Origin of the sequence: Halomonas sp. DP8Y7-1 (genome assembly GCF_019801685.1) — a bacterium.
In the GTDB taxonomy this organism is placed as follows: domain Bacteria; phylum Pseudomonadota; class Gammaproteobacteria; order Pseudomonadales; family Halomonadaceae; genus Halomonas; species Halomonas litopenaei_A.
Genome location: NZ_JAHVIN010000005.1, coordinates 1 through 57671 on the forward strand (window position 1 = coordinate 1; position 57671 = coordinate 57671).

Sequence of the window (57671 nt, forward strand, 5' to 3'; positions counted from 1 at the left end):
CAGGGCTCGCTGACGTTGACCGCGGCGGAACTCGACAACCAGGGCGGCAAGGCCGTTGCCCGAGAGGCGCTGACGGCCAGCGTGAGCGGTGTCGTGGGCAACCAGGACGGAGGGCGGCTCAGCGCCCGCCAGCTTAGCCTCAGCGCCCAGGACCTCGACAATCGGGGAGGCGAGGTCGACGCCGCCGGCACGCTGAATGTGAGCCTGAGCGAAAGCCTGGATAACGCGGACGGTCGCATCAGTGCGGCGCAACTCGCCATCGTCGCCCGGCATCTCGATAACCCAGGGGGCCAGGTGGTGGCCGACGGCGACCTGACGGCCACCCTGAGCGGCCACCTGGCCAACCGCGACGGCGGCACCCTGGGCGCCGAGCGGCTCGTGCTCACCACAGGGCAGTTCGATAACCGCGATGGCGCACTGCTGGCAGGCGATGTGCGGATCCACAGCCAGACCCTGGACAACGCCCGGGGCATGATCAGTGCCGATGATGCTCTGGCGCTGACGGTGACCCAGGCGCTGGCCAATCGGCAGGGCCAGATTCAGGTGGTCGAGGGAGGCCTCGAGGCGCGCCTGGGCAGCCTCGACAATCAGCAAGGCACTCTGGTCGCCAGGCGGCTCAGCGTGGCCTCGCAAGGCGCCGTCGACAATCGTCAGGGGCAGCTGGTCGGCGACGAGCTGCGCCTGGATGCAGGGAGCCTGGACAATCGTCAGGACGGTCGCCTGACCGCCTCCTATCTGACGCTGGCCATCGATGACGCCCTCGATAACCAGGGCGGGGTCCTCGACGCCGACCAGGGCGAGCTACAGGTCGCGGCCCGGCGTCTGGACAATCGTGGTGGCACCCTAAGTGCCAGCCAGCTGGGCCTGGGCCTGGACCAGGGCATCGACAACCGCGACGGCGGCCTGCTGCTGGCCGATGACCTGCGCCTGACGGCTGGGTCGCTGTCCAACACCCAGGGGCGGGTGCTGGGGCAGTCGCTGGTGCTGACCTTGGCGGCACTTTATAACGCCGGGGGGCTGATCAGTGCTGCGCAGGCGCTGGGTCTGGCGCTGAACGGCGCGCTCGACAACCAGGGAGGACGGCTGCAGGTCACCGACGGACAGCTGCAGTTGAGCGACGCCACCCAGGTGGATAACCGCCAGGGCGTGCTGGTAGGCCAGCAGTTGTCCCTCGTCGATATCGGTCGGCTGGACAATCGTCAGGGCCAGCTCGTCGCCGATGGGATCCGCGTGGCGGCGACCACCGTCGATAACACGCAGCAAGGGCTGATCAGCGCCGCCGAGACGCTGGACCTGACCGTTCAGGAGGACCTGGTCAACGCCTCGGGCACGCTGGAGGCCGCTCGGCTGAATGTCGCGGCCACCCGCGTCGACAACACCCAGGGCAGGCTGCTGGCGGACCGGATCGGGCTGAGGGCAACGACCCTGGGCAACCAGGGCGGCGCCATTCTGGCCGAGAGCGACGGCGCGGTGATCACCCTCACCGGTCAGGACGCTGAGCTTAATAACGCCGACGGCGTGATCGACGTGGCCGATGGCACGCTCGCCATCACCGCGGCCGAGGGGGCGATCCACAATCAGGCCGGGTCGATCAGCGCCGACCGGCTCACCCTGGACGCCGCCAGCCTTGATAACCACAGCGGTCAGCTGGCGGCGGTGCAGGGCAATGCCGCCATCACGGCAGACCGGCTCGACAACCAGGCCGGCCTGCTGGCCGCCCAGGGCGGCGAGCTGACGCTGGACATCTCCACCGTCGACAATCGCGCAGGCCGTCTGCAGGGTGACGGCGTCCGCCTGACCGGGGCGAGCCTCGATAACCGTCAGGGCACGCTGACCGCGGTGGAGCGTGACCTGGAGGTGCAGCTCAGCGGAGCGCTGGATAACGGCGACGGACGAATGCTGGCCAATGGCGTGCTGGGGGTGGACAGCGCGACCCTGACCAACCTGGGCGGTCAGCTGGCCGGTCGTGGCCTCAGCCTGACCACCGGCATGCTCGACAACCAGCAAGGTCTGGTCGAGTCCAGCGCCGCGCTGAGCGTTGACGTCGATGGCCTGGCCAATGGCGGCGGCACGCTAAGAAGCCTGTCTGGTCAGACGACGACCCTTAGCGCGCGTCAGCGCCTGGACAACCGTGGCGGCGTGATCGAGCTGGGGAGCCGCGACGCCCGTGTGAACGCTGCGGATATCGATAACCGCGATGGAACGCTACGCCATGATGGTGACGGGGTGGTGCAGCTGGTGGCCGAGCAGTTGGCCAACCTCAACGGCCGCCTTCAGGGAACCGGTGGCGTCAGCGCCGAGCTTGGCCGTGTCGAGGGGGTAGGGCAGTGGCAGGCCAATGGCCCGCTGGTCCTCGCCAGTGAGGCCGCGCTGAGCGTTGGTAGCAACGAGCGGCTGTCCAGCGCCATGGCCTTGAGCCTGCGGGCGGCGGGGCTGGTCAATGCCGGTCTGGTGGCGGCCAACGACAGCCTGACCCTGACGCTGGACGGCGCGCTGAACAATACCGGGCAGCTGTCGAGCCAGGGCCGTCTGGCGGTGACCGCCACCGGCCTGACCCAAGACGGCGGGCGCATCGCCAGTGCCGGCGACGCTTCCTTCCGCTTGAGCGGTGATGTGACCAACCTGGGACGCCTGACCAGCCAGGGCGACATGACCCTGAGCGCGGCCTCGCTCGATAACCAGGGCACCCTGGGCAGCCTGGGCGACCTGCGCCTGGATAGCGCCAGCATCACCAACGCCCCCGATACCCTGCTGTTCGCCGGTGGCGACATGACGCTGCATACGCAGCAGCTGTTCAACCGCTATGGGGACATCTATAGCCGGGGCGACCTGACCCTGGCACGCAACAGCGCCTTGGCCAAGGCGGACCGGCTGGAAAACCGCTCCGGGACCATCGAGGCCGAGGGGGATATGACCCTGCGCGCGGGGGACATTCTTAACACCAAGGACCGGATCGAGACGGACTCGTCGCTGGTGCAGCAACAGGTGTCAGGGACGAGCTATACCGTTAGCGAGCGCCACTATGAGTATTACAGCGATGGGCGCGACGGGGATAAGGGATACAAATATACCGGCAGTACCGTCGTTCGTGAATTCTCCACCTACCAGTTGGAGGAAACGTACCGGACCCAGGTTGTTGACGACTCCCCCACCGCAACGCTGTTAGCGGGCGGCTATCTCGATATCGTCACCAATGCGCTGACCAATCGTGCCAGTGTGCTGGCGGCCAATGGTGATGTGACGATCACGACCGGCACCTTGATCAATCAAGGTGCCGGGAATGAGCGAATCGTGCGGACCACGACCTATCGTGATGAGGATCCGCTCGACGGTATCGATCTTAACAGTCGAGGCCCGTCGCTGAGGCCTAGATACAGCGTTGCTGAAAATGACCTCTCCGTCACACTGGCCGCATGGAATGCCCAGGGCGGCGTCGACGAAGAGGGCAATCCGCTAGCATTGCCGGCGTCGGTTCATGTCGCGCCAAAGAATAGCGAGGCCGAAACCCGCACCATTCTCCCAGGTGGTGCTCCCGCAGTGATTTCCGCCGGTGGCCGTGTCTCCATTACCGCCACCGAGCAGCTCCACAACGGAGATATCCAGGAACATACCCTGGCCCAGTTGCAGGGGCGTCTTGGCGATGCGGCGACCCAGGGGCCGGTTTCCACGCTGTCCATGACCCTGGGACGTGACGCTGACCAGGCCAGTGCCCAGGGGCTGAGCGCGCCATCGCGAGTGGACCGCAGTGGTGCCAGCCGCGATGCGTCGCTGGCGGATATCGGCGCAACGCCCAGCACCGCTGGCGGGGGGCTTGACGGTGCACTGGACGCCAGCGTGGGCGCTGGCTTTGACGCGGGAGGGGGCGTCTGGGTCTTCGACGACGCGCCCTTCCTGCGGGTCGATATCGCGCAGACGCCGTCCTTCCGGCTGCCGGAAGGTGACTATGGCCTGTTCGTGCACGCCCCCGAGGCCCAGGGGCGCTATCTGGTCGAGACCAACCCGGAATTCACCAACCTCGAGCAGTGGCGCGGTTCCGACTACCTGCTCGACAAGCTCGGCTACACCGACGACGAGGCCTATCGGCTGCTCGGCGATGGTCGCTATGAATCCCGGCTGATCCGCCAGGCGGTGCTGGCCACCACCGGCCAACGCTATCTCAGTGAGGGGCTGGGCGATGACTACGCCCAGTATCGCTACCTGATGGATAACGCTTTGGCCTCGAAGGACCGTTTGTCCCTGGCGTTGGGGGTGGGCTTGAGCCCCGAGCAGGTGGCGGCGCTGACCCACGACATCGTCTGGCTGGAGGAGCGTCAGATCGATGGCCAGACGGTGCTCGCGCCGGTGCTGTACCTGGCCAACCTGGACAGCCGAGACGTGCGCGGTGGTGGGGTGATCCAGGGTCGTGACATCGACCTGATCAGCGGCGGTGACTTGGTCAACGTCGGCACCCTTCGCGCCACCCACGACCTCAATGCCTACGCCGCAGGGTCGGTGTTGCAGGGCGGCCTGGTCGAGGCCGGAGACGCCCTGAACCTCACCGCCCGCGACGATATCCGCAACGCCATGGGTGGGCAGATTCGCGGCGATCGGGTCAGCCTGACCGCCCTTGAGGGGGACGTGGTCAACGACCGCCTAAGCGTGGCCGCTGGCACCTCACGGGACTATCGCAGTTATCTCGACCAGGGCGGCAGCATCAGCGCCCGTGATCAACTCGACATCCGGGCCGGGCGTGACGTGGTCAACCGTGGCCGCCTGGCAAGCGACGGTGACCTGTCCGTGACCGCCGGCCGTGACATCGTGGCCGGGGCCGTGGTGGACGTTAGCCACTGGCAGGATGCCCGCGGTCATGATCGTCATCACAGCCATCAGGACAGCGCCACCACGCTCGGCTCAACCACCACCGCCGGGGGCGATCTTACCTGGCAGGCCGGACGGGATATCGCGAGCGACGCCAGTCAGGTCTTAAGCGGTGATGACCTGGTGCTGGCCGCCGGACGCGACATGGCCATTGTCTCTGGCGAGGACAGCGAGGCCAGTCGCGACGTCAGTCGTCGCCAGATCACCACCACCGACAGCGTGACCCAGGTGGGCAGCACCCTTGAGGCGGGAGGCAGTGCGAGCCTTAGCGCCGGAGGCGATATCGGCCTGCTCGCCAGCCGCGTCGAAGCCGGCGAGGGGCTGGGCCTGGTCGCCGGCGGCGACATCACCCTGGCGTCTGCGGCCAACTCCAGCGAGAGCCACACCCGCAAGCCCAACAAGGCCTACGACACCCGCACGGTGCGTCAGCAGGGCAGCGAGCTGGCGGCCGGCACCGACCTGACGGTGGCCGCCGGGGGCGATCTCACCCTGGTGGCAAGCACCGTCAGTGCCGGCGATGAGGCGTATCTGTATGCCGGTGGCGACGTGGCCCTGCTGGCCGCCAACGACGAGGACTACAGCCGCTACGAGAAGAACGAGAGCGGTGGCCTGTTCGGCGGTGACAAGCATCGTCTCGATGAGGTGCAGGACCTGCGCGCCCAGGGCAGCCAGATTGAAAGCGGCGGTGACCTGATCATCGTCAGCGACGGCGACCAGACCTATGAAGGCGCCCGACTCGAGGCTGGCAACGACCTGGTGCTGGACAGCGGCGGCGAGATCACCTTCGCCCATGCCCGTGACCTGCATAGCGAGACCCATGAGAAGAGCTCGAGCAATGCCGTCTGGCAGTCGGCCAAGGGCGAAGGCGAGACCGTCGAGACCCTGCGCCAGAGTGAGCTGGTGGCCCAGGGGGAGCGGATCATCCGCGCCGCCCAGGGCGTCAACGTCGACATCGAGCAGGTCGATGAGCAGAGCATCCACCAGACCATCACCGCCATGGTCGAGGCCGACCCGAGCCTTGCCTGGCTGGCCGAGATGGAAGCCCGTGGCGACGTCGACTGGCGCGAGGTCAAGGCCCTTCATGACCAGTGGGACTATGACCACTCGGGCATGAGCGCCGCCGCGCAGCTGGTGGTGGCGATTGTGGTGGCCTACTTCACCGCAGGAGCGGCCAGTGGATTGGTGGCGACCGCTGCCGGCACCGGGGGAGCCACTGCCGCCGCAGGCACTGCCTGGGCCGCAGCCACGACCACCACCGCGGCGGGCTGGGCCAATATGGCCGCTACCGCCGCCTTGACGGGCATGGCCAGCAACGCCGCTGTCAGCACCATCAATCAACAGGGGGACCTGGGCGAGGTCTGGGGCGACGTGACCTCCAGTGATGCCCTGCGCGGCTACGCCGTGGCGGGCGTGACCGCCGGGCTGACCAGCGGCCTGTACGACGGCTGGACCGGCACTCAGACCGGCACCACCACCGGCCTGCCCAATAGCGGGACGGTCACAGGGGCCCCCCTTGGCACCTGGCAAGGGGCGGGCCAGTTCGGCGCCAATCAGCTGTTGCAGAACACCACCTCCGCGCTGCTGGACCGGGCCCTGGGCGGTGACGCCGAGCTGGGTGACGCATTTCAAGCGAGTCTGGCCAACACCTTCGCCGCCGCTGGCTTCAACGCCATCGGCAATACCTCCCTTGAAAACGGCAGCCTGAACAAGGCTGCCCTGCATGCCGTTATGGGCGGCCTAGCTGCCGAAGCCGCAGGCGGCGACTTCACCACCGGTGCACTGGCCGCCGGGGCCAATGAGCTGTTAGTCGACAAGCTTGCTGGAGAGTACAGCGACCTGGATCAGGCCGAAAAAGGCCGGCTGCTGGTAATGAACTCCCAGATCATCGGCGTCATCGCCGCCGAGATCGCCAGCAATGACGACAGCGAACTGCAGATCGGCGCCCAGGTGGCAGGTAGTGCGACGCAGTATAACTACCTGTCGCATCAGCAAATCGACGAGTACGTCGACGAGGTGGACGGCTGTGAGGCGAGAGGGGATTGCGGAGAGATCGAGGCGCGTTACCACGAGCTGTCTGATCGTCAGCAGCAAGAGCTGATCAACTTATGTCAAACCGATGTAGCGGCCTGTGCGGCAAGGTACGACCAGGACCTTGGTGATGAGGAGCTGTTTAAAGACGCACTTGATCGTCTAATGGGGCGGGGTCCTGAAGATATCCCCTTCAGTGCGGCAGACGATGCTATGGTGTTGCGTGAGCAGAAAGACGCGGCACTGGACCTAGTGGTCGATGCTGACAGAGTGGAACAGTTCCGGGGATTCTCGAACTTAAGCATTGAAGAGGCCGCCGCGTTGGCCACTGTGGTGGCGGCGATGGGCGGGCCAAGGAGGCCAACAGGGAGTGGTGCCTCAAACCGTCGGGTTACTGACTTTGTTGACGGTGTGACGGTTGTTGATCGCAAAACCGGAACTGTATTTACCGGTACGGTCAATCTTAGGCCGACGCTTGATCGAATTGAGAGTGGGATGGCATCTTCGGTGGGAAGAAATGATGGGACAACCTTCCAGAACAAACCCCTTCGTGGAAAAAATGACCCAGAACTTCCGGTCCGGTCAGAGGGATATTATGTCGAATATGTTCATCCCACGCCTGGAATATCTGGACCTGGCCCTCAGAGAATCGTAACCGGGCAGGGTGGTGAGATCTACTATACGCCGGATCACTACAAAACATTTATAAGGCTGAACTAGTTATGGAAATACCAACTTCGTTTTATTTTAAATCTCCTGAACTAGATGAGTTGTGCCAGCGTGGTTGTGTTGCTTGTATTAGAGGGGGTGATATTAGTGATCAAACTAATGTTTTCGAGACTTATGGGCGTGAATTGAAAGCTCCAAATGGATATTTCGGTGAAAATTGGAATGCCTTTAATGACTGTCTGTTGGATCTCGACTGGATAAGTGAATTTGATGTTTATATTGTTCATTTTGACCTTCCATGCTTAGAGAGGTCTGAAATGGTAGATTATCTTGAAATTCTTGAGCATGCGGTAAAAACATGGATGGATGAAAAGACTAAAGAGCTTTGCCAGCTCCATTCAGATTTTGTTCCACATCGTTTGGTTGTTTTTTTTCCTGAGGAAGCGGAACAAGAGGTTTTGTCATATTTAAGCTCATAGATGGTTTAATTTTTTCAGTAGGTATGTCTTGGATGCTCAGTTGAACAGAAACCCGTGGCAGTCCGGAGTGGGCTATGCCTCTCAGTCCTTTACCTGCCTAGACATACTTCTTTGCTGTTTGATTTTCTTGTAGTAGACTGCTTACCGAGTTCTTTGAGGCCGGATGAAGCTTCTCAGTGCAACACGATCGATGGGTCAACTGAGATCCCTTTAGTACTTCGCTTTCTGCTCGCTTATTATTATAAATCCATAGAATAATTACGAGACGTTGGGTAGCAGATATATGCAGGTGGTCCCGAAGAAACTTTTTCCTCACGCGCTGAGGAGGAGCCTGAAGCATTTGGCGACGCTCTTCGCGCCACCAACGGCCTCAATGCCTGTGCGGCTGAGACAGGGATGCTTGGTTTAGACCGGCGACGCCCTGAACCATACCGTCAGCGACGATGTTTGCATTAATTAGCGGCCTTGCGCTTCACAGTCTAGCGTTTCACGGTAGTTTTTTTTCTTATGTCATCCTCTTGATGGCTGCACTATAGCCTGTGCAGCGCGGGAGGGGGCACTTCAAGATAGTGTGATAGTTATCCTTTTTTTCGCCCACCAAAGGGCGAGCTAGGATATCGGTTTAAATGACTCTGGCCTGCTTTTTCTTTTAGTGCTCGATAGTGACTAACGTTGTTCGTTCGAATGCTGGATTCAGGATAGTTCTGCCTGGTAACCCCTCGGTTAATTGTCGTACTTTGAGCTTGCTGTAGACAGGGTGTGTTCAGGGCGCGACCGCCTCAGCTCTATGATGGCGGAGGCAGTGATGTTGCTCGATCGATAGGACGCCAGCTGCTAATGCTAATGGCGGATGGCTGTGTCTCTATCATCGTATCGGCATGAAAAAAGCAGGTGTAGCATCACATTGTGCGTGCCACAGGCGGAGTCTTTGTGCGCAGGTGTTGACCTTAGAACCTGCGGCTAAGCTCTTTCGGTAGTAGCTCTGCCTTGATCAACGCTTAGGTTATCTTTTGTTGAAAATAACAATGTTCTGGAGTGTGAAGATGCGATGTATGGTTTGGTTGATGTTGGCCTTGGCGCTTGTGGGGTGCTCCGCCAGTCCGATGAAAATGGATGTACATAATTTGCATGAATCGGAGTCGGTGATTATTCATGATTCTAGGCCGGCTTCAGAGTCAGAGTTGGAAACCTTCAGTTATCTAGTGACAAGCGATGCCTACGGTATATACCGTGTGAATCATGATGCGACAGACCCGTCTCCGTTAAGGCTGTTTCAGCATATGGCATTTGATGCTATTTCGCCTGACGAGGATGCTGTTGAAATCAAGGTTCATCATTTTGTTATCTATTCGAATATGCGAAAGGCGCTAAAAGCTCAGGCAGCAGGTAGTGTTTTCGGGCTTATCGGTGCTGCCGTAGCGACATCGATGATGAACCATGAGGCGGATTTTAGCTTCACGGTCATGGACCAGAATGAGTTTGAAGAATATTTCTCAGGTGAGGAGTATTTAAGGGGCGTGTACTCGGAGGAGGAAAACCCCAACGATGCATCGATATTTATTATTTATATTGATGCTGAGGTGAATGGAGTGAGGCGTTTTATCAGGAGTGTCTATCCACTAGTAGCAACAGACGAAAGCCAGCCCCTGGAGATGGCGCTAAAAGATACGATCAAGGCGTTTCTTGCCCTTTACTAAGTGAAGGTGTGAGCAGAAGCCGAAGAACCTCTCCACCCTCTTGAAGTGCCCCCCTCCCAGCTCGCTGCCACGCCGTGACGTTCGGGAGGGGGCTATGCTCCTCCCCCAGCCTTGCCAGTCTGTCTTGCTGTTTAACCCTCTGATGGAAGAGGGTTGTTTTGCCTGGTCGCTGTCTTTTTAAGGATTTTTCCGTTTTTGATGGGGCGCTTCCACCGCAAAAAAATCTTGTGCTTCACTGGTGATGAAGAGAAAAGCACTACAGGTGCTCGCTATCGTTATCACGTGTGGAGAACGCCATCATGCAGATCGCCGTACCCAAGGAAATCAAGAACCATGAGTACCGTGTCGCGCTGACGCCTAGTGGTGCGCGGGAATTGAGCGAGCGTGGTCATCAGGTGGTGGTCCAGTCCGGTGCCGGTGACGGTGCTGGCTATAGCGATGATGCCTACATCGCCGCCGGTGCCTCCATCGAGGCCGACGTCGAGGCCTTGTTTCAGGCGGCGGAGCTGATTCTCAAGGTCAAGGAACCGCAGCCGGAAGAGGTGGCTCGGCTAGGACCCCAGCATACCCTGTTTACCTATCTGCATCTGGCTGCCGAGGAAACCCTGACCAAGGGTCTGCTGGACAGCGGAGCTACTTGCATCGCCTATGAAACCATTACCGCTGCCCAAGGAGGGCTCCCGCTGCTGGCCCCGATGAGCACTGTTGCAGGTCGTATGGCGGTACAGGCGGGTGCCCATAGTCTGGAGAAGGCGCAGGGTGGAGCTGGCGTGCTATTGCCAGGCGTGCCAGGCGTCGCTCCGGCCCGGGTCACCGTGATTGGTGGTGGTGTCGTCGGCGAAAACGCGGCCCGTATGGCACTGGGTCTAGGCGCCGAGGTGACTGTGCTGGACAAGTCGATTCCTCGCCTGGAAGCACTGGATGACCGCTATCAAGGGCGCATGAAAACGGTGTTCTCCTGCGCCGATGCGCTGGATGAAGCGGTGCGCGAGTCCGATCTGATCATTGGTGCGGTGCTGGTGCCTGGGGCGGCAGCTCCGAAGCTGATTACCCGGGCCATGCTGGCCGACATGAAGCCTGGTGCGGTGCTGGTCGACGTGGCCATTGACCAGGGGGGATGCTTCGAGACCTCGCGGCCGACCACCCACGCGGAACCCACCTATATCGTCGATGGCGTCGTGCACTACTGCGTGGCCAATATGCCGGGTGCGGTCGCGCGCACTTCGACCCAGGCATTGACCAATGCCACGCAACCCTTTGTGGTAGCACTGGCGGATAAGGGATGGCGCCGCGCGCTGGCGGAAGACCGCCATTTTGCGGCGGGGCTCAACGTGCACGACGGCAAGCTGACCTATGCGGCTGTGGGCGAGGCGTTCTCACTTCCTGTGGTCAGTGTCGACAGCGTTCTAAGCTGACGGGCTGCGCTGTTCCCGATAGGCAGGGCTCGCCGCTCCACTGGCGAGCCCAGAGCATGTCCACTGCGTCGCTGCTGGCAGCACGACGCAATGTGGCCGGGCAGGTCGCCATCGTTCGGCCTTGGCGTTACCATAGCGGGCATTTGCCGATACAGAGTGTCGTTCATGTCCGCTACTTCCGCAGCCTCCGACAAGACCCGGGTTCTCACCGGTATTACCACGACCGGTACGCCTCATCTGGGCAATTATGTTGGTGCCATCAAGCCTGCCATCGAAGCCAGTCTCGATCCGAGCGTCCAGTCCTATTATTTCCTGGCCGACCTGCATGCCTTGATCAAGTGTCAGGATCCCCAGCGGGTTCAGCAATCACGCCTGGAAATCGCAGCGACCTGGATGGCTCTTGGGCTCGATACCGACAATGCCATCTTTTATCGGCAGTCCGACATTCCTGAGATCCCCGAGCTGACCTGGATGCTGTCCTGCGTCTGCGCCAAGGGCTTGATGAACCGCGCACATGCCTACAAGGCCGCCGTGGCGGACAATGAAGAGGCGGGCAACCAGGACCCGGACAAGGGCGTCACCATGGGGCTGTTCGGTTATCCGGTGCTGATGGCTGCGGACATTCTGATGTTCCAGGCCAATCGTGTGCCGGTGGGGCGTGACCAGATTCAGCACATTGAAATGGCGCGTGACATGGCTGGCCGTTTCAATCACCTGTACAAAGGAGACTTCTTCACGCTGCCTGAGGCGGTGGTGGATGAGCGTGTGCAGGTGCTTGGTGGACTCGACGGACGCAAGATGTCCAAGAGCTACAACAACACCATTCCGCTGTTTGTGCCTGAGAAGAAGCTTCTGAAGCTGGTGCGCAAGATCAAGACCAATTCGCTCGAGCCCGGCGAGCCGAAAGACCCCGACAGCTGTACGCTGTTTCAGATCTACTCTGCGTTTGCCAGCGAGTCCGATACTCAGGCCATGCGAGACGATTACGTCGCCGGTATCGGCTGGGGCGATGCCAAGAATCGCGTTTTCGAACTGCTCAACGAGCAGCTGCGCGAGCCTCGGGAGCGTTATCACGCCCTGATGGAAGACCCAGGCCACATCGAGTCAGTGCTGAAGAAGGGCGCTCAGCGTGCCCGGGCCGAGGCGGCTCCCTTGATGGACCGCTTGCGCATTGCCTCAGGCCTTGGCCGCTTCGTCTGACGCCGCAAGGGATGCTGGCTCCGGCCCACGGGGGCAGCATCCTTATGGTCGGCCTCCTGGGGTCTGAGCCAAACTGCGCATGACTGTCCCCTAGCACCACCGCTTTTCCTGGGGCCTGCTCGCTGGCGTGCTAGAGTGGGCACAAAGGGTACCGCAAGAGTACTCGGACTCGACCGAGCCCCCTGAGAAGGGCGATTGACAAGAGTCCCTTGACCGAGTCACCAAACGAGACGAGAGATGAGCACAGAACCTAAGCGTCCCCTCTATATTCCCTACGCTGGCCCCTCTCTGTTGGAGATGCCGCTGCTCAACAAGGGTAGTGCCTTCACCCAGAAGGAACGTCTGCAGTTCAACCTGATTGGCCTGTTGCCACAGAACGTCGAGACCATCGACGAGCAGGTCGAGCGCGCCTATCACCAGTACCAGCAGTGCCAGAATGATCTGGACCGCCATATCTATCTGAGGGCGATTCAGGACGATAACGAGACGCTGTTTTTCCGCCTGGTGTCCGGCCATCTCGAAGAGATGCTGCCGATCATCTACACCCCCACGGTCGGCAAGGCCTGTGAGGAATTCTCCAATATCTATCGCAACCACCGGGGCCTTTTCATCTCGTACCCGGATCGCGAGTACATGGATGACATCCTCAGAAGTGCCACCAAGGATAACGTCAAGGTGATCGTGGTCACCGACGGCGAGCGCATCCTGGGCCTGGGGGATCAGGGCATCGGCGGCATGGGCATTCCCATCGGCAAGCTGTCGCTGTACACCGCCTGTGGCGGCATCAGCCCCGCCAATACCCTGCCGATCATGCTGGACGTAGGGACCAACAACCAGCAGCTGCTGGATGACCCCCGCTATATGGGCTGGCGTCATCCGCGCATCAGCCAGGAAGAGTACGACGAGTTCATCGAGACCTTCATGCAGGCGGTGAAGCGTCGTTGGCCAAAGGTATTGCTGCAGTTCGAGGATTTTGCCCAGGCCAACGCGATGCCGTTGCTGGAGCGTTATCGCGACGAGATGTGCTGCTTCAATGACGATGTCCAGGGCACCGCCGCGGTCTGCGTGGGGACATTGATGGCAGCCTGCCAGGCGCGTGGCGAAGGCATGGCTCGTCAGCGGGTCGTCTTCGTGGGTGCCGGTTCTGCCGGCTGCGGGATTGCCGAGATGGTGGTCGTGGCGATGATGGCCGAAGGGCTGACCGAGTCCCAGGCCCGTGAGCGCGTCTACATGGTCGATCGCGAGGGCCTGGTCACCGATGATCAGACCTGGCTGAGAGACTTCCAGCGGCGCCTGGCACACCCCGCACAGTCAGTCGAAGGTTGGAACGGCCAGGACCTGCTGGAGGTGGTCAAGCAGGTGCAACCGACGGTGCTGCTTGGTGTGTGCGGACAGAAGGGCATCTTCACCGAACAGGTGGTGAAGGCGATGCATGCCAACTGCCAGATGCCGCTGATCATGCCGCTGTCGAACCCGACCTCCCGTGCTGAAGCGGTGCCCGCTGACGTGCTGGAGTGGACCAACGGTGATGCGCTGGTCGCCACCGGCAGTCCTTTCGCCCCGGTCGAGATCAACGGCCGCACCATTCCCATTGCCCAGTGCAACAATGCCTACATTTTCCCAGGCATTGGCCTTGGAGTGGTGGCCAGCGGCGCCCGCAGGGTCACCGACGCCATGTTGATGGCCGCCTCCCGTGCGCTGGCGCGTGAAGCCCCGATCGTCAAGGAAGGCGAGGGCGCCATGCTGCCGCCGCTGTCGCGTATCCGCGAGATCTCCAAGTCCATCGCCTTCGACGTCGCGGCCCAGGCCCAGCATGAAGGGGTGGCGTTGAAAAGTGACGGCACCAAGTTGCGTCGGGATATCGAGAAGAGCTGCTGGAGTCCGAATTACAGGGACTATCGGCGTCGCGCCTTCTAATCATCCCGCACGTCAACACCACACGAGGAACCCTGCCGGTCGGCAGGGTTCTGTGTTTTTAGCTTCAGCTTCTGCTTCCAGCCTGCCGCTAGCGGCACAGACAAAAAAGACCCTGCCGGAGCAGGGTCTTTATGGCGATAACACCAGGAGCGAGGGCTCCTGGCTGGCTGATCAGGCGGCGCCGATCATCTTGCGCAGGACGTAGTGCAGAATGCCGCCGTGGCGGTAGTACTCGAGCTCGTTGGCGGTGTCGATACGACATAGCGCATCCAAGGTCTTCTCGCCCTTGTCGCTCTTGATGGTCACCTTGACCTTGCCACCGGGACGCAGGCTATCCAGCCCCTCGATGGACACGGTCTCGTCACCGGTCATGCCCAGCGACTTGCGGTCCTCGCCTTCGGGGAACTGCAGCGGTACCACGCCCATGCCGATCAGGTTCGAGCGGTGGATGCGTTCGTAGGATTCCGCCAGCACTGCGCGTACCCCAAGCAGCAAGGTCCCCTTGGCGGCCCAGTCCCTGGAGGACCCGGTGCCATATTCCTTGCCGGCGACCACCACCAGCGGTGTACCTCCCTGCTGGTACTTCATGGCCGCATCGTAGATCGCCATCTGCTCACCACTGGGCACGTGGCGAGTCTCGCCACCGACCACGCCATCGAGCATCTCGTTTTGAATGCGCACGTTGGCGAAGGTGCCGCGCATCATGACTTCATGGTTGCCCCGGCGAGAGCCGTAGGAGTTGAAGTCGACGGGTTTGACCCCGTTTTCCTGCAGGTAGCGGCCAGCCGGACTGTCGGGCTTGATGGCGCCGGCAGGGGAGATGTGGTCCGTGGTGACACTGTCGCCAAGCATCGCCAGGATATGGGCGTCCTTGACGTCCTCGACCTTGGCCGGCTCCTTGCCCATGCCCTCAAAGAAGGGCGGGTGCTGAATGTAGGTGGAGTTGTCGTCCCACTCGTAGACCTCGCTTTCCGGCACCTTGATGGCTTTCCACACCTCGTCGCCATCAAAGACTTCCGCGTACTCCTTGTGGAACATCTCGGTGTTGACCTTCTCGACAGCCTCGGCCACCTCGGCCTGGGATGGCCAGATATCCTTCAGGTAGACCGGCTCACCTTGGCTATCTTCGCCGATGGGGTCCTTGTCCAGGTTACAGCGCACATTGCCGGCCAGGGCAAAGGCCACCACCAGGGGCGGTGATGCCAGCCAGTTGGTCTTCACCAGCGGATGCACCCGGCCCTCGAAGTTGCGATTACCGGACAGCACCGAGGCCACGGTCAAGTCACCGTCCTTCACGGCCTCTTCGATGGGTTCCGGCAGCGGCCCGGAGTTGCCGATGCAGGTGGTACAGCCGTAGCCGACCAGGTTGAAGCCCAGCTCGTTGAGATCATCCTGCAACCCGGCTGCGGCCAGGTAGTCGGTCACCACCTTGGAACCGGGGGCCAGCGACGTCTTGACCCAGGGCTTGGTGGTCAGGCCCTTTTGCTTGGCCTTGCGGGCCAGCAGGCCGGCGGCCATCATCACGCTGGGGTTGGAGGTATTGGTGCAGGAAGTAATGGCGGCAATCACCACGGCGCCTGGGTCAAGGCTGAAATCCTTGCCCTTGTAGTTGACGTCCTGGCTGCTGGAATGGCGATAGCTGCGCTCGACACCGACGGCGGTCTGGCCACCCTCAGAGCCCAGCTTGTCATTGCGGCTATCGGACGATGGCGTCCCCTCGTCGGCCATCAGCTTTTCGAAGGTCTGCGCGAGCTGGCTCAAGGCAACCCGGTCCTGTGGGCGCTTGGGGCCGGCCAGGCTGGCTTCGACGTCGCCCATGTCCAGCGCCAGGGTATCGGTGAAAATCGGCTCGTGGCCCGGCTCTCGCCACAGACCCTGCTGCTTGCAATAGGCTTCGACCAGCGCAATCTGAGCCTCGTCACGGCCCGACAGGCGCATGTAGTTCAGCGTCTCATCGTCCACCGGGAAGAAGCCGCAGGTCGCGCCGTACTCGGGGGCCATGTTGGCGATGGTGGCGCGGTCAGCCAGCGGCAGATCCTTGAGGCCGTCACCGTAGAATTCGACGAACTTGCCGACCACTCCTTTCTTGCGCAGCATTTCGGTGACGGTCAGCACCAGGTCGGTGGCGGTAATGCCTTCACGCAGCTTGCCGGTCAGCTTGAAGCCGATGACCTCGGGGATCAGCATCGAGACGGGCTGTCCCAGCATGGCCGCCTCTGCCTCGATACCGCCGACGCCCCAGCCCAGCACGCCCAGGCCGTTGATCATGGTGGTGTGGGAGTCGGTGCCGACCAGCGTGTCGGGGTAGGCCAGGGTCTTGCCATTGTCATCCCGCGTCCACACCGTCTTGCCCAGGTACTCCAGGTTGACCTGGTGACAGATACCGGTTCCCGGAGGAACGACGCGGAAGTTGTCGAAGGCATCCTGCCCCCAGCGCAGGAACTCGTAACGCTCACGGTTGCGATCCATCTCCAGCGCCACATTGTCCTTGAAGGCGGATGGGTCGCCGTACTTGTCGACCATGACGGAGTGGTCAATCACCAGATCGACCGGTGACAGCGGATTGATCCGTGAAGGCTCTTCCCCCAGTGTTTCCACGGCAGCGCGCATGGACGCCAGGTCGACCACCCCCGGAACCCCGGTGAAGTCCTGCATCAGTACCCGCGCCGGGCGGTAGCCGATCTCACGGTCGGAGCGGCCTTCCTTCTGCCAGTCGACCAAGGCCTGCAGGTCTTCCTTGGACACGCTCTCGTCGTCAGCAAAGCGCAGCTGGTTTTCCAGCAGCACCTTGAGGGTCATCGGCAGGCGCTGGATATCCCCCAGGGCGTCTGCGGCCTGGGCGAGGCTGTAGTAATCGTACTGCGTCCCGCCAACGTCGAGGGTCTGGCGAGTATCCGGTAGGGAATCACTGCTCATGCTTTCCTCCTGAGGCATTGAGTCGAACGGTCCAGGTTCGCGGGGATCGGCGAGGTCTTGCGGCAGATCCCTTAGTAGTACTTGGTCATCATAGTTGCGTTATTCAACCATGGTGATGAAATCGGGTGCCGGATCGGGCCTTGAAAGCAGCGTCGGCCAACCCCATGGTGGGTCCTTCGACAGGCCTTGGCCAACCACGGAGGCGTGGCATGCATGAATCGACATTGCCTGAGTGGACGCTCGACTGTCCCTACTGCGATGCCACCATCGAGGTGTTGGTGGACACGTCCCAGGGCAGCCACGAAACCTGGGAGGACTGCTCTCAGTGCTGCGCACCCATTCATTTTCGTATCGAGGTGGACCCGGTGACGGAAGAGATCCTCTCCGTGGTGGCCGGAGACGATGACGAGGTCATCTAAGCGCTTGAGCGGTGGCCGGCCAGTGGCGGCCGCGAGGCGCGTTACCGCCGAGCAATGACAGGGTCATTGCGGCGTCATCCTCGGCAGGTGACAATAGCGAGCCTCTATCGGACCAGTGATGCTGGTCGATTGGCCCAGCAGGACGTGCTCGCCTAGGGTATGCCCTTGTCTTGTACGCCTTGCTGGGAACAAAGATAGCTTCCCTTATCACGCTTCAATCCCCAAGGAGACTTTCATGAGCGTACTGGTAGGACGTCAAGCTCCCGATTTTGAAGCTGCCGCCGTGACCGGCAGCGGTGAGATCGTCGACAACTTCAAGCTGTCCGACAGCAACGGCAAGCTGCGCGTGCTGTTCTTCTGGCCGCTGGACTTCACCTTTGTGTGCCCCTCCGAGATCATCGCCCACGACAACCGTCTGGCGCAGTTCAAGGACCTGGGCGTCGAGGTGATCGGTGTCTCCATCGATTCCCAGTTCACCCACTACGCTTGGCGCAAGACCAGCCCCGACGCCGGCGGCATCGGTGAAGTCGGTTTCCCGATCGTGGCCGACGTCAAGCACGAGATCACCCAGGCCTACGGCATCGAGCACCCGGACGCCGGCGTTGCCATGCGTGCCTCTTTCCTGATCGACGAAGACGGCGTGGTACAGCACCAGGTGGTGAACAACCTGCCGCTGGGCCGCAACGTTGACGAGATGCTGCGCATGGTCAAGGCGCTGCAGCATCACCAGAAGCATGGCGAAGTGTGCCCCGCTGGCTGGGAAGAAGGCCAGGAAGGCATGAAGGACACCGCAGAAGGTGTTGCCAAGTACCTGGGCGCGCACTCCAGCGCACTGTAAAGGTATGGCTGGCGCCAGTCTCGGGTAGATTGGCGCCAGTGGTGGACGGGGCGGCGAGCCCGCCCCGTCGGCCGCAGGCAGGGTGAAGAAGACGCAGCTTGGCCCATGGTGATGAACGCAGCTCCTCGATGACTGCACGACGACGTCACCAGCGGCGAATCTGCCGAATCATTTTCTGAATTTGCTGCACGTTCTCTCTGGACGTTGCAGCCATCTGGTCCAGTGAGGTAGCCATGAGTGAAGCGCGCCACGAACGTCTGATTATTCTGGGCTCCGGCCCGGCCGGCTACAGTGCCGCAGTATACGCTGCCAGGGCCAACCTGAAGCCGCTGCTGATCACCGGCATGCAGACGGGTGGGCAGCTGACCACCACCACCGATGTGGACAACTGGCCTGGTGATGATGCTGGTGTGCAGGGTCCCGAGCTGATGGAGCGGATGCGTCGTCACGCTGAGCGCTTCGATACGGAAGTGCTGTTTGACCATATCCATGAAGTGGAACTGCGTCAGCGCCCCTTCACGCTCAAGGGGGATAACGGTACCTACACCTGTGATGCCCTGATCATTGCCACCGGGGCCAGCGCCCGCTATCTGGGACTGCCCTCCGAGCAGCAGTTCATGGGACAGGGCGTGTCTGCCTGTGCCACCTGCGACGGTTTCTTCTATCGCAACCAGGAAGTGGTCGTCGTCGGCGGAGGCAATACCGCGGTGGAGGAAGCGCTGTATCTGTCCAACATCGCCTCCAAGGTTACCCTGGTGCATCGTCGCGATAGCCTGCGGGCGGAAAAGATTCTGCAGGACAAGCTGTTCGAAAAGGCTGAGAACGGCAATGTCGAGCTGGTATGGAACCATACGCTGGATGAAGTGCTGGGTGACAACACCGGCGTGACCGGTGCCCGACTCAAGTCCGTCGAGACCGGCGCAACCCGCGATATCAGCGCCCCTGGGGTGTTCATCGCGATCGGCCACAGCCCGAACACCGCGATCTTTGAAGGTCAGCTGGACATGGCCGGAGGCTACATCAAGGTCAAGTCCGGCCTTGAAGGTAACGCCACGGCGACCAGTGTGGCTGGGGTGTTTGCCGCTGGTGATGTGATGGACCATGTGTATCGCCAAGCGATTACCTCAGCCGGAAGCGGCTGCATGGCGGCGTTGGACGTGGAGCGTTATCTGGACGGTCTCGAGTAAAGTCATAGCGCTAGCGGCCTGACGCCCCGTCAGGCCGTTGACAGTAGCACCGCCAGGCATCCGTCTGGCGGTGTTTTTTTATCTATGAGGCGGGGGCTTCAGTAGTGGGGGGGAAGCTCGTCCTCGGGGCCGGGAGCGTCACCAAGGTCACGTTCATTATCCGCTGACAGTTCGCGCAAACGCTGCTGCATCAGGCGGTTGATGCGCTCCAGCTCCATCATTCGGCGCTCTTGGGAGGCGATGGTCGCATCCAGGCTGTCGAGCCAGTGTTCTTGATAGGCCAGCCGGCTCTCCAAATCTTCGACACGCTTTGCTAGATCGGCGGACGGCTTGTCAATACCCGTGATAGACTCATGTTGCGGTGTGTCACTGTTCATCGTGTCTGCTGCCTGCCTTGGGCTTTTTCCAAGAAGTCGTGGCGGAAGGGTCTCGCCTGTGTCATTGGCATAGACGATGATCCCATGGTCTTTCCATCTATCTTCATCATGCCAAGAGAGTTTTTTACGTCCATGAATAAAAGGGTTTTCTTTCGTTGTTGTGTGATCAGTGTGCTGCTGGCCGCTCCTGCGCCGCTGCTGATTGCCCTGGCGGTGAGTCTTGCCACGGGTGTGTCAGTCGAGGCATTGCATGGGGTTGTCGGTGAAGAGGCGTTGCTGATCGGCTATGTCGCTGCAGCCAGCGCCATCTTTGCCGTGTTGCTGCTGGCTACCCTATCGCTTAATGCGCTGACGCCGCGCCTGGTCAATCTTGCCGATGTCGAAGATGACGACCGCGAGATTGGTGAGGTCAAATGGTTCAACGTCAACAAGGGATACGGCTTCATCACACGTGATGGTGGCGACGATGTGTTCGTGCATTTTCGGGCGATACGCGGTCGCGGACATCGCACCTTGGCCGAGGGCCAAAAGGTCCGCTATTACGTGGTCGAAAATGAGCGAGGGCTGCAAGCCGACGATGTAACGGTCATCACCTGACCCCTTTCCGCTATCGTCGCTACCCTGAAGACGCCCCGCCATGTGCGGGGCGTCGTCGTTTGAGCCGGTCCCTCAATGGCCGGAGTCAGGCCAGTCGAAGGCGCTTTCGCTGCCGTCGGGCAGCACCCGCAGGAAGCGGTCAGGGTCATCGCCAGGCTGCCAGCCGCCCAAGGAACAGCGGACCTCGCACTCCAGCGCCTTGGCCGCCGCGCGGGCGAACTCTGCGTCAGTAGCCCAAGGGGAGTCGGCGCTGTCGAGCCACAGGCTGGCAAAACCGTCTGCCGCCTTGGCCACCAGCAACACCGGGATCACGCTGCCTTCGCGCTGTCCTTGAGTGCTCCACTTGAACTTGCCGCGGGATACCAGCGGTGCAGCGTCGATAGTCTCTGCCAGCCAGCTACTGATGCGCTCAGGGTCGCAATCGCCCAGGTAGATCTCGATATCGGGATAGCGCTCCATCATCACCTCACTTCGTTGCGCTGGCGAAAAGCCGCGTCAGGATGGCTTCATAGACGTGGCTGAGGTCATCGAGATCGGCGGCGCGGACACGCTCATCCACCTTGTGGATGGTGGCATTGAGCGGGCCAAGCTCGACCACCTGGGTGCCCAGGGTGGCAATGAAGCGGCCGTCGGAGGTGCCACCGGAGGTGGACAGCACCGGGGTAATGCCGGTGATATCACGTACTCCAGCGACGGCGGCATCGACCAGGGCCCCTTCGCGGGTCAGGAAGGGTTGGCCGTTCAAGGTCCAGTCAATATCGAAGTCCAGGTCGAAGTCACGCAGGATGGCTTCGGTGCGATCACGCAGCTCCTGGTCGGTCGTCTCGGTGGAGAAGCGGAAGTTGAAGGTGGCCTCCACTTCGCCAGGAATGACGTTGGTGGCTCCCGTGCCAGCGCGCAGGTTGGATACCTGAAAGCTGGTCGCAGGGAAGCAGTCGTTGCCCGAGTCCCAGTGTTCGTTGGCCAGCGCATCCAGAGCCGGAGCGATCTGGTGGATCGGGTTCCGCGCCAGATGCGGATAGGCCACATGTCCCTGGATGCCACGCACGGTGAGAACGCCACCCAGCGAGCCGCGACGCCCGTTCTTGATGACATCGCCCAGACGTTCCGTGGATGACGGCTCGCCGACGATACAGTAGTCCAGGCGCTCGTTGCGCTCGCGCAGGCATTCGACCACGGCACGGGTGCCGTCCACCGCCGGTCCTTCCTCGTCAGCGGTGATCAAGAAGGCGATACGCCCAGGATGATCGGGGTGCTCCTGGATGAACCGCTCCACCGCTGTGATCATTGCCGCCAGGCTGCCCTTCATGTCAGCCGCTCCACGCCCCCTGAGCATGCCGTCGGCATCAATCTCAGGAGCGAAGGGAGGCGTCTGCCACTGGTGCTCCGGGCCTGTGGGTACAACGTCGGTGTGCCCAGCGAAGGCCAGGACGGGGCCATGATGCCCATGTACCGCCCAGAAGTTGTCGACGTCGCCGAAGCGCAGCGTTTCGACGTTGAAGCCAAGCCGCTCCAGGCGCTCGATCATCAGGGTTTGGCAGCCCATGTCGTCCGGTGTCACCGATGGACGACGCAGCAGCTCGAGGGCAAGCTCCAGGGTGGGCGAAAGCGTCTCGGACGGCGCAGTTGCGCCGGTCGGGGCGGGAAGATCGGTAGTCGGCATGGCGGTCTCGGTGAGGGGCGGCGGCCGGGGCCGCCGCACTCAGGATCAATTGTGGGCGTGCAGCGCTTCGTTCAGGGCGATGGCGCTCTTGTTGGTCAGGCACTCGATGCGGCCGTTGGTCGAGTTGCGGCGCAAGAGCAGGTCGCTCTGACCCGCCAGCTCACGGGCTGCCAGGGTGCGAACTTCCTGGTTCTGGTCGTCGAGCAGGGTGACCTTGGCGCCCGCGGTGATGTAGAGGCCTGCCTCCACGGTGCAGCGATCGCCCAGGGGGATGCCGATACCGGCGTTGGCGCCGATCAGGCAGCCCTCACCCACGGAGATGATGATGTTGCCGCCGCCGGAAAGGGTGCCCATGGTCGAGCAGCCGCCACCCAGGTCGGAACCCTTGCCAACCATCACGCCAGCAGAGATGCGTCCTTCGATCATACCGGGGCCCTCGGTACCGGCATTGAAGTTGACGAAACCTTCATGCATGACGGTGGTGCCTTCGCCCAGGTAGGCGCCCAGACGTACCCGCGCGGTATCGGCGATACGCACGCCGCCGGGTACCACGTAGTCGGTCATCTTGGGGAACTTGTCGACGCAGTCCACCGACAGGGTGCGGCCTTCCAGGCGGGCCTTGAGGCGACGCGCCGGCAGCTCGATGACGTCGATCGCGCCTTCGCTGGTCCAGGCAATGTTGCGCAGCAGACCGAACATGCCGGTGAGGTCGAGCTGGTGCGGCTTGACCAGACGGTGGGACAGCAGGTGCAGCTTCAGATAGACCTCGGGGGCCGACTGCGGAGGCAGGTCCTGGTCAATGAAGGTCGCGACCAGCGGGCGCTGGCTGGCAGCAAGGCTGGCGGCCAGGTCGGCCTGTTCGGGATGACCTGCGTCGCGCAGGGCATCAGCCAGGGCCTGGCAGTGCTCGGGCAGGAAGCTGACCACGGCGGTGCCCTTGGGCGCATCGAGGACCTTGGCTGCGGCCTCGACCAGGCTGGCGTCAGGGGTCAGCAGGGGGGCCGGATAGTAGACCTCGAGCCAGTCGCCCTGGGTGTTCTGAGTGCCGATACCAAGTGCAAAGCTGTGCATGCCGTATGTCCTTTAAAGTGAACGTGTTCAATCGGGGTTAGAGAGCGTCGTAATCGCCGTCGCGATAGCCGACCAGGATGTCATCGCCCTTGTCGAGCAGCGGGCGTTTGATCAGTGTCGGGTTGGCCAGCATCAGCTCGCGGGCCTTGTTGGCGTCGACGTCCTGCTTGTCGTCGTCGGGCAGCTGGCGCCAGGTAGTGCTGCGGGTATTGAGCAGCGTCTTGACGGCAACCGACTCGAGAAAGTGTTCGAGCAGGGCGGCAGAGACACCGTCAGCGCGCAGATCATGCACCTGGTAGGGGTGTCCGCTTGCGTCCAGTGCCTTTTGCGCCTTGCGGCAGGTGTCGCAGTTCTTGATCACATAGAGCGTCAGCATGGCCTGTCCTCGAAGTGGGGCGTCGTGGTGGCAGCGACGTCAGCCGCTGGCCAGCAGGTGTCGAATGCGTTCTGCTGCCTCGCAGGTGGCGGTAAGCTCATCGACCAGAGCCAGGCGCAGGCGCCCACTGCCGGGATTGCTGCCATCGGCACCGATCCGGCCCATATAGCTGCCGGGTAGCACGCTGACATGCGCTTCAGCATACAGGCGCCGGGTCAGTGCCTCATCGTCACCGTCGGGCACTGCTGGCCACAGATAAAAGCTGGCTTCCGGAGTAGGAAAGTCGACCACCGACGAGAGAATCTCCGTGACTGCCGCGAACTTGGCGCGATAGGCGTCGCGATTGTCGCGCACGTGGGTTTCGTCGGCCCAGGCGGCGATGGACGCATGCTGAATCGGCAGGGCCATGGCGCAGCCGTGGTAGGTGCGATAGCGACGGAAGCGAGCGATCAGATCGGCATCGCCGGCAACGAAACCCGAACGCAGTCCCGGCAAGTTCGAGCGCTTCGACAGGGAGTGGAAGACCAGGCAACGTTGATAGTCGTGGCGCCCCATGGCGGCGGCAGCTTCGAGCAGGCCCGGAGGTGGCGCCTGTTCGTCCAGGTACAGCTCCGAGTAGCACTCGTCCGAGGCGATGATGAAATCGTGTTCGTCGGCCAGGCGGATCAGCTGCTGAAAATCCTCGAGGGGCGTTACGGCGCCGGTGGGGTTGCCCGGTGAGCAGATGAACACCATTTGAACGTCGCGCCAGGTGTCGGCATCGATGGCGGACAGGTCTGGCCGGAAGCCGTTGTCAGCACGGCAGTCCAGATAGAGCGGCTGGCCGCCGGCCAGCAAGGTGGCGCCTTCATAGATCTGGTAGAACGGGTTGGGCACCACCACACGCGCCGGACGTGAGCGGTCCAGGCAGGCCTGGACGAAGGCGAAGATGGCTTCCCGCGTGCCATTGACCGGTAATACCTGGCGCTCGGCATCCAGGCCTTGCAGAGCAAAGCGGCGGCTGGCCCAGGCGGCGATGGCCTGGCGCAATGGTGGCAGACCAGCGATCGCAGGGTAGCGCGCGAACTCCCCCTGATGGCGCACCAGGGCGTCCAGTGCCGCCTGGTAGGGCGGATGCTGGGGTTCGCCAATGGTCAGCGGCCTGTGGCTTAGGTGCGCCGGTGGCGTCAGGTCGGCCTTAAGCGCCGCCAGGCGCTCGAAGGGATACGGTTGCAAGGCATCGAGATCAGGGTTCATGAGGTCCTGGCGCGCCCTTGGGGCGTCGTTGTCATCGCGGGAATGGGGCTGTCGGCGATTATAGGGAAGCGTCGGGCCCGCCTCAAATGCACGGGCGCCGACGGCTTCCCGTCGTTACACGCTGAGCACTTCGATCAGTCGCTCGCGCAGCGCCTGCTGGCGCTGCGGGTCGGTGATCGGGAGGCCGGTGCGGTCGGTGACGTAAAACACGTCTTCGACGCGCTCGCCCAGGGTCGCGATCTTGGCCGCCGACAGTGTGATGCCTTGCTCCATGAAGATGCTGCCGACCCGGGCCAGCAGGCCTGGACGGTCAGGGGCGGTAAGCTCCAGCAAGGTGCGTTCGCCGTTGGGGTCCTGTTCAATGGAGACCTGGGTGGCGACCTTGAAATGCTTGAGCTGGCGCGGTGTATGGCGTGTCACGATGGTGGGGTAGTCGTCCGGATCATCCAGTTCCTCGACCAGATGGCGGCGAATCTCCTCCAGGCGCACGGCGTCGCGAATCGGCTGGTCGTGATCGTCGAGTACGATGAAGGTATTCAGCGTCCAATCATTGAGCGAGGTGGCGATGCGGGCGTCGTGGATCGACAGACCAAGCTGCTCCATTGCCGCTGCGGTGGCGGCGAATAGGTCATCCACGGAGCGGGTATGGATGAACACCTTGGTGCCGCCCTCGGGCATGTCGTCGGTGGGGGCATTGATCAGGATCAGCGGCATGTCGCTGCCGGCGTGGTCGAGCATGCCCTGGGTCTGCCAGACCACTTCGCTCGGCGCGTACTGCAGAAAGAAGTCTTCTCCCAGAGAGCGCCACAGGGCATCTACCCGCGCCATGTCGGCGCCGATGGTCGCCAGTAGCGAGTGCGCCTCCTCGCGGGTCTCGCGCACCCAGTCGTCACGCTCCAGCGGGTTCTCGAGTCCGCGACGCAAGGCGCGCCGTGTTTCGGCGTGCAGTTGGCGCATCAGCGACGCGCGCCAGCCATTCCACAGCGTCGGATTGGTGGCGGTGATATCGGCGACGGTGAGAATGTACAGGTAGTCCAGGCGCGTCTCATCGACCACCGTGGCGGCGAAGTCACGTATCACTTCGGGGTCGGTGATGTCCCGCTTCTGGGCAACCATCGACATCAGCAGGTGATGCTCCACCAGCCAGCTGACCAGGCGGGTGTCGCGCTGGCTGAGTCCGTGTCGCTCAGCGAAGACCTCGACCTCGCGCGCTCCGATCAGCGAATGGTCACCGCCGCGGCCCTTGCCGATGTCGTGGAACAGTCCGGCAATCCACAGGATGTCCATCTTGGGCACCTGGTGGATCAGGGTGGCCGCGACGGGAAATTCCTTCTTGGACTCCGGCTTGCGAAATCCATGCAGGCATTTCAGCAGGCGCAGAGTGTGGGCATCTACCGTGTAGATGTGGAACAGGTCGTGCTGCATCAGGCCGACCGCCTGGCCAAAGGCCGGCAGATACTTGCCCAGCACGCCATAGCGGTTCATGCGACGGAGCTGGCGTGCGACATTGCCGGAAGAGCGCAACAGCGCCATGAACAGCGCCTGGTGGCGAGGGTCATCGCGGTAGCGATCGTCCATCAGGTGTCGATGGTCGCGGATCAGGCGAATGGTATCGGCGCGCACGCCCTCAATTTCAGGATGTTCTGCCATCAGGTAGAACAGCTCGAGCAGGGCCGAGGGTTGGTCCCGAAACAGGGTGCGCGAGCGTACCTGGATGTAGCCACCGGCGACTTCAAAGCGCTCGTTGAGCGGGGTGACCGCAATCGGCTCGTCGGGGCGCAGGATCTGCTCGTCGAAGTGCTGCAGCAGCATGTCATTGAGCCCAGCCAGGGCGGTGACATGACGGTAATAGCGCTTCATGAACTGCTCTACCGCCAGACGCTCAGGGTTGTCGCGATAGCCAAACAGCTCGGCGATGGTGTTCTGATGGTCAAACAGCAGGCGATCTTCGGCGCGCCCGGTGAGCATGTGCAGGGCGTAGCGAACCTGCCACAGGAACGCCTGGCCCTGGCTCAGGATGCGGTGTTCGGCGTCATTCATGAAGCCTTTGGCCACCACATCCTCGTAGGACTCGGTATCGAAATGGCGCTTGGCGACCCAGCCGATCATCTGGATATCGCGAAGCCCACCGGGTGAGCTCTTGATGTTCGGTTCCAGATGATACTCGGAGTTGTTGAAACGATAGTGGCGGGCGATCTGTTCCTGCCACTTGGCTTCGAAGAAGCGATCCGCCGGCCACATGTGCTCCGCCGCCAGCCGCTCACGCATGGCCTGGCGCAGCGCCTCCCGCCCTGCAATGGTGCGAGATTCCAGCAGGTTGGTGATGACGGTGACGTCGGCTTCGGCCTCGCGCGCGCAGTCGTTGAGCGAGCGCACGCTATGGCCGATTTCCAGGCCGATGTCCCACAGAAAGGTGATAAACGAGGTCAACGCTTCCCGATAAGGGGTGTCGTCATCGTCTTTCAGCAGGAACATCAGGTCGATATCGGAATGCGGATGCAGTTCGCCGCGGCCGTAGCCGCCCACGGCGAGCAGGGCAACCCCGTCGTCCAGTCCCGTCTGGCGTGACCAGGCCAGGGCTAGCAGCTGGTCGAGGCACCAGGCCCGCCCGCGTACCAGATCACGGATGTCTGCGCCTCCCAGGAAACGCTCATCGAGTCGGGCCTGAATCTCCTTTAGCGCCCCCTTGAATGGAGCGATGGGAGAACGTTGGCCGTCGAGCTGGCGAGCAAAGTCGTCGACGTCGAACAGCTCGAATTCTGGTGCGAAGCGGTAGTGGTGCAGCAGCATGGGCTCTCAGCGCTCGAGGAAGGACAGGTCTTCATCCGAGCGAGCGGTCAGCACCTCGACCCCGGTCTCGGTCACCAGCAGGGTGTGCTCCCACTGGGCAGTCAGTCCCTTGTCCTTGGTGACCGCCGTCCAGCCATCGCGCAGCACCTTGGTGCGATGGTCGCCGACGTTGATCATTGGCTCGATGGTAAAGCACATGCCGGCCGCCAGTTCGATGTCGGCTTCCGGGGCGTAGCCATCGTAGTGCAGTACCTGGGGATCCTCATGGAAGCCGGCGCCGATGCCGTGGCCGCAGAAGTCCCGAACGACGGAGTAGCCGTTGGCCTGGGCATGGCTTTCAATGGCGCGGGCGAGCTCGGACAGCCGCACCCCGGGGCGTACCAGCGCCATGCTGCGGTACAGGCACTCCTGGGTGACGCGACACAGGCGCTCGCCCTGAATGGTGTCGCCGATGATGAACATGACGCTGGAGTCGCCGTGATAGCCATCGGCAGTCTTCACGGTGATGTCCATGTTCATGATGTCGCCCTTCTTCAGCTTCTTGCTGTCGTCGGGGATGCCGTGGCAGACCACATGGTTGATCGAGGTGCAGATGGACTTGGGAAAGCCATGATAGTTGAGCGGGGCAGGGGTCGAGCCGAGCTCATTGACGATGTAGTCGTGGCACAGCTTGTCCAGGTGGCCGGTGCTGACACCAGCGACGACGTGAGGGGTGATCATCTCCAGCACGCTGGCCGCCTGGCGGCCGGCTTCGCGCATTTTTTCGATTTCGTCGGGCGTCTTGATGGGTACGTTCATGGAATCTCGATCTGTGTGGGGTCGCCATGGGGCAGGAGGCTGCGGCTGACACAGCGCAGAATGGCCGTATGCGGGTGTCGATGCGGCGGCGTCGAGCGCGCGAGACGCTGGGCGACTTCAATTCGAAAGTCATCCATGGTATAAAGCTGCGCGCTTTCCTGCAATCGCCGTTCCCTGCATGGGTGTGTCGATCACGGAGCGGGTGAGATAAGGAAGGGTTACGATCCTTCGCTCCCTGCCTGCGACGCCCTCGCCAGGCGGCGCGTTACGGGAAGGCGGCAAACAGAAGAGGCTTTCACAGTGGAAGCCTCGAGCCTTGAAAACACACATGCACCGACACATGGTCCCGGGTGCCTGAGGGAAACCTCTGGTCGGATCCATGGGGTGCATGGAGGCCTAACCCGATTTTTCAGGAGTCATCCATGGCACACGTCAATATGCGTGACCTGCTCAAGGCAGGCGCACACTTCGGTCACCAGACACGTTACTGGAACCCGAAGATGGGCAAGTTCATCTTCGGCGCTCGTAACAAGATTCACATCATCAACCTCGAGCATACCCTTCCGGCGCTCAACGAGGCGATCGATGTGGTCGAGAAGATGGCCTCTGCCAACAACAAGATCATGTTCGTCGGTACCAAGCGTAGCGCGAGCAAGATCATCAAGGAAGAAGCCAACCGCGTTGGTCAGCCGTTCGTCAACCACCGCTGGCTCGGCGGCATGCTGACGAACTACAAGACCATTCGTCAGTCCATCAAGCGTCTGCGCGAACTCGAGACCATGCACGAAGATGGTACTTTCGAGAAGCTGACCAAGAAAGAAGTCCTGATGGCGACTCGCGAGCAAGAGAAGCTCGAGCGCTCCATCGGCGGTATCAAGGAAATGGGCGGCCTGCCGGACGCACTTTTCGTGATCGACGTCGACCACGAGCGTATCGCTATCAACGAAGCGAACAAGCTGGGCATCCCGGTCATCGGCGTGGTTGACACCAACTCCGATCCGGACGGCGTCGACTACGTGATCCCGGGCAACGATGACTCCATCCGCGCCATCCAGATCTACGTCAAGGCCATCGCCGATGCCTGCGGTCGTGCAAAGGAAGGTCGCCCCGATGAGTTCGTCGAAGTGACCGACAGCGAAGGCGATGCCGCCGCTGCTGCCGAGTAAGCTTCGGCCCGCCTGGGCCAGCTGATCGCGCAAGCGATCCACGCCGGACAGGCGCAAAGGGGGCCGAGGCCCCCTTTTCTCTACTCTGGCCCGCGGTCAAGCCGAGGGCCTCTCCGACACCCAGGTCGAACCATTTAGAGGTGAATACCATGGCAGCTATCAGCGCCTCCCAGGTCAAGGAACTGCGCGAGCGTACCGGGCTCGGCATGATGGAGTGCAAGAAGGCACTCACCGAAGCCGGCGGTGACATCGAGCAGGCCATTGAGGATCTGCGCAAGAACTCTGGTCTCAAGGCCGCCAAGAAAGCGGGTCGTACCGCTGCTGAAGGCGTTGTCGTGACTCGCGTGTCCGAGGACGGCAGCTACGGCGTGATGGTCGAGATCAACTCCGAGACCGACTTCGTTGCTCGTGACGACAACTTCAAGGCGTTTGCCGACAAGGTGGCGGATACCTTCTTCGCTGCCAAGAGCGAAGACGTCGCCGCTGTGACCGCTGGCGAGCTGGAAACTGCTCGTGAGCAGCTGGTCCAGAAAATCGGCGAGAACATCGGCGTGCGTCGCGCTGTGGTCGTCGATGCGGCTGACGGCAACCTGGTGGGTGCCTATGTGCACGGTGGCCGCATCGGCGTGCTGACCGAGCTCAAGGGTGGCACTCAGGAAGCCGCCAAGGACGTGTCCATGCACGTGGCTGCGATCAACCCGGCCGTTGCTCGTCCTGAGAACATGCCTCAGGAAGCGCTCGACCAGGAAAAGGCCATCATCCTGGCGCAGCCGGATATGGCGGGCAAGCCCGAGCAGATCGCCGAGAAGATGGTGCAGGGCCGCCTGAAGAAGTACCTGGCCGAGAACAGCCTGACCGAGCAGCCCTTCGTCAAGGATCCGAACCAGAGCGTAGCCGAGTTCGTCAAGGCCGCCGGTGGTGAAGTGATCGGCTTCACTCGCTTCGAAGTGGGCGAGGGCATCGAGAAGGAAGAGGTCGACTTCGCCAAGGAAGTCATGGAACAGGCCAAGCGTAGCTAAAGGGATGTGTTTCCCGAGGCCCAAGGTTCCATACTGTGCTAGCACAGTGTAAAGATGGCGTGCGCGAAAGCGCACGCCTTCGTGTATGCGTCAGCGGTGAGCGTACGGCCTGACCGACCGTCACTCGACCCATCCAGTCCCCAGTGGAGAAATGCCATGAGTAGCGCCGATTCTTCCCCCCAGTCCAAGCTCGACAAGCCCCGTGCCGATGTGTCGAAGTACAAGCGCATCCTGCTGAAGCTGTCAGGCGAGGCGTTGACCGGGGATGCCGAGTTCGGGATCGATCCCAAGGTGCTTGATCGCATGGCCCTCGAGATTGGGCAGCTGGTAGGCATCGGCGTCCAGGTAGGCATCGTGATCGGCGGTGGCAACCTGTTCCGTGGTTCCGCCCTGCATGAAGCCGGTATGGAGCGTGTCACCGGTGACCACATGGGCATGCTGGCGACGGTGATGAACGCCCTGGCCATGCGCGATGCGCTTGAGCGTTCCAACATCCGCTCGCGGGTCATGTCGGCGATTCCCATGAGTGGGGTAGTGGAGCATTACGACCGACGCACGGCGATTCGTTACCTGACGTCCGGCGATGTCGTGCTGTTCTCCGCCGGTACCGGTAACCCGTTCTTTACCACCGATTCCGCTGCGTGTCTGCGCGGCATCGAGATCGATGCCGACGTGGTGGTCAAGGCAACCAAGGTAGATGGTGTCTACGACAAGGATCCGGTCAAGTTCGACGATGCCGTCAAGTATGACCAACTGTCCTATGACGACGCCCTCGAACAGAAGCTCGGGGTGATGGATTTGACCGCGATTTGTCTGGTGCGTGACCATGACATGCCGGTTCGGGTCTTCAACATGAACAAGCCTGGCGCCCTGCTCAATCTGGTAGTGGGTGGCAAGGAAGGCACGCTGATCGACAGAGGGTGAGATCGTGATCAACGACATCAAGAAAGACACAGAAACGAGAATGCAGAAGACCATCGAGTCGCTGCATCATAACCTGAACAAGATTCGCACCGGCCGCGCGCATCCCAGTATTCTGGATGCCGTCCAGGTCGAATACTACGGCTCCATGATGCCGCTGAACCAGGTGGCGTCGGTCAACGTCGAGGACGCCCGCACGCTGACCGTCGTGCCCTGGGAGCAAAGCATGGTGCCCAAGGTCGAGAAGGCGATCATGACCTCTGACCTCGGCCTCAATCCGGCGTCTGCCGGCAACGTGATCCGCGTGCCGATGCCGATGCTCACCGAGGAAACGCGCAAGGGCTACATCAAGCAGGCGCGTCAGGAAGCGGAGAACGCGCGGGTCGCGATCCGCAACGTCCGTCGTGATGCCAATAATGACATCAAGGCGCTGCTCAAGGACAAGGAAATTTCCGAGGACGAAGAGCGTCAGGGCGAGGATGAGGTGCAGAAGATCACCGATCGCTTCATCGCCGAAATCGACAAGACCTTGGCGGCCAAGGAAGAAGACCTGATGCAGGTCTGATCCGGCGCTGCTCCGGGGCTGCCGCGACGGCAGGCCCGGGGTGCCGCTGCACTGGGCGTGCGCTATCGTGTTGCATGTGACCAGTGGCCGAGGTTGCTTTGTCGGCCATCGCCTTGGCCGATGGCCGACAAATGAACCGATTGTCTTGCTGCCAGGATGCGGTGAGGCTGGATTCAAACGTCATGCGAGACCCCATGAAGTCAACGCCGTCTCCCGAACTTCGCCCGCTGCCGCCCTTTGCGAGTCTGCCTCGTCATGTGGCCGTGATCATGGATGGCAACAACCGTTGGGCCAAGGCGCGCGGTTTATCCGGTGTGCGCGGGCATCACGCGGGTGTCGAAGCCGTGAGAGCGGTGATTCGTCGTGCCGCCGAGAGACGTATCGAGACGCTGACGCTGTTTGCTTTCTCCAGTGAGAACTGGAAACGTCCCGCCGCTGAAGTGAACGCGCTGATGGAACTGTTCCTGATGGCGCTCAAGCGCGAGGTCAAGAAGCTCCACGAGCACGATATCCGTCTGTCGGTGATCGGTGATACCTCGGGGTTCTCGTCGGCGATCCAGAAGCGGATTGAAGATGCCGAGCGGTTGACGCAGGGCAATCAGGGATTGCGCCTGGTCATCGCCGCCAACTATGGCGGTCAGTGGGACATCGCCAGCGGCGCGCGGCGGCTGGCCGAGCGCGTCGCGCGGGGTGAGCTCGAGGCGGATGCCATCGACGAAGGCACCCTGGCACAGGAGCTGTGCTTGAGTGACGCGGCGCCAGTCGATCTGTGCATTCGTACCAGCGGCGAGCGCCGTATCTCCAACTTCCTGCTGTGGCAACTGGCCTATGCGGAGCTGTACTTCACGCCCGTGCTCTGGCCCGACTACGATGGCGAGGCCTTCGACGACGCACTGGAGGACTTCTGCCAGCGCAAGCGCCGCTTCGGCATGACTGACGAACAGCTAGAGGCCCAGGGTGCTTAGACAGCGAATCATTACGGCGGTCTGGCTGGCGCCGTTGGCGCTGGCAGGCTTGTTTGGACTGGAAGGGGGCGCCTTCGCGCTGTTCACCGGCGCCATCGTGGTGCTGGCGGGCTGGGAGTGGGCCAACCTGGCAGGCCTGGATCGGGGAGTGAGGCGTTGGCTAGCCCCGGCGGCGCTGGCCGGGGTCATGCTGGTGATGTGGCTAACCGGTCAGTCTCACGCCCTGTGGCCCTTGGTGATAGGCGCCGTTGGCTGGTCGATCAATCTGTGGTGGGTGCTGGGGCATCCTGAGCGCACGCCGCAGTGGTCGTCGACCTGCATGCGCCTGGCCATGGGCGGCTGGGTTTTGCTGCCCACCTGGGTCGGCTTCAACCTGCTGCGGGAGAGCGGCGCCGCCTGGCTACTGTTCGTGCTGCTGCTGGTGTGGGGAGCCGATATCGGTGCTTACTTCGTTGGTCGCGCCTTTGGCCGTCGCAAGCTGGCGCCCAGCGTCAGCCCAGGCAAGTCCTGGGAAGGCGTATACGGTGGCATGGCCGTCACTGCCTGTCTGGCGGTGGTGTTTGCCCTGTGGCAGGCGCTATCGCTGTCCGCTGCCATCACGCTGGTGCTGCTGACACTGGCCGTGACCCTGATCTCGGTGCTGGGGGATCTGCTCGAGAGCATGCTCAAGCGCCATCGCGGGATCAAGGACTCGAGTGCCCTGTTGCCCGGGCATGGCGGCGTGCTTGATCGCATCGACAGCCTGACGGCTGCGATTCCCGTCTTCGCACTTTTCTTTACCTGGCTGGTGGCGTCATGACAGATCCTAAGCGCTCTGACGCACAGGCAGTAAAGGGGGTGACTGTGCTGGGAGCCACCGGCTCTATCGGCACCAGTACCCTCGACGTCATCGCCCGGCATCCCGACCGCTATCGCGTCCACGCCCTGACGGCACACCGGTCCCGCGAGGCGCTGCTGGAACAGTGCCTGTCTCACCATCCCGAGGTGGCCGTGCTGGGCGGTGCAGCCGATGCCGACTGGCTGGCACTGAAGCTCCGGGAGTCTGGCCTTGCCACCGAGGTACGCCACGGTGATCAGGCATTGGCGGAGGTCGCCAGTGCGCCGGAAGCCGAGGTGGTCATGGCGGCCATCGTGGGCGCCGCCGGACTGTTGCCGACGCTGGCTGCGGTGCGGGCGGGCAAGCGCGTGCTGCTGGCCAACAAGGAAGCGTTGGTCATGTCGGGGGCGCTGTTCATGCAGGCCGTCGAGGAGAGCGGCGCGGCGCTGTTGCCGATCGATTCCGAGCACAATGCCATTTTTCAGTGTCTGCCCGGTGAACACCGTGGAGGGTTGGCGCAGCATGGGGTCACCCAGCTGCTGCTGACCGCTTCGGGCGGTCCCTTTCGCGGTTACTCCTCCGAGCAGCTGGCCCAGGTCACCCCCGACCAGGCCTGTGCGCATCCCAACTGGTCGATGGGCCGCAAGATTTCCGTAGACAGTGCCACCCTGATGAACAAGGGGCTCGAGCTGATCGAGGCCTGCTGGCTGTTCGATGCTCGGCCCGAGCAGATTCAGGTGGTGGTACACCCGCAGAGCGTGATTCATTCCATGGCGGCTTACAGCGATGGGTCGGTGCTGGCACAGCTTGGCAACCCGGATATGCGCACGCCCATCGCCTACGGCTTGGCGTGGCCCGAGCGGATCGATGCCGGTGTGCAGTCGCTGGATCTGTTCGCGGTGGCTCGTCTGGACTTCGAGCCGGCCGACGAAACGGCGTTTCCCTGCCTGCGTCTGGCTCGCGAGGCGATGGCGGAAGGGGGACTGCAGCCTGCCGTACTCAACGCCGCCAACGAAATCGCGGTGGAGGCCTTCCTGGATCGGCGCCTGAGCTTCAATGCCATTGCTGCGCTGGTACAGGACGTCAGGGAGGGCCACTTTGATGGCCGCGCCGATGATCTGGAGGCGGTGCTGGCCGCCGACCGCCAGGCCCGGCGTCATGCGCTGGCCTGGCTGGAGGCACGCCGCTGATGCGTTGTTTAGTGGAACCTTTCTCATTCTCTGCTGCCGGAACAACGACGGCGCTGGCGCCGACGCACGCGACATTGCCAAGGAGACGTAGGTGGGCCTGATTCAGAACATTCTGGCCGTGCTGGTGGTGCTCGGCCTGTTGGTCACCTTCCATGAGTTCGGTCACTTCTGGGTGGCGCGCCGCTGTGGCGTGAAGGTGTTGCGTTTCTCGGTAGGTTTCGGCAAGCCCTTGTGGTCGCGAGTGGACCGCCATGGCACCGAGTTCGCGATCGCCGCCATTCCATTGGGCGGCTACGTCAAGATGCTCGACGAGCGTGAGGGCAATGTCCCGGCTGACCAGCTGGATCAGGCCTTCAATCGCAAGTCAGTGTGGGCGCGTATTGCGATTGTCGCAGCGGGTCCGCTGGCCAACTTCCTGTTGGCGCTGGTGGCCTATTGGGCGCTGTTTGTGGCGGGTACCACGACTGTCGTGCCGGTAGTGGGCGAGGTGACGCCGCAGTCTCCGGCGGCCGAGGCGGGGCTGGAGCAGGGCATGGAAGTCACCGCCGTCCGCGGTGAGCCGGTTCGCTCCTGGGACGACATCAACTTGAAGCTGGTGGCTGCCATTGGCGCCAGCGGCAGCCTGGCCATCGAGACACGGGCGGAGGGCAGCAGCGTTGCCCGGACCTACCCGGTCGAGGTGGACAACTGGCTGGTGGGGCAGGACCCACCGGAGCCGCTGGGAACGCTGGGTATCCGGCCGTGGCGCCCGGACATGCCGGCAGTGATCGGCCAACTGGTCGAGAACGAGCCAGCGGTCCAGGCGGGGCTGCAGCCCGGTGACCGGGTGGTGGCGATTGATGGCGAGCCGGTGGCGGACTGGCCGGACCTGGTCCAGCGCGTCCGGGCGCGTCCCGGCGAGGCCATGGAGCTCGACGTGCAGCGAGGCGATGCCTCTGTCACGCTAAGCCTGACCCCGCGCGGGAACCGTCTCGATGATGGTAGCGAGATCGGCTATATCGGTGCCGGCGTTGCACCGGTAGACTGGCCCCAGAAGTATCAGCGAGATATCCGCTACGGACCTCTGGAGGCCGTGGGGCAAGCTGCATCGCGCACCGCCGAAATGACAGTGTTGACCTTCGACGCGGTGCGCAAGATGCTGGTGGGCCTGATTTCACCGACCAACCTGTCGGGCCCGATCACGATTGCGCGCATCGCGGGCGATACGGCTCGCTCGGGTCTGGAGAGCTTCGTCAACTTCATGGCGTACCTGTCGATCAGCCTGGGGGTGCTCAATCTGTTGCCCATCCCGGTGCTCGACGGTGGCCATCTGCTGTATTACTTGATCGAGGCGGTGCGCGGACGGCCTGTCTCCGAGCGCACCCAGGCGGTCGGACTGAAGGTGGGTCTAGCGCTGGTCGGAACGCTGATGATCATGGCCCTGTACTTTGATGTGATGCGGCTCTGGTAGGGCGACAGACCATCAGCAAGGCCCGAGTGTCGGGAGACGCCGCAGTCGTCACCAGGGGTGGTGGCGGCGAGTGACGGGAGACGGTGCCCCTTTTTTGAGACGCCGCTGTCAACTTGTCAGTAAGGCGGAGAAATGTATAAGGTGCCTGTCTGGACAGGTACGCTGACTCAACGCGAGCGAATTGACTGCATGAAAATCAAGACCATCGGATTGGCGACACTCTTGACCGCCTGTGCCCAGGTGGCGCACGCGGATTCCTTTACCGTGTCGGACATTCGTGTGGAGGGCCTTCAACGGGTCTCCGCTGCATCCGTCTTCAATGCGTTTCCCGTCAACGCTCGCGACCAGGTGGATGACCGCGAGCTGGCCGACGCCGCGCGCCAGCTGTTTGCCACTGGGCTGTTCGAAGATATCGAGCTTGCTCGTGAGGGCGATGTGCTGATCATCCAGGTCGAGGAACGTCCGACCATTTCAGCCCTCAATATCGAAGGCAACTCACAGATCACCGATGAAGATCTGCGCAACGGCCTGAAGCAGGCCGGGATCAGTGAAGGCCAGGTGCTGCAGCTGTCGACCATCGACGAGATGAAGCGCGAGCTGGAGGGGCTGTACCAGTCCCAGGGCCGTTACAGCGCCCGCATTGATACTGAGGTGACGCCGGTCGGCCAAGGCCGGGTGCGCGTCGATATCAATATCAATGAAGGTGCCGTTGCCAAGATTCGCCAGATCAACATCGTGGGCAACGAGGCCTTTTCCGACGATATCCTGCTCGATGAGTTCGAGCTTGAGGATGATCCCGGCCTGTTCTTTGGCTGGTTCTCCGCCGACGAATACTCCCGGGAAGCCCTGGCGGGTGACTTGGAGCGCCTGCGCTCCTACTATCTCGACCGCGGTTACGTGAATTTCGAGATCACCTCGAGTCAGGTGTCCATCAGTCCTGACAAGTCCCGGATCTTCATCACCATCAATGTCGATGAAGGCAACCGCTATCGGGTCGGAGATATCAACTTCGTCGGCGACCTGAAGGTAGCCGAGGCAGAAGCCCGCGATCTGCTGCAGTTCCAGTCCGGTGACGTGTTCTCCCGCAGCAAGGTCATTGCGTCCTCTGAAGCCATGCGCTCGCGCCTTGGGGCAGAAGGTTTTGCCTTCGCCGAGGTCGACGGCATCCCGGAAGTACGCAGTGACGGCGAAACCGTCGACTTGAGCTTCCAGGTCGCCCCCGGACGTCGCGCCTATGTGCGTCGTATCCAGTTTGTCGGCAACACCACGACCAAGGACGAGGTGCTGCGCCGCGAGATGATCCAGGCGGAAAGCGCGCCGGCGTCGACCGAGGCCATTTCCCAATCGCGTCAGCGCCTGGAACGTCTTGGCTTCTTCAAGCAGGTCGAGGTGCAGACGGAGCCGGTGCCGGGCGAAAGCGACCAGCTCGATGTCACCTACAACGTCGAAGAGCAGCCTTCTGGCTCGCTCTCGGCAAGCCTTGGTTTCTCTCAGAGTGCCGGCGTCATCTACGGCGCCTCGCTGTCCCAGAACAACTTCCTGGGTAGCGGCAATCGGGTCAATATCGGTGCCCAGAAGAGTGATACCTACACCAGCATCAACTTTGGTTTCACTGACCCCTACTGGACGCTTGACGGTATCTCTCGCGGCTACAACTTCTACTACCGCGCGACCGACTACGAAGATTCCGATATCTCCACCTACTCCACCGATGCGCTGGGGGCAGGCATTAACTTCGGCTATCCGATCAACGAGCTGACGCGCATGAACTTTGGCGCCAACATCGAGAAGCTCGAGATCGACACCTATGACGACACGCCGTCGGAAATCAAGCGCTACGTGCTGGATGAAGGTGATGACGCCAACACCCTGTCGGTCACCGGTAGCTGGACCCGAAACGATCTGAACCGGGGCATCATGCCCACCGCCGGTAACTACCAGCGCCTGTCGCTGGAGCTGGGTGTGCCCGGCAGCGACGCCGAGTACTACAAGGCCCGTGCCCAGGCCAAGCAGTTCTTCCCGTTCAACGAGGAAGAAACCTGGTCACTCAAGTTCAGCGGACAGGTGGGTTACGCCGACGCGCTCAACTCGAGCGACCCCTATCCGTTCTACGAGAACTTTCTGGCCGGTGGTCTTGGCTCGGTACGTGGTTTCACCGACAACACCCTGGGTCAGCTGACGACCGAGCGTGAAGACGGTGACGACGAGACGCTGGGCGGTAACGTGCTGATCGAGGGCAGCATGGAACTGATCTTCCCGATGCCTTTCGTCGAAGACAAGCGTTCGGTGCAGCCGTCGCTGTTCATCGATGCCGGTAATACCTTCCTGACCGAGTGCTATGACGTACTGTCTGAAGACGAAGGTCGCCAGAAGTGTGATTCCGGAGTGGAGTTCGGTGATATTCGCTACAGCGCGGGTGTCGGCGTGTCCTGGCTGACGCCGGTCGGGCCGCTGACCTTCAGTATCGCTGAACCGCTTAATGACAAGGACGAGGATGACACCCAGGTGTTCCAGTTCTCGCTCGGTCAGACGTTCTGATGTCAGTGAGTGGACTGCGCCGTTGCCTGGCAGTCATCGTGGCGTGTGCCGCCCTGCCATGGCAGGCGGCGCAGGCCTCGGGAGTCGCGGTGCTGGATTGGCAGCAAGCGCTGCTGGACACCCGCATGGCCCAAGGTGCCATGCAGTCCCTCCAGCAGCAGGTGGGGCCGTGGCAGCAAGAGGCTGAAGTGCTTCGCCTGGAGCTGGAAGGGTTGGCCGATGAGCTTGCCCAGCAAGGGCAGCAGCCGAATCCCGCCAGCGTCCAGGAGTTTCAACAGAAGGGACAGCGATTCGATCGGCTAAGGCGTGATATCCTCAACGCTCGCCAGGAAACCGAACAGCGTTTGATAAGTCGCCTTGAAGGTCGTGTCGACGAGGCGGTGGCGCAGGTCATTGATCGCCACGATGTGGACGTGCTGGTCACGCCGGATGGCGTGCTGCACAGCAGCCGCGATCTGCCCGACCTGACCGCCGAGGTGACTCGGTTGCTGGACACGCCCTGACAGCGCGTGACCAGCGCTTCCTTTCTCGAATTTTGTCGTTACCGCATCACGGTCATTCATGAAATCATCACGCACCCAGCCAAGCCTTTCCGAGATCGCCAGCCAACTGGGCGCGCGCCTGCACGGCGATGGCGATCAGCGCGTGCGAGGGCTGGCGACGCTCAAGGATGCCGGGCCTGACCAGGTCAGCTTTCTCGCCAACCGGGCCTACCTCAAGGACCTTCCCTCTACACGTGCCGCTGCCGTATTGCTGCATCCTGATCATCTAGAAGCCTGTCCAGTGCCCGCACTGGTGCTGGACAATCCCTATCTGGGGTACGCCGAGCTCTCCAGGTTGCTCGATCCCCTGGTCGGCGCTCATCGCCCGGGTGTGCATCATAGTGCCGTGGTGGCCGACGATGCGGTACTGGGTGAGGGTGTCTGCATCGGCCCCAATGCGGTAGTCGAATCCGGCGTGAAGCTGGGCGACCGCGTTGTCGTAGGTCCCGGCTGCGTGATCGGAAGCGACAGCCAGATCGACGATGACGGTTTCCTGCATGCCAATGTCACGCTGTATCACGGGGTGGTCATCGGCAAGCGGGTGATCTTGCACAGTGGCTGCGTGATCGGCGGCGACGGCTTCGGCTTTGCCCACGATGGAAGCGGCTGGCGCAAGATTGCCCAGCTGGGTGGCGCGGTGCTGGGCGATGATGTCGAGGTCGGCAGCTGTTCAAGCATTGATCGCGGTGCACTCGGTGACACCGTGATCGGTAACGACGTCAAGATCGATAGCCAGGTGCAGATCGCGCACAACGTGCAGATCGGCGATCACAGCGCCCTGGCCGGCTGCGTCGGCATTGCGGGCTCCACCCGGGTGGGACGCCACTGCATGCTGGGAGGCGGGGTCGGCTTGTCCGGACACCTGACCATCAGTGACGGCGTGCAGGTCACCGGCATGAGCCTGGTCACCAACTCGATTCTTGAGCCAGGTGTCTACTCCTCCGGCACCGGTGCAATGGAAAACAGCCAGTGGCGCCGCAATGCCGTGCGCTTCAAGCAGCTCGATAGTATCGCCAAGCGCGTCAGTCGCCTGGAGAAGCGGGATTCCAGCGATACTTGAGGGGGTGGTTCAGGTCGGTATAATCCACCGCCTATTGTCGGCTCGGCGCGCAAGCCCGACGCCGCTCGTGTCCTTCTCGGAGAAGGGCTCTTGTCATTTTAGAGGTCGCTACGATGGTTATGGACATCAACGAGATTCGCGAATATCTGCCCCACCGCTATCCTTTCTTGCTGGTGGATCGGGTCACGGAATTGACCCACGGCGAGACCATCGTTGCCTACAAGAATGTCAGCATCAACGAGCCGTTCTTCAATGGTCACTTCCCGCACCATCCCATCATGCCGGGGGTGCTGGTGGTCGAGGCGCTGGCCCAGGCCTGCGGCATCCTTGGCTTCAAGACGGTCAACAAGCTGCCCGCCGACGGCTACGTGTACTACCTCGTCGGTAGCGATAACGTGCGCTTCAAGCGTCCGGTCATGCCTGGCGATACCCTGCAGCTGCGTGCCGAGGTCGAGCGGGCCAAGCGCGGCATCTGGAAGTTCAAGTGCCGTGCCACCGTGGAAGGTGAGCTGGCCTGTGAAGCCGACATCATCTGCGCCGAGAGGAAGATCGCTTGATACATCCGTCCGCCATCGTAGATCCCGGCGCCCGCCTGGCCGACGATGTCGAGGTTGGGCCCTTCAGCGTGATTGGTCCCGACGTCGAGATTGGCGAAGGCACCGTGATTGGTCCCCATGTCGTGGTGCAGGGGCCGACGGTCCTCGGCAAGCGCAATCGCATCTTTCAGTTTGCGTCTGTTGGCGAGGCTTGCCAGGACAAGAAGTACAACGGAGAACCGACGCGCCTGGTGATGGGCGATGACAACGTTGTCCGTGAGGGAGTCACCCTGCACCGCGGCACCGTGCAGGATCGCAGCGAGACCACCATCGGTTCGCGCAATCTGTTCATGGCCTATGTCCATGTCGGGCATGACTGCATCATCGGCGATGACTGTATTCTGGCCAACCAGGTGACCCTGGCCGGACATGTGCAGTTGGGCGATTTCGCCATCATCGGCGGTCTGTCGGCGATCCATCAGTTCTGCCGCTTTGGTTCCCATGCCATGGCCGGGGGAGGCTCGATCATCACCAAGGACACACCCGACTTCGTGATGATCAACGGCAACCCTGCTCAGGCCCATGGTCTCAATGTGGTCGGCCTCAAGCGGCGTGGCTTTGCCAGTGAGGCGATCCGCGCGCTCAACGAGTCCTACAAGCTGGTCTACCGGCAGGGACTGACCGTCGAGCAAGCGGTGGCCGAGATTCGCCAGCGGTTCTCGCTGGCGGAAACCGACGCCTTCGTGGCCTCCATCGAGGCGTCTACCCGGGGCATTATCCGCTGATGAACAGCGGCCTTGCCTGACCATCCGGTGAGGCCGCTGCCCCCGGGACACTCCATCGCTGATCCGGGGAGCCCCCATGACCCACGTCGTTCGCCAAGCCGAGAGTGACGCCGTCCCTGTCCGCCGTGTCTACCTGGTCGCCGGAGAATTGTCTGGCGACATTCTTGGCGCGGGATTGATGCGCGCGCTCAAGGCGCGACATCCTGGCGTCGAGTTTCGTGGGCTCGGCGGGCCACGCATGCTGGCCGAGGGCCTGACGTCACTGTATCCCCTGGAAACCCTGTCGGTCATGGGGCTGGTCGAGGTGCTCAAGCACCTGCCCGAGCTGGTGCGTGTGCGTCGCCATCTGCGCCGCGACGCGCTGGCATGGCAGCCTGACATCATGGTGGGCATCGATGCGCCTGACTTCAATCTGGGGCTCGAGCGACAGCTGCGCGAGGCGGGTATCACCACGGCTCATTACGTCAGCCCGTCGGTATGGGCCTGGCGCCAGGGGCGGGTCAAGGGCATTGCCCGCTCGGTGGATGCCATGCTGACCTTCTTGCCGTTCGAGGCAGCCTTCTACGTCAAGCATCGCGTGCCGGTGGCCTTCGTCGGCCACCCGCTGGCAGACGAGCTGCCGCTGGTGAACGATCGGCAGTCTGCCCGCAGGGCGTTTGGGCTCGAGCCGGACGAAGAAGTACTGGCGCTGCTGCCAGGCTCCAGGCGCAATGAACTGCGTTTCATGGCGGCGACCTTTGTGGAGGCCGCACAGCGACTGGTGGAAACGCGTGAGCGCCTGCGGGTGGTGATTCCGGCTGCCACGCCCGAGCGTCGCCAGGAGCTCGAGGTTCTGCTGCAACAGCGGCCGGCGCTTCGCGATCGCGTCATGCTGCTGGACGGTCAGGCCCGCGAAGCCATGGTGGCCAGCGACCTGGTTCTGCTCGCCTCGGGTACGGCGGCGCTGGAAGCCATGCTGTGTCACCGGCCGATGCTGGTGGGCTATCGCATGGCGCCGATGACGCATCGGATTGCTCGCTGGATGGTCAAGACCCCGTGGATCTCGCTGCCGAACCTGATTGCCCAGGAGTCGCTGGTGCCTGAACTGATTCAGGACGAGGCCAGTGCCGAAGCGATTGCCCGGCAGCTGGAGGCCATGTTGTCGGATCCCCAGGGGCGTAGCGCGCTCGAGACGCGCTTCGCGGCGATGCATGAAGGCCTGCAGCGTGATGCCAGCCGTCGCGCGGCGGAGGCCATCGAAGCGCTGGTGGCAGGTCGGCCGTTGCCACCGAGTGTGGCCCCGGAGTGTACGCAGGAGGTGGCGGACCCGGACAGTGCCGGGAGCGACGCTGGCGCTTCTTACAAGACCGCCGCAGGTGCCTCTAATAAGACCGCCGCAGGCGCTTCTCACAAGACCGCCGCAGGCGCCTCTAATAAGACCGCTGCAGGCGCCTCTCACAAGATGGCTTCTCAGGTTAGCGACACCGGCGCTGCACCTGCGCAGGCCAGAGGAGACAAGGATGGCCGCTGATTCGGCTCGCAAGGGGCGCGCCGCGAAGGCGCCGTTGCCGCCATTGGTGGTGGACTATGATGGCCAGCTCCTGGCTGGGGTGGATGAGGTCGGGCGGGGGCCGTTGGTCGGCGCGGTGGTCGCCGCGGCGGTGATCCTGGATCCCGAGCGGCCCATCGACGGGCTGACCGATTCCAAGGCGTTGTCGGCCAAGCGCCGAGAAGCCCTCGATGGGCTGATTCGTGAACGTGCGCTGGCCTTCCACGTGGCAGCCGCCAGCCCCGAGGAAATCGATCAGCTCAATATCTACCACGCCACGCATCTTGCCATGCGCCGTGCCATCGATGGGCTGATGCCTTCGCCTGAATACCTGCTGGTGGACGGCAATCGCCTCCCCGGGCATCATGTTCCCGGCCAGGCTGTGGTCAAGGGTGATGCCCGTCACCCGGCCATCGCCGCCGCATCCATCCTCGCCAAGGTGGCGCGGGATGCTGCCATGGTGTCGCTCGACCGGCGCTATCCTGACTATGGTTTCGCCCGCCACAAGGGCTACCCGACGGCTGAACATCTGGCCGCGCTGGAACGTCTGGGGCCACTCGACGAACATCGTCGCTCCTTTGCCCCTGTCAAGCGCCAGCTGGCGCTATTCTGACCCGTATTCACAGCCCCGCCACGGCGGGTCGAGGTAAGGCTTTCACATGTCCGCTCCTTTCGTTCATCTTCGCGTCCATAGCGAGTTCTCTCTGGTTGACGGCCTCGTGCGCCTCAAGCCTTACGTCAAGGCCGGCGTCGAGCATGGCGCGCCAGCGCTGGCGTTGACCGATGAATCCAATCTGTTCGGCCTGGTGAAGTTCTACAACGGGGTCCAGGGCGCGGGCATGAAACCCGTGATCGGTGCCGACCTGTGGCTGGTCAACGCCCATGACCTGGATCATCCGTATCGGGTGACGCTGCTGGCGATGAATGACGTCGGCTATCGCAACCTGACCGAGCTGATCTCTCGCGGCTGGGTCGAGGGCCAGCGTCAGGACCGGGCTTACCTGGAGAAAGCCTGGGTACTGGAGCAGAGCGAAGGCTTGATTGCGCTGTCTGGTGGGCGTGAAGGGGACGTGGGCCGCCATTTGCTCAGCGATCATCATGCCGATGCGCGGCGTTTGCTGGACGAATGGTGTCAGGCGTTTCCCGGCCGTTTCTATCTGGAGCTGACCCGGACCGGTCGCCCGCTGGAAGAAGACTGCGTGCATGCGTCGGTGGCGTTGGCCATGGACACCGGGGTTCCGGTGGTGGCGACCAACGATGTGCGCTTCCTCAAGCGTGAGGACTTCTGGGCCCACGAAACCCGCGTGGCCATTGGCGAGGGCAAGGCGCTGGATGACCCCCGTCGCGAGCGGCGCTACACCGAGGAACAGTACCTCAAGTCGCCACAGGAGATGGCGGAGCTGTTTGCCGATATTCCCGCGGCGCTGGAAAACAGCGTCATGATCGCCGCGCGTTGTAACGTCAACGTTCGCTTGGGCGAGATCTTCCTGCCGGAGTACGGTATTCCCGAGGGCATGACCCAGGACGAGTTCTTCCGCAAGATCTCCCACGATGGCCTGACCGAGCGCCTTGACGCTCTTTACCCGGTGGACAGCCATCCACGCGACAGCGACGACTGGGCGGCGCTCGAGAAGCGCTACCGAGAGCGCCTGGACTTCGAGCTGGACATCATCCTGCAGATGGGGTTCCCCGGCTATTTCCTGATCGTGATGGACTTTATCCAGTGGGCCAAGGACAACGATGTGCCGGTAGGGCCGGGGCGTGGCTCCGGTGCCGGCTCGCTGGTGGCCTACGCGCAGAAGATCACCGATCTCGATCCGATCCAGTATGACCTGCTGTTCGAGCGCTTTCTTAACCCCGAGCGGGTGTCGATGCCGGACTTTGACGTCGACTTCTGCATGGAAAAACGTGATCGCGTCATCGATTACGTGGCCGAGCGCTATGGCCGTAACGCGGTGTCGCAGATCGTCACCTTCGGCACCATGGCGGCCAAGGCCGTGGTGCGAGACGTTGCCCGCGCCCAGGGCAAGCCGTACTCGCTGGGGGACAAGCTGTCCAAGCTGATTCCCTTCGAGGTGGGCATGACGTTGTCCAAGGCCATCGAAGAGGAGCCTCAGCTCAAGGAGTTTCTTGAGGTAGATGAGGAAGCCCAGGAAATCTGGGACATGGCGCTCAAGCTCGAGGGGGTGACGCGAGGCACCGGCAAGCACGCCGGGGGCGTCGTCATCGCGCCCACCAAGCTGACCGACTTCTCACCGCTGTTATGTGACGAGGATGGCTCCGGGCTGGTCGTTCAGTTTGACAAGAACGACATCGAGGATGCCGGACTGGTCAAGTTTGACTTCCTGGGCTTGCGTACGCTGACCATCATCGATTGGGCGTTGGAGATGGTCGATCGGGTACGCGCCAGCGAGGGCAAGGGGGCGCTGGATATCGATGCGATCCCGCTGGACGACGGCAAGACCTTCGAGATGCTCAAGAAGGCCGAGACCACCGCGGTGTTCCAGCTGGAATCCCGGGGGATGAAGGAGCTGATCAAGCGCCTCTTGCCGGACTCGCTGGAGGACATGATCGCACTGGTGGCACTGTTCCGTCCGGGGCCGCTGCAGTCCGGCATGGTCGATGACTTCATCAACCGTAAGCACGGACGGGCGGAGATCTCCTATCCCCACCCGGATTACCAGCACGAGCTGCTGAAGCCCGTGCTGCAGCCGACTTACGGCATCATCCTGTACCAGGAGCAGGTGATGCAGATTGCCCAGGTGATGGCGGGCTATTCCTTGGGTCAGGCTGACCTGTTGCGGCGCGCGATGGGTAAGAAGAAGCCGGAAGAGATGGCCAAGCAGCGTACCGGTTTCATGGAAGGCTGTGCTGCCAACGGCATCGATGCGGACCTCGCTGGCAACATCTTCGACCTGGTGGAAAAGTTTGCCGGTTACGGCTTCAACAAGTCCCACTCGGCGGCCTACGCGCTGGTGTCCTACCAGACCGCCTGGCTCAAGGCGCATTACCCGGGCCCGTTCATGGCGGCGGTGATGTCCACCGAAATGGACAACTTGGACAAGGTGGTGCCGCTGATCGAGGAGTGTCGCCATCTCAAGCTTACGGTCACGCCACCGGACGTCAACGTGGGTGGCTACAAGTTCACGGTCGATGATGAAGGCCGGGTGGTGTATGGCCTGGGTGCCATTCGTGGCGTGGGGGAAGGTCCGATCGGCGCCATTGTCGAGGCGCGTACCGCCGAAGGCCCCTTTACCGATCTGTTCGACTTCTGTCGGCGTATCGACCCCAAGCGCATGAACAAGCGTACCCTGGAGGCGCTGATCCGCTCCGGGGCGCTGGATAACCTGGGGCCCAATCGTGCGGTGCTCAGCGCGGCCCTGGATGACGCCCTCAAGGCCGCTGCGCAGAGTCACAAGAATCACAACGCCGGGATGATGGACCTGTTCGGCGAAGCGTTTGCACCGGACGCCGATGAAGGGGCCAGCGATCCTTATGCGGACTACCTGCGCGTGCGGGAATGGAGCGATCGCGATCGGCTGGCCGGCGAGAAGGACACCCTTGGTCTCTATCTGACGGGTCACCCCATCGATGAGTACGAAGAGGAACTGGCACGTTTTGTCTCGACCCGCATCGCGGACTTGAAGCCTTCCCGGGAGCCGCAGCGGGTGGCCGGGCTGGTGGTGGCGCAGCGCACCATGAAGTCCAAGCGGGGCGATACCATGGCCTTCCTTACCCTGGACGACCGCACGGGGCGGATCGAGGCGTCACTGTTCGGCGAGCTGTATGACAGCGTGCGTGAGCAGCTCGACAATGCCGAGGTGCTGATCGTCGAAGGAGAAGTCTCCAGCGATGACTACTCCGGTGGCCTGCGCCTGCGAGGCAAGGACGTCACCCCCATGGTCCAGGCACGCTCGCGCTTTGGCCAGGCGGTGGAGGTCTCGGTGGATGGTCGTCAGGCGAACGGCCGGTTGATTGACAGCCTGCGCGCAAGCCTTGAGCCCCATCGACATGAGGAAGGCCTGCCGGTGCGCCTGCGCTATCGCAATGTCGACGCTACCGGCTGGCTGGAGTTCGACGAGCAGTGGAAGGTCCTGCCATCCGATGACCTGTTGATCGCCCTGCGGGATGTCGAAGGACAGGATGGCGTACGTCTCAAGTATCGCTGAGGTGGCCAAAATACGCTGCGGCGTTAAGGTCGCTGGACGGCTGCGCCTTGCGTGGCCCCGTCAGGGTGCGATAATGCACACCACTTTTTATTTGCCATGGGTGGGCCTGCGACCTGCGGTCGCGCCCGCCTGACCATGATCACAAGGCTGGCCCATGAACCCCAACTATCTCGATTTCGAACAGCCCATCGCCGAACTGCAGGCCAAGATCGAAGAGCTTCGTCTGGTAGGTAACGACAGTCAGGTCAGCCTGGCTGACGAGATTTCGCGCCTTGAGGAAAAGAGCCGCAAGCTGACCGAGTCGATCTTCAAGGATCTGACGCCGTGGCAGGTATCGCAGCTGTCTCGCCATCCGCAGCGCCCGTACACGCTGGACTATCTCGAGCATGTGTTCAGCGACTTCGATGAGCTGCATGGTGATCGCGAGTTTGCCGATGACGCCGCTATCGTCGGCGGTGTTGCGCGCCTCAATGATCGTCCGGTGATGATCATCGGTCATCAGAAGGGCCGCGACGTCAAGGAGAAGGTCCGCCGCAATTTCGGCATGCCCCGCCCAGAAGGCTACCGCAAGGCGTGCCGTTTGATGGAAATGGCCGAGCGCTTCAAGATGCCGGTGCTGACCTTCATCGACACCCCTGGCGCCTATCCAGGTATCGACGCGGAAGAGCGCGGCCAGAGTGAGGCCATCGCCTATAACCTGGCGGTGATGTCGCGTCTCAAGACCCCCATCGTCTCCACCGTGGTAGGTGAAGGTGGCTCCGGTGGCGCCCTGGCCATCGGTGTCTGTGACGAGCTGATGATGCTTGAGTACTCCACCTATTCGGTCATTTCTCCTGAGGGGTGCGCCTCGATCCTGTGGAAGAGCGCGGAACGCGCCAGCGATGCAGCTCAGGCCATGGGGATTACCGCCAGCCGTCTCAAGGAGCTCGGTTTCGTTGATAACCTGATCAAGGAGCCGCTGGGCGGTGCGCACCGCTTCCCTTATGAGGCAGCGACGCGAGTGCGTGACGCCATCAGCGAGAGTCTGGAGCGCCTGGACGCTCTGGACAGCGACGCCCTGTTGGCACGTCGCTATGAGCGCCTGATGAGCTACGGCGCCCCCGCCTGAGGCGTCGGGTCTTCGTGGTAAACCTGCGGCCCCTGTCGTTCTGCGATAGGGGCCGTTTGTATGTGATGCCCGGGTATCTGGTGGAGAGCAGGCATGTCTGAGTCCCCTGGCCTTGAGGCCATTGTCGCGCCCTTTATCGATGACCTGCCCGCTGATCGCACGCTATGGGTGGGGCTTTCGGGAGGGCTGGATTCCTGCGTACTGCTGGCACTGGCCGCGGATGCCTGCCGGCGCCGTGGGCGGAAGCTCAGGGTGATTCATGTCCACCATGGCCTGCAGCCGGCGGCGGACGACTTTGCGCGCCACAGCCGTGCCCTGTGTCGCGAGCAGGGCGTCGCGCTGAAGGTGGTCCGGGTCAATGTCGATCTGGCGGGCAAGGGCCTCGAGGCGGCGGCCAGGGCGGCCCGCTACCAGGCCTTTATGGACATCATGGAGCCTGGGGATCATCTGTGGCTGGCGCAGCATGCTGATGACCAGGCCGAGACCTTCTGGCTGGCGGCCCTGCGTCGGTCGGGGGTGATGGGGTTGGCTGGCATGCCGACACGCCGTCAGCAGCAAGGACGGGTCATCGTCCGTCCGCTATTGAGTGTCGGACGCCTCGCGCTGGAGAAGGAGGCCGCCAGGCGAAGGCTTGCCTGGATCGAGGATCCCAGCAATCAGGACCTGTCGCTGGATCGCAATTTCCTGCGCCATCGGCTGGTGCCGTCACTGCTGGAGCGTTGGCCTGACGCCCTTCAAGCGCTGTCCGCCAGTGCACGGCATGCTGGTGAGGCGGTATCGCTGCTCGAGGAATACGCCCAGGAGGATCTGGACAGGCTGGGGGGCGATCCGGCCAGGTTGCCGCTAAATGGGCTACTGGCGCTGTCGCGACCGCGCCAGCGCTGGCTGCTGGGCTGGTGTCTGCGCTGTCTGGACCTGGCCACGCCACCGGGGACACGGCTGGATGAGATCATGTCCCAGTGCCGGGCACGACGTGATGCCGAAGTGAGGATCCACTGGTCAGGTGGCGAAGCGCGCTGCTGGCGCGGCACCTTGTATCTGCTGGCGGACAGCCGCACGACCCCGGTCTCGCTGCCGGAGATGCCGTGGTGGTCTGGGCGTGAGGTCGTGGTGGCAGGGAGGACGCTTGCCCTGGTCGCGCCTCCTGGCCAGGCGCGTTGCCTGCTGACGCTGCGAGCGCGCCAGGGGGGAGAGCGCATTCGCCTGGAAGGCCGTGGACGGCGCGATGTGAAGCGGCTGCTGCAGGAGGCTGCGGTGCCTCCCTGGCAGCGTTGTCATATCGTGCTGCTGTGGCGAGCGGACGAATGCGTCGCGGTGCTGGATGCCGCTTCAGGGGCCTGGATCGCGGTAGCACAAGGCTGGACGGCCATTCCCTGACGGGAGTTTGCTCGCCGACGGGACCTTGCTACGTGATCCCGCCAGCCAGCAAGATGATCCCGCCAGCATGCGTCTGTTGTCTGGCCACGTCGTCAGCTGTCAGGGGTCACCGCATGCAGCACCAGCGCGAAGTCGGTGCTGGTAAGATAGTCGGCTTCTCGTTCCAGGTCGGTGCACAAGAGTCCCGGCTCATCGCCACCTTCGTAGTGCAGGTGAAGGGTGTCGTCATCCACCTCGAGGCGCGGCGCCGCGGGCGCTTGCTCGGGGCGCGAATGGTTGAGAATGACCGCCAGGCGCAACAGCCGGGCCAGGCGCTGGCTGTCGCGCTGTTCGCTTTCGGGCAGCGCTTGCCACTCCTTGAGCGGAAACTTGCGGCGGTGCGCCCGCACCAGGAATGACAGCAGGCGCTGCTCCGGGCGCGAGAAGCCGGCCAGGTCGGAGTATTCAAGCAGATAGGCGCCGTGACGGTGGAACTGGCTATGGGAGATGGACTGGCCGATCTCATGCATCCAGGCGGCCCATTCCAGATAGCGTCCGCGCTCCTCGTCCAGGTTCCAGTCCTGCTTGACCTGCTCGAACATGGCCCGTGCCGAGGCGGCGACATTGTCGGCCTGGCGTGTGTCCACGGCATTGTAGCGGGCCAGCGTCTCCAGGCTCTTCAGGCGCGAGTCCTCAGGACTGTTGCGGCCCGCCATGTCGTAGAGCACCCCTTCGCGCAGGGCGCCATCGGCGAAGCGCATCTGCGTCAGCTCAAAGGCTTCGAAGATAGCGCTGAGAATCGCCACCCCGGCCGGAAACACTCGTGCACGATCGGCCTTCAGACCCTCCATCGACACCTTGTCCAGCTGTTTGGTCTTGATCAGACGCTTGCGCAGCTTGGCCAGCCCATCGCGAGTGATGACGCCTTCAGGGGAGTCACCTGCAGCATGCAACACCGCAGCTGCTGCCTTGATGGTGCCGCTGGAGCCGACCGGATCATCCCAGCCCAGACGTTGATAGGGGCGACGGATGTTGGCGAGCTCCGACAGCGCGGCAAGCTCGGCGTTACGCATGCGCTTCTCGGTGATGTCGCCATCGCCGAAGAAGCGGCGGGTGAAGGTGACGCAGCCCATGGAGAGACTTTCCAGCGCCTTGGGCTCGAACTGTTCGCCGATGATGAACTCGGTGGAGCCGCCACCGATATCCACGATCAGGCGTCGACCGCTTTCCGCCAGAGCATGGGCCGCGCCCAGATAGATCAGGCGGGCCTCCTCGCGACCGGCGATGATCTCGATGCGCGTGCCGAGCAAGGCTTCGGCGCGATCGATCAGCTCCTGACTATTGTGGGCGTCGCGCAGGGCGTTGGTGCCCACGACACGCATGCGCGTCGCCGGAATCCCTTCAAGGAAGGGGGCGAAGCGCCCCAGACAGTCCAGTGCGCGCGCCATGGCGTCCTCATTGAGGTAGCCGTCATCGTCGAGCCCGGCTGCCAGCTGGACCTTTTCGCCCAGTCGCGCCACCACCTGAAGCCGATCGTCCTGATAATTGGCCACCAGCAGGTGGAAGCTGTTGGAGCCCAGATCGATGGCGGCCAGGCGAGCCGGGTCCTTGCCGGGGTCATGGGGCGTCTCACGCAGGGCGCTGAGCGAATCCGAGGGTTGGTTCATGTGGGGTCCTTCACTGGAGATGGGTCAAGGTTGCGTATCGCTTTCTGGTATGTCAATGATCTGTGGGAGGCAGGGGGCTTGCGTTCCCTCGCCGGCTTGTCTAGTATCGGGTCATTCGCCTGTTTCGAATGTGTTTTCCCGGTCGCGTCGCTGCCGCGGCGTGACCATCCCAAGTCGTCAGACAGCCCGCACGATGCCAGCTCTGCCAGAGCCCCCCCAAGGGTTCCAGCAATCGAGATCTGGCAATGGCGAATGAATCTGCTCCCTCGTCCAGACGCTGGCGTGGTTCTCCCTTCTGGAGAATCCAGCCCATGGCCCTATCATCTTTACCAGGCCTCGCACGAGCAGCCCCGGGCTCTGAACGCACTCAATCGGCGTGTCCTTTTTTCGCCCCACGGCGCCCTGTCGCCCGGCTTCCACGAGTAATTTCTGAACTCTGATGAATCTGACCGAACTCAAGCAAAAGCCCGTGCCGGAGCTTCTCGATATCGCACGCGAGATGGGTATCGATAATCTGGCCCGGTCCCGCAAGCAGGACATCATTTTTGCCATTCTGAAGAAGCACGCCAAGAGCGGCGAAGACATCTTCGGCGATGGCGTACTGGAGATCCTTCAGGACGGTTTCGGATTTTTGCGCAGTGCCGACAGTTCCTACCTGGCCGGCCCCGACGACATCTACGTCTCGCCCTCTCAGATCCGTCGCTTCAACCTGCGTAAGGGCGACACCATCTCCGGCAAGATTCGCCCCCCCAAGGAAGGCGAGCGCTACTTTGCCTTGCTCAAGGTCAGCCAGATCAACCTTGATCGTCCGGAGAACGCCAAGCACAAGATCCTGTTCGAGAACCTCACGCCGCTGTTTCCGCAGGATCGTCTGCGCATGGAAATCGGCAACGGTTCCACCGAGGATCTGACGGCCCGCATCATCGACCTCACGGCGCCCATCGGCAAGGGCCAGCGTGGTCTGATCGTGTCTCCGCCCAAGGCTGGTAAGACACTGATGTTGCAGAATATTGCGACATCCATTACGCGCAACAACCCCGAATGCCAGCTGATCGTGTTGCTGATCGACGAGCGTCCGGAGGAAGTGACCGAGATGTCGCGGACAGTGCGCGGCGAAGTGGTGGCGTCTACCTTCGACGAGCCCCCGGCGCGTCATGTACAGGTCGCCGAGATGGTCATCGAGAAGGCCAAGCGGCTGGTCGAGCACAAGAAGGACGTGGTCATTCTGCTCGACTCCATCACTCGTCTGGCCCGTGCCTACAACACCGTGGTGCCGTCTTCGGGCAAGGTGCTGACCGGTGGTGTCGATGCCCATGCACTCGAGAAGCCCAAGCGCTTCTTCGGCGCCGCGCGAAACATCGAGGAAGGTGGCAGCCTGACCATCATCGCGACGGCTCTGGTCGATACCGGCTCCAAGATGGACGAGGTGATCTTCGAGGAGTTCAAGGGTACCGGCAACATGGAAGCCCATCTGGATCGTCGCCTGGCCGAGCGTCGCGTCTATCCCGCTCTGAACATCCGTCGCAGTGGCACCCGTCGCGAAGACCTGATTGCTTCCGATGACGAGATGCAGCGGATGTGGATCCTGCGCAAGCTGCTCAATCCCATGGATGATACGGCTGCGACCGAGTTCCTGATTGATCGACTCAAGGACACCAAGACCAATATCGAGTTCTTTGAGGCCATGAAGCGGCGCTGATCGTCGTTCATTCGAGGTCAGTCGAAGGGGCAGCATGCTATGCTGCCCCTTTGGTGTATTTGACAGCGAGAAATTCGCATGAAGTATAGCGACTTGCGTGACTTTATCGCGGGTCTTGAAGCGGCTGGCGAGCTCAAGCGCGTTAGCGCGGAAGTGGATCCGTATCTCGAGATTACCGAGATCTGCGACCGGACCTTGAGGGCCGGCGGACCGGCGCTGCTGTTTGAAAACGTGAAAGGCAGCGACATGCCGCTGCTGGGCAACCTGTTCGGCACCCCGAAGCGTGTGGCCATGGGCATGGGGCAGGAGTCGGTGGAAGCGCTGCGCGAGGTCGGCGAGCTATTGGCTTTCCTCAAGGAGCCGGAGCCCCCCAAGGGCTTCCGAGATGCCTGGGAAAAACTGCCGATCTTCAAGCAGGTGATGAGCATGGGGCCCAAGACCGTGCGCTCTGCACCTGTCCAGGCGCGGGTGTTCGAGGGTGACGAGGTCGATCTCGACATGCTGCCGATCCAGCATTGCTGGCCCGGTGATGCGGCGCCGTTGGTGACCTGGCCATTGGTGATCACCAAGGGCCCGCACAAGTCCCGCCAGAACCTGGGCATCTATCGTCAGCAGAAGCTCGGCAAGAACCGCTTGATCATGCGCTGGCTGTCCCACCGCGGTGGGGCGCTGGATTTCCAGGAATTCCAGCAACAGCATCCTGGCGAGCCATTTCCCGTAGCGGTGGCTCTGGGAGCCGACCCCGCCACGATCCTGGGCGCCGTCACCCCCGTGCCCGACTCGCTGTCCGAGTACGCCTTTGCCGGCCTGCTGCGTGGGTCGCGCACCGAACTGGTGAAGTGTGGTCATGCGGACCTGCAGGTACCGGCGTCCGCCGAAATCATCCTTGAGGGGTTTCTCTACCCCGATGATACGGCCCCAGAAGGGCCTTATGGTGACCACACCGGCTACTACAACGAGGTAGAGACGTTTCCGGTGTTTACGGTGACGCGCATGACCATGCGCAAGGATGCCATCTATCACTCGACCTACACCGGTCGCCCCCCGGACGAGCCGGCGATTCTCGGGCTTGCCTTGAACGAAGTGTTCGTGCCGATCCTGCGTCGCCAGTTTCCCGAGATCGTCGACTTCTATCTGCCCCCGGAAGGCTGTTCGTACCGCATGGCGGTGGTGACCATGAAGAAGCAGTACCCTGGCCACGCCAAGCGCGTGATGATGGGGGTCTGGAGCTTTCTGCGTCAGTTCATGTACACCAAGTTCGTTATCGTGCTGGATGACGACGTCGACGCCCGCCAGTGGGAAGACGTGATCTGGGCGATCACGACCCGCATGGACCCCGCCCGGGATACCGTGATGGTCGAGAACACGCCTATCGACTACCTGGATTTTGCCTCTCCGGTCGCCGGACTCGGCTCCAAGATGGGGCTGGACGCGACCAGCAAGTGGCCCGGTGAGACCGATCGTGAGTGGGGCGTGGCAATCAGCATGGACGACAGCATAAAGTCCCGGGTCAGCGAACGCTGGGACGACTATGGTATTCCCCTCCCTGACACCGACAAGAGGTCGACATGACGGCAAGGACCCTGACCTGCCAGGTTATCGAGGTCGAGGATCTCACTCCTGACGTATTTCGTGTGGTGCTTGAAGGACGCGCCGAGGCCATGGCGCATGCGCCGGGACAGTATCTGGAGATGCGTCTGTCAGACGACTGCTGGGTGCCGTTCTCGATCGCCAGCCGCCATCGCGATGACGGCAGACTGGAGCTGCACATTCAACACTGGCCGGAGCGCTCCAACTCGGCGCAACTGCGCGCCATGCTGGTGGTGGCGGAGCACCTGACGGTGCGCTTGCCCAGCGGTGATTGTGTGCTGGACGAATCGAGTGTCCGGCCCCTGACGCTGATTGCCGCCGGCACCGGCTTTGCCCAGATGAAGGCCATCGTCGAGGCAGCCCGTCATCAGCACCCCGAGCGTCCCATCACCCTGTGGTGGGCAGCGAAGGAGCGACGCGACCTGTATGCAGAGGAGCTGGCGCGACAGTGGGTGTCCGAGTGCAACAACCTGGTGTTCCACGCGGTCTGTGAGGCGGGTTTCGAGGAAGGCTTCGATGGTGAGCGGGTATACGCCCACCATGGCCGTATCGATGCGGCGCTGGGCGATCACCTGGAGGATGTGTCGCAGGATGATGTCTACCTGTCCGGCTCTCCTGGCATGGTCTATGCCTGCGTCGATGTGCTGGCGTCGCTGGGTCTTGAGCCGTCGCGGGTGTTTTCCGATGTGTTTGCCTATGCCCCGCGTGACCCCTTGGTGCCGGTGGTCGGCAGCCTGATCAAGGAAGAGGCCCCGTGAGCGCGTCGCCGATCCTGATTACCGGTGGCGCCCAGCGGCTGGGGAGGCACTGTGCCGAGCGCCTGGTGCAAGATGGACATCCGGTCATCGTCAGCTATCGCCGTGAGCGAGCGGAGCTGGACAGCATGCGCCAGCGAGGCATCGTGACCCTTCAGGCCGATTTTTCCAGTGAAGCCGGCATTCTTGACTTCATCGAGCGCCTCAAGGGCCAGACTAACGCTTTGCGGGCAATCGTCCACAATGCCAGTGACTGGGCGCCGGACAGTCTGGACAGCGACGCCGGGGCCAATTTCGAGCGGTTGTTTCGCGTCCACATGCTGGCGCCTTACCTGATCAACCTGCACGCCAAGAGCCTGCTGGACGCCTGCAGCGAACCCCAGCGCGATATCATCCACATGACCGACTACGTCGTGCAAAAGGGGTCCAAGAAGCACGCGGCCTATGCGGCGACGAAGGCCGGATTGGATAACCTGACGCTATCCTTCGCGGCCCAGTACGCCCCGGGGATCCAGGTCAATGCCATCGCGCCGGCGCTGATCATGCTGAACGAACAGGATGACGAGGCCTATGCCGCCAAGGCGCGAGCGAAGTCGTTGATGGACATGGTGCCTGGCCCCGGTGTGATCTATCAGAGTCTGCGCTACCTGCTCGACAATCGTTACGTGACCGGTACCGTGATGGCCGTCGATGGTGGACGCCATCTGCGCTGAGGGGCCTCGCCAGCAGGCTCTGGTGAGCTAGACTCGTGGTGTGCCCTGACAATCCAACGATGAGAAGAGGCTTCCATGGCCCACCACAACGCTCCTGAGCAGCGCCACACCGATGGCCACGCCAGCGTTCACGGCAAGACGCATGGCAATGTCCATGACAGCCCCCACGACCCGGCTGACTTTCGTGATGAGAGCGGCTTTCTGACGATCTTTCTTGGCCTGGTGGTGATGGCGGGCATGACGTGCCTGCCGGCGACCATCGCCTGGGTGACGCTGGCAACAGCAGGATAGGTGTCAGGGGTTGCCATTTGCCTCGGCGCCGGGCAGGATGAAGGCAGATTCAGGAGATCGCCATGTTATCAGTCACCTCTCAGCCAACAGCTTGCCCTGACGGAGCATCTTGCTCCGCAAGTGGTGCGCTGGCGACCGATGTCGCGTCGCTGAGTGGTGGGCAAGCGATGACGGGCGTGTCCTTTTATTGGTCCAGCTTTACCTGGTATTGGTTTGATACCGGGGCGCTGGTGCGCGAGGCCTGACGACAACGTCGGCACTCGCGAGGCGCTCCCACCCAGGGCCGCCTCCCAGAACCCCCGGACGGCAGCCCGTCCGGGGGTTCTTTGTTTTTGGCATGATGCTCCAGAGCGTCGCGACAGCCTGCAGTGGCAGGTAACAGGAGATAACCGATGACCGCATATCGAGATTTCGTCTACGCCGACTTCCAGGGTTACGCCTATGGGTATGGCTGGCGATTTATCGACACGCGGTCGGCCCAACTGGCCACCTCCGACCGTGAGCGCCTCGGTGGTCGACATGTTCAACGATGTACGACCCTTTGGAGCTGATACCATGACCGCGACCCTCTCCCTTGCTACGACCTCCCACATGGCCACGACGACCCCAGAGACTGCTGTGCAGGATCGATCTAATGGGACCACATTGCCCGCACCGCTGTCGCTCAAGCAGCAGTACCCGTTGAGCGCCACTCTGGCGGACCGTGTCGAA

General features: G+C 62.4%; 44 protein-coding genes and 1 pseudogene (1 of these 45 running past the window's edge). 35 read left to right on the forward strand and 10 right to left on the reverse strand.

The features are described 5' to 3' along the window. Positions 1 to 9 precede the first annotated feature (9 nt). The 6 genes from KUV41_RS05570 to KUV41_RS05595 all read left to right on the forward strand — a co-directional run bounded on the left by KUV41_RS05570 (position 10) and on the right by KUV41_RS05595 (position 14262). On the forward strand, positions 10 to 7605 hold the full coding sequence (locus KUV41_RS05570) for a DUF637 domain-containing protein (RefSeq protein ID WP_261395972.1): 7596 nt from the start codon (positions 10 to 12) through the stop codon (positions 7603 to 7605). A 2-nt stretch (positions 7606 to 7607) separates the two neighbouring features. Beyond that, positions 7608 to 8033 (forward strand): barstar family protein, encoded by a 426-nt coding sequence (locus tag KUV41_RS05575; protein ID WP_222484875.1) that lies wholly within the window; start codon positions 7608 to 7610, stop codon positions 8031 to 8033. Positions 8034 to 9085: 1052 nt separating this feature from the next. Beyond that, positions 9086 to 9730 (forward strand): hypothetical protein, encoded by a 645-nt coding sequence (locus KUV41_RS05580; protein WP_206940355.1) that lies wholly within the window; start codon positions 9086 to 9088, stop codon positions 9728 to 9730. Positions 9731 to 10029: 299 nt separating this feature from the next. Continuing rightward, positions 10030 to 11145: an alanine dehydrogenase gene (ald, locus tag KUV41_RS05585; RefSeq protein WP_222484877.1), complete on the forward strand. Its 1116-nt coding sequence runs from the start codon at positions 10030 to 10032 to the stop codon at positions 11143 to 11145. A gap of 165 nt (positions 11146 to 11310) precedes the next feature. Next, positions 11311 to 12345 (forward strand): tryptophan--tRNA ligase, encoded by a 1035-nt coding sequence (gene trpS / locus KUV41_RS05590; protein WP_222484878.1) that lies wholly within the window; start codon positions 11311 to 11313, stop codon positions 12343 to 12345. A 237-nt stretch (positions 12346 to 12582) separates the two neighbouring features. Further along, positions 12583 to 14262: an NAD-dependent malic enzyme gene (locus tag KUV41_RS05595; RefSeq protein WP_206940349.1), complete on the forward strand. Its 1680-nt coding sequence runs from the start codon at positions 12583 to 12585 to the stop codon at positions 14260 to 14262. A 171-nt stretch (positions 14263 to 14433) separates the two neighbouring features. Here KUV41_RS05595 and acnA read toward each other — a convergent pair whose 3' ends face one another. After that, a complete protein-coding gene (gene acnA / locus KUV41_RS05600) occupies positions 14434 to 17178 on the reverse strand; it encodes an aconitate hydratase AcnA (protein ID WP_222484880.1) in 2745 nt (914 codons plus the stop codon). Between the two features lie 209 nt (positions 17179 to 17387). Here acnA and KUV41_RS05605 point away from each other — a divergent pair, with 209 nt between their 5' ends. From KUV41_RS05605 to trxB, 3 genes are all read left to right on the forward strand, one after another. Beyond that, positions 17388 to 17597 (forward strand): CPXCG motif-containing cysteine-rich protein, encoded by a 210-nt coding sequence (locus KUV41_RS05605; protein ID WP_206940345.1) that lies wholly within the window; start codon positions 17388 to 17390, stop codon positions 17595 to 17597. Between the two features lie 235 nt (positions 17598 to 17832). Further along, positions 17833 to 18435, forward strand: coding sequence for a peroxiredoxin (locus tag KUV41_RS05610; protein ID WP_206940343.1), 603 nt, complete (start codon positions 17833 to 17835; stop codon positions 18433 to 18435). A 233-nt stretch (positions 18436 to 18668) separates the two neighbouring features. After that, positions 18669 to 19622, forward strand: a complete 954-nt coding sequence (gene trxB, locus KUV41_RS05615) for a thioredoxin-disulfide reductase (RefSeq protein WP_222484882.1) — start codon at positions 18669 to 18671, stop codon at positions 19620 to 19622. A gap of 98 nt (positions 19623 to 19720) precedes the next feature. On the opposite strand, the gene KUV41_RS05620 is transcribed toward trxB, so the two are convergent. Beyond that, the gene (locus KUV41_RS05620; RefSeq protein WP_206940338.1) at positions 19721 to 19999 is read right to left on the reverse strand and encodes a SlyX family protein; all 279 of its coding nucleotides are present in this window, start codon (positions 19997 to 19999) and stop codon (positions 19721 to 19723) included. A gap of 132 nt (positions 20000 to 20131) precedes the next feature. Between KUV41_RS05620 and KUV41_RS19635 the strand changes: the two genes are divergently transcribed. Continuing rightward, positions 20132 to 20596, forward strand: a complete 465-nt coding sequence (locus tag KUV41_RS19635) for a cold-shock protein (RefSeq protein ID WP_206940336.1) — start codon at positions 20132 to 20134, stop codon at positions 20594 to 20596. A 72-nt stretch (positions 20597 to 20668) separates the two neighbouring features. Here the strand turns inward: KUV41_RS19635 and KUV41_RS05630 are convergent, their stop codons facing one another. From KUV41_RS05630 to map, 7 genes are all read right to left on the reverse strand, one after another. Continuing rightward, positions 20669 to 21055 (reverse strand): hypothetical protein, encoded by a 387-nt coding sequence (locus KUV41_RS05630; RefSeq protein WP_222485722.1) that lies wholly within the window; start codon positions 21053 to 21055, stop codon positions 20669 to 20671. A 7-nt stretch (positions 21056 to 21062) separates the two neighbouring features. Next, positions 21063 to 22259 carry a succinyl-diaminopimelate desuccinylase gene (gene dapE, locus KUV41_RS05635; RefSeq protein WP_206940334.1) on the reverse strand — a complete coding sequence of 399 codons (1197 nt, stop codon included), beginning with the start codon at positions 22257 to 22259 and terminating at the stop codon, positions 21063 to 21065. Positions 22260 to 22304: 45 nt separating this feature from the next. Next, complete coding sequence (dapD, locus tag KUV41_RS05640) at positions 22305 to 23330, reverse strand: 2,3,4,5-tetrahydropyridine-2,6-dicarboxylate N-succinyltransferase (protein ID WP_206940332.1); 1026 nt, start codon at positions 23328 to 23330, stop codon at positions 22305 to 22307. 37 nt (positions 23331 to 23367) lie between these two features. Beyond that, positions 23368 to 23706 (reverse strand): arsenate reductase, encoded by a 339-nt coding sequence (locus KUV41_RS05645; protein ID WP_206940329.1) that lies wholly within the window; start codon positions 23704 to 23706, stop codon positions 23368 to 23370. 39 nt (positions 23707 to 23745) lie between these two features. After that, positions 23746 to 24942 (reverse strand): succinyldiaminopimelate transaminase, encoded by a 1197-nt coding sequence (dapC, locus tag KUV41_RS05650; protein WP_222237047.1) that lies wholly within the window; start codon positions 24940 to 24942, stop codon positions 23746 to 23748. A gap of 114 nt (positions 24943 to 25056) precedes the next feature. Then, positions 25057 to 27732 (reverse strand): [protein-PII] uridylyltransferase, encoded by a 2676-nt coding sequence (locus KUV41_RS05655; protein WP_222484884.1) that lies wholly within the window; start codon positions 27730 to 27732, stop codon positions 25057 to 25059. Positions 27733 to 27738: 6 nt separating this feature from the next. After that, the gene (gene map, locus KUV41_RS05660; protein ID WP_206940323.1) at positions 27739 to 28530 is read right to left on the reverse strand and encodes a type I methionyl aminopeptidase; all 792 of its coding nucleotides are present in this window, start codon (positions 28528 to 28530) and stop codon (positions 27739 to 27741) included. 422 nt (positions 28531 to 28952) lie between these two features. Here map and rpsB point away from each other — a divergent pair, with 422 nt between their 5' ends. The 18 genes and pseudogenes from rpsB (at position 28953) to tilS (ending at position 50266) form a co-directional block, all read left to right on the forward strand. Then, positions 28953 to 29696 (forward strand): 30S ribosomal protein S2, encoded by a 744-nt coding sequence (gene rpsB, locus KUV41_RS05665; RefSeq protein ID WP_206940321.1) that lies wholly within the window; start codon positions 28953 to 28955, stop codon positions 29694 to 29696. 149 nt (positions 29697 to 29845) lie between these two features. Beyond that, the gene (gene tsf, locus KUV41_RS05670) at positions 29846 to 30715 is read left to right on the forward strand and encodes a translation elongation factor Ts (RefSeq protein WP_206940319.1); all 870 of its coding nucleotides are present in this window, start codon (positions 29846 to 29848) and stop codon (positions 30713 to 30715) included. Positions 30716 to 30871: 156 nt separating this feature from the next. Further along, positions 30872 to 31639, forward strand: coding sequence for a UMP kinase (gene pyrH, locus KUV41_RS05675; RefSeq protein ID WP_222484894.1), 768 nt, complete (start codon positions 30872 to 30874; stop codon positions 31637 to 31639). 4 nt (positions 31640 to 31643) lie between these two features. Continuing rightward, positions 31644 to 32201 carry a ribosome recycling factor gene (frr, locus tag KUV41_RS05680; protein ID WP_206940317.1) on the forward strand — a complete coding sequence of 186 codons (558 nt, stop codon included), beginning with the start codon at positions 31644 to 31646 and terminating at the stop codon, positions 32199 to 32201. A gap of 194 nt (positions 32202 to 32395) precedes the next feature. Then, entirely contained in the window at positions 32396 to 33166 is a 771-nt protein-coding gene (gene uppS / locus KUV41_RS05685; protein WP_261395973.1) for a polyprenyl diphosphate synthase, read from the forward strand. After that, positions 33159 to 33965, forward strand: coding sequence for a phosphatidate cytidylyltransferase (locus tag KUV41_RS05690; RefSeq protein ID WP_206940315.1), 807 nt, complete (start codon positions 33159 to 33161; stop codon positions 33963 to 33965). Before uppS ends, KUV41_RS05690 begins: the two co-directional genes overlap by 8 nt. Further along, positions 33962 to 35173: a 1-deoxy-D-xylulose-5-phosphate reductoisomerase gene (ispC, locus tag KUV41_RS05695; RefSeq protein ID WP_222483381.1), complete on the forward strand. Its 1212-nt coding sequence runs from the start codon at positions 33962 to 33964 to the stop codon at positions 35171 to 35173. Before KUV41_RS05690 ends, ispC begins: the two co-directional genes overlap by 4 nt. Positions 35174 to 35264: 91 nt before the next feature. Next, positions 35265 to 36623, forward strand: coding sequence for an RIP metalloprotease RseP (rseP, locus tag KUV41_RS05700; RefSeq protein WP_206940313.1), 1359 nt, complete (start codon positions 35265 to 35267; stop codon positions 36621 to 36623). 189 nt (positions 36624 to 36812) lie between these two features. Then, entirely contained in the window at positions 36813 to 39161 is a 2349-nt protein-coding gene (gene bamA / locus KUV41_RS05705) for an outer membrane protein assembly factor BamA (protein WP_206940312.1), read from the forward strand. Next, entirely contained in the window at positions 39161 to 39664 is a 504-nt protein-coding gene (locus tag KUV41_RS05710) for an OmpH family outer membrane protein (RefSeq protein ID WP_206940311.1), read from the forward strand. Before bamA ends, KUV41_RS05710 begins: the two co-directional genes overlap by 1 nt. Positions 39665 to 39722: 58 nt before the next feature. After that, complete coding sequence (lpxD, locus tag KUV41_RS05715; RefSeq protein WP_222484899.1) at positions 39723 to 40763, forward strand: UDP-3-O-(3-hydroxymyristoyl)glucosamine N-acyltransferase; 1041 nt, start codon at positions 39723 to 39725, stop codon at positions 40761 to 40763. 113 nt (positions 40764 to 40876) lie between these two features. Beyond that, complete coding sequence (gene fabZ / locus KUV41_RS05720) at positions 40877 to 41320, forward strand: 3-hydroxyacyl-ACP dehydratase FabZ (RefSeq protein WP_206940307.1); 444 nt, start codon at positions 40877 to 40879, stop codon at positions 41318 to 41320. Beyond that, on the forward strand, positions 41317 to 42084 hold the full coding sequence (gene lpxA, locus KUV41_RS05725; protein WP_206940305.1) for an acyl-ACP--UDP-N-acetylglucosamine O-acyltransferase: 768 nt from the start codon (positions 41317 to 41319) through the stop codon (positions 42082 to 42084). Before fabZ ends, lpxA begins: the two co-directional genes overlap by 4 nt. A 76-nt stretch (positions 42085 to 42160) precedes the next feature. Further along, positions 42161 to 43351, forward strand: a pseudogene (gene lpxB / locus KUV41_RS05730) (lipid-A-disaccharide synthase); the annotation flags it as partial. A 232-nt stretch (positions 43352 to 43583) separates the two neighbouring features. Next, positions 43584 to 44225 carry a ribonuclease HII gene (gene rnhB / locus KUV41_RS05735; protein ID WP_206940302.1) on the forward strand — a complete coding sequence of 214 codons (642 nt, stop codon included), beginning with the start codon at positions 43584 to 43586 and terminating at the stop codon, positions 44223 to 44225. A gap of 46 nt (positions 44226 to 44271) precedes the next feature. Beyond that, positions 44272 to 47781 (forward strand): DNA polymerase III subunit alpha, encoded by a 3510-nt coding sequence (dnaE, locus tag KUV41_RS05740; protein ID WP_222484909.1) that lies wholly within the window; start codon positions 44272 to 44274, stop codon positions 47779 to 47781. Positions 47782 to 47935: 154 nt separating this feature from the next. Beyond that, positions 47936 to 48889, forward strand: a complete 954-nt coding sequence (locus tag KUV41_RS05745) for an acetyl-CoA carboxylase carboxyltransferase subunit alpha (RefSeq protein WP_206940298.1) — start codon at positions 47936 to 47938, stop codon at positions 48887 to 48889. 93 nt (positions 48890 to 48982) lie between these two features. After that, positions 48983 to 50266 (forward strand): tRNA lysidine(34) synthetase TilS, encoded by a 1284-nt coding sequence (tilS, locus tag KUV41_RS05750; RefSeq protein ID WP_222484911.1) that lies wholly within the window; start codon positions 48983 to 48985, stop codon positions 50264 to 50266. 92 nt (positions 50267 to 50358) lie between these two features. On the opposite strand, the gene ppx is transcribed toward tilS, so the two are convergent. Further along, entirely contained in the window at positions 50359 to 51912 is a 1554-nt protein-coding gene (ppx, locus tag KUV41_RS05755; protein WP_222484919.1) for an exopolyphosphatase, read from the reverse strand. Between the two features lie 439 nt (positions 51913 to 52351). Here ppx and rho point away from each other — a divergent pair, with 439 nt between their 5' ends. From rho to KUV41_RS05790, 7 genes are all read left to right on the forward strand, one after another. After that, positions 52352 to 53611, forward strand: coding sequence for a transcription termination factor Rho (gene rho, locus KUV41_RS05760; protein ID WP_206940285.1), 1260 nt, complete (start codon positions 52352 to 52354; stop codon positions 53609 to 53611). Positions 53612 to 53689: 78 nt separating this feature from the next. Continuing rightward, positions 53690 to 55183 (forward strand): 4-hydroxy-3-polyprenylbenzoate decarboxylase, encoded by a 1494-nt coding sequence (gene ubiD / locus KUV41_RS05765; RefSeq protein ID WP_206940282.1) that lies wholly within the window; start codon positions 53690 to 53692, stop codon positions 55181 to 55183. Next, positions 55180 to 55959, forward strand: coding sequence for an FAD-binding oxidoreductase (locus KUV41_RS05770; RefSeq protein WP_206940280.1), 780 nt, complete (start codon positions 55180 to 55182; stop codon positions 55957 to 55959). Before ubiD ends, KUV41_RS05770 begins: the two co-directional genes overlap by 4 nt. Further along, positions 55956 to 56669, forward strand: coding sequence for a dihydromonapterin reductase (gene folM / locus KUV41_RS05775; protein WP_222484921.1), 714 nt, complete (start codon positions 55956 to 55958; stop codon positions 56667 to 56669). Before KUV41_RS05770 ends, folM begins: the two co-directional genes overlap by 4 nt. A 75-nt stretch (positions 56670 to 56744) precedes the next feature. Next, a complete protein-coding gene (locus tag KUV41_RS05780; protein ID WP_222485778.1) occupies positions 56745 to 56960 on the forward strand; it encodes a hypothetical protein in 216 nt (71 codons plus the stop codon). A gap of 392 nt (positions 56961 to 57352) precedes the next feature. After that, complete coding sequence (locus tag KUV41_RS05785) at positions 57353 to 57511, forward strand: hypothetical protein (RefSeq protein WP_206940276.1); 159 nt, start codon at positions 57353 to 57355, stop codon at positions 57509 to 57511. Positions 57512 to 57515: 4 nt separating this feature from the next. After that, positions 57516 to 57671 carry the start of a 3-deoxy-7-phosphoheptulonate synthase gene (locus KUV41_RS05790; RefSeq protein WP_222484922.1) on the forward strand. Its footprint extends 939 nt past the window's final position, so 156 of the gene's 1095 nt are visible here — the first part of the coding sequence; its start codon is at positions 57516 to 57518; its stop codon lies off the right edge, out of view.

What these genes read in the sequence shown, in the direction of transcription:
- KUV41_RS05575 (WP_222484875.1), top strand. Translation starts at nt 7,608, where the DNA reads ATGGAAATACCAACTTCGTTTTATTTTAAATCTCCTGAACTAGATGAG.
- KUV41_RS05580 (WP_206940355.1), top strand. Translation starts at nt 9,086, where the DNA reads ATGGTTTGGTTGATGTTGGCCTTGGCGCTTGTGGGGTGCTCCGCCAGT.
- ald (WP_222484877.1), top strand. Translation starts at nt 10,030, where the DNA reads ATGCAGATCGCCGTACCCAAGGAAATCAAGAACCATGAGTACCGTGTC.
- trpS (WP_222484878.1), top strand. Translation starts at nt 11,311, where the DNA reads ATGTCCGCTACTTCCGCAGCCTCCGACAAGACCCGGGTTCTCACCGGT.
- KUV41_RS05595 (WP_206940349.1), top strand. Translation starts at nt 12,583, where the DNA reads ATGAGCACAGAACCTAAGCGTCCCCTCTATATTCCCTACGCTGGCCCC.
- acnA (WP_222484880.1), bottom strand. Translation starts at nt 17,178, where the DNA reads ATGAGCAGTGATTCCCTACCGGATACTCGCCAGACCCTCGACGTTGGC.
- KUV41_RS05605 (WP_206940345.1), top strand. Translation starts at nt 17,388, where the DNA reads ATGCATGAATCGACATTGCCTGAGTGGACGCTCGACTGTCCCTACTGC.
- KUV41_RS05610 (WP_206940343.1), top strand. Translation starts at nt 17,833, where the DNA reads ATGAGCGTACTGGTAGGACGTCAAGCTCCCGATTTTGAAGCTGCCGCC.
- trxB (WP_222484882.1), top strand. Translation starts at nt 18,669, where the DNA reads ATGAGTGAAGCGCGCCACGAACGTCTGATTATTCTGGGCTCCGGCCCG.
- KUV41_RS05620 (WP_206940338.1), bottom strand. Translation starts at nt 19,999, where the DNA reads ATGAACAGTGACACACCGCAACATGAGTCTATCACGGGTATTGACAAG.
- KUV41_RS19635 (WP_206940336.1), top strand. Translation starts at nt 20,132, where the DNA reads ATGAATAAAAGGGTTTTCTTTCGTTGTTGTGTGATCAGTGTGCTGCTG.
- KUV41_RS05630 (WP_222485722.1), bottom strand. Translation starts at nt 21,055, where the DNA reads ATGGAGCGCTATCCCGATATCGAGATCTACCTGGGCGATTGCGACCCT.
- dapE (WP_206940334.1), bottom strand. Translation starts at nt 22,259, where the DNA reads ATGCCGACTACCGATCTTCCCGCCCCGACCGGCGCAACTGCGCCGTCC.
- dapD (WP_206940332.1), bottom strand. Translation starts at nt 23,330, where the DNA reads ATGCACAGCTTTGCACTTGGTATCGGCACTCAGAACACCCAGGGCGAC.
- KUV41_RS05645 (WP_206940329.1), bottom strand. Translation starts at nt 23,706, where the DNA reads ATGCTGACGCTCTATGTGATCAAGAACTGCGACACCTGCCGCAAGGCG.
- dapC (WP_222237047.1), bottom strand. Translation starts at nt 24,942, where the DNA reads ATGAACCCTGATCTCGATGCCTTGCAACCGTATCCCTTCGAGCGCCTG.
- KUV41_RS05655 (WP_222484884.1), bottom strand. Translation starts at nt 27,732, where the DNA reads ATGCTGCTGCACCACTACCGCTTCGCACCAGAATTCGAGCTGTTCGAC.
- map (WP_206940323.1), bottom strand. Translation starts at nt 28,530, where the DNA reads ATGAACGTACCCATCAAGACGCCCGACGAAATCGAAAAAATGCGCGAA.
- rpsB (WP_206940321.1), top strand. Translation starts at nt 28,953, where the DNA reads ATGGCACACGTCAATATGCGTGACCTGCTCAAGGCAGGCGCACACTTC.
- tsf (WP_206940319.1), top strand. Translation starts at nt 29,846, where the DNA reads ATGGCAGCTATCAGCGCCTCCCAGGTCAAGGAACTGCGCGAGCGTACC.
- pyrH (WP_222484894.1), top strand. Translation starts at nt 30,872, where the DNA reads ATGAGTAGCGCCGATTCTTCCCCCCAGTCCAAGCTCGACAAGCCCCGT.
- uppS (WP_261395973.1), top strand. Translation starts at nt 32,396, where the DNA reads ATGAAGTCAACGCCGTCTCCCGAACTTCGCCCGCTGCCGCCCTTTGCG.
- ispC (WP_222483381.1), top strand. Translation starts at nt 33,962, where the DNA reads ATGACAGATCCTAAGCGCTCTGACGCACAGGCAGTAAAGGGGGTGACT.
- bamA (WP_206940312.1), top strand. Translation starts at nt 36,813, where the DNA reads ATGAAAATCAAGACCATCGGATTGGCGACACTCTTGACCGCCTGTGCC.
- KUV41_RS05710 (WP_206940311.1), top strand. Translation starts at nt 39,161, where the DNA reads ATGTCAGTGAGTGGACTGCGCCGTTGCCTGGCAGTCATCGTGGCGTGT.
- lpxD (WP_222484899.1), top strand. Translation starts at nt 39,723, where the DNA reads ATGAAATCATCACGCACCCAGCCAAGCCTTTCCGAGATCGCCAGCCAA.
- fabZ (WP_206940307.1), top strand. Translation starts at nt 40,877, where the DNA reads ATGGTTATGGACATCAACGAGATTCGCGAATATCTGCCCCACCGCTAT.
- rnhB (WP_206940302.1), top strand. Translation starts at nt 43,584, where the DNA reads ATGGCCGCTGATTCGGCTCGCAAGGGGCGCGCCGCGAAGGCGCCGTTG.
- dnaE (WP_222484909.1), top strand. Translation starts at nt 44,272, where the DNA reads ATGTCCGCTCCTTTCGTTCATCTTCGCGTCCATAGCGAGTTCTCTCTG.
- KUV41_RS05745 (WP_206940298.1), top strand. Translation starts at nt 47,936, where the DNA reads ATGAACCCCAACTATCTCGATTTCGAACAGCCCATCGCCGAACTGCAG.
- tilS (WP_222484911.1), top strand. Translation starts at nt 48,983, where the DNA reads ATGTCTGAGTCCCCTGGCCTTGAGGCCATTGTCGCGCCCTTTATCGAT.
- ppx (WP_222484919.1), bottom strand. Translation starts at nt 51,912, where the DNA reads ATGAACCAACCCTCGGATTCGCTCAGCGCCCTGCGTGAGACGCCCCAT.
- rho (WP_206940285.1), top strand. Translation starts at nt 52,352, where the DNA reads ATGAATCTGACCGAACTCAAGCAAAAGCCCGTGCCGGAGCTTCTCGAT.
- ubiD (WP_206940282.1), top strand. Translation starts at nt 53,690, where the DNA reads ATGAAGTATAGCGACTTGCGTGACTTTATCGCGGGTCTTGAAGCGGCT.
- KUV41_RS05770 (WP_206940280.1), top strand. Translation starts at nt 55,180, where the DNA reads ATGACGGCAAGGACCCTGACCTGCCAGGTTATCGAGGTCGAGGATCTC.
- KUV41_RS05780 (WP_222485778.1), top strand. Translation starts at nt 56,745, where the DNA reads ATGGCCCACCACAACGCTCCTGAGCAGCGCCACACCGATGGCCACGCC.
- KUV41_RS05785 (WP_206940276.1), top strand. Translation starts at nt 57,353, where the DNA reads ATGACCGCATATCGAGATTTCGTCTACGCCGACTTCCAGGGTTACGCC.